The organism is Blautia sp. An81 (assembly GCF_002161285.1).
In the GTDB taxonomy this organism is placed as follows: Bacteria; Bacillota; Clostridia; order Lachnospirales; family Lachnospiraceae; genus Blautia; species Blautia ornithocaccae.
On the sequence record NZ_NFHH01000011.1, the window covers coordinates 57,672 to 115,342 of the forward strand.

51 protein-coding genes (2 of these 51 cut by a window edge) are annotated in these 57,671 nt (G+C 43.2%); 4 read left to right on the forward strand and 47 right to left on the reverse strand.

Annotated elements, in window-relative coordinates; translation table 11 throughout:
* From B5G33_RS11010 to gpr, 22 genes are all read right to left on the reverse strand, one after another.
* Positions 1–79: the 5' portion of an HPr family phosphocarrier protein gene (locus B5G33_RS11010; protein ID WP_087266695.1), read on the reverse strand. It extends 185 nt beyond the left edge of the window; only the first 79 of its 264 coding nucleotides appear in the window; the start codon lies at positions 77–79; its stop codon lies beyond the left edge, outside the window.
* A 21-nt stretch (positions 80–100) separates the two neighbouring features.
* The gene (locus B5G33_RS11015; protein WP_204247377.1) at positions 101–1,384 is read right to left on the reverse strand and encodes a CdaR family protein; all 1,284 of its coding nucleotides are present in this window, start codon (positions 1,382–1,384) and stop codon (positions 101–103) included.
* Positions 1,377–2,267 (reverse strand): diadenylate cyclase CdaA, encoded by an 891-nt coding sequence (gene cdaA, locus B5G33_RS11020; RefSeq protein WP_087266689.1) that lies wholly within the window; start codon positions 2,265–2,267, stop codon positions 1,377–1,379. Before cdaA ends, B5G33_RS11015 begins: the two co-directional genes overlap by 8 nt.
* 83 nt (positions 2,268–2,350) lie before the next feature.
* Positions 2,351–3,376 (reverse strand): hypothetical protein, encoded by a 1,026-nt coding sequence (locus B5G33_RS11025; protein ID WP_087266686.1) that lies wholly within the window; start codon positions 3,374–3,376, stop codon positions 2,351–2,353.
* A gap of 2 nt (positions 3,377–3,378) precedes the next feature.
* Complete coding sequence (locus B5G33_RS11030; protein ID WP_087417692.1) at positions 3,379–3,804, reverse strand: hypothetical protein; 426 nt, start codon at positions 3,802–3,804, stop codon at positions 3,379–3,381.
* 82 nt (positions 3,805–3,886) lie between these two features.
* Entirely contained in the window at positions 3,887–4,588 is a 702-nt protein-coding gene (locus B5G33_RS11035; RefSeq protein WP_087417728.1) for a ComF family protein, read from the reverse strand.
* Between the two features lie 17 nt (positions 4,589–4,605).
* A complete protein-coding gene (gene recD2, locus B5G33_RS11040) occupies positions 4,606–6,837 on the reverse strand; it encodes an SF1B family DNA helicase RecD2 (protein WP_087266682.1) in 2,232 nt (743 codons plus the stop codon).
* A 30-nt stretch (positions 6,838–6,867) separates the two neighbouring features.
* The gene (locus B5G33_RS11045; RefSeq protein ID WP_087417693.1) at positions 6,868–7,860 is read right to left on the reverse strand and encodes a rod shape-determining protein; all 993 of its coding nucleotides are present in this window, start codon (positions 7,858–7,860) and stop codon (positions 6,868–6,870) included.
* Between the two features lie 82 nt (positions 7,861–7,942).
* Positions 7,943–10,783 (reverse strand): excinuclease ABC subunit UvrA, encoded by a 2,841-nt coding sequence (uvrA, locus tag B5G33_RS11050; protein WP_087417694.1) that lies wholly within the window; start codon positions 10,781–10,783, stop codon positions 7,943–7,945.
* Positions 10,784–11,054: 271 nt separating this feature from the next.
* Positions 11,055–11,474 (reverse strand): CBS domain-containing protein, encoded by a 420-nt coding sequence (locus tag B5G33_RS11055; protein WP_087275064.1) that lies wholly within the window; start codon positions 11,472–11,474, stop codon positions 11,055–11,057.
* Between the two features lie 115 nt (positions 11,475–11,589).
* Positions 11,590–12,732: a radical SAM family heme chaperone HemW gene (gene hemW, locus B5G33_RS11060; RefSeq protein WP_087417695.1), complete on the reverse strand. Its 1,143-nt coding sequence runs from the start codon at positions 12,730–12,732 to the stop codon at positions 11,590–11,592.
* Positions 12,733–12,749: 17 nt separating this feature from the next.
* Complete coding sequence (gene lepA / locus B5G33_RS11065) at positions 12,750–14,564, reverse strand: translation elongation factor 4 (protein ID WP_087417696.1); 1,815 nt, start codon at positions 14,562–14,564, stop codon at positions 12,750–12,752.
* Between the two features lie 48 nt (positions 14,565–14,612).
* The gene (locus tag B5G33_RS11070) at positions 14,613–15,662 is read right to left on the reverse strand and encodes an NAD-dependent epimerase/dehydratase family protein (protein ID WP_087417697.1); all 1,050 of its coding nucleotides are present in this window, start codon (positions 15,660–15,662) and stop codon (positions 14,613–14,615) included.
* A 31-nt stretch (positions 15,663–15,693) separates the two neighbouring features.
* Positions 15,694–16,410, reverse strand: a complete 717-nt coding sequence (locus tag B5G33_RS11075; protein WP_087417698.1) for an IspD/TarI family cytidylyltransferase — start codon at positions 16,408–16,410, stop codon at positions 15,694–15,696.
* 39 nt (positions 16,411–16,449) lie between these two features.
* Positions 16,450–18,411, reverse strand: coding sequence for a DUF2142 domain-containing protein (locus B5G33_RS11080; protein ID WP_087417699.1), 1,962 nt, complete (start codon positions 18,409–18,411; stop codon positions 16,450–16,452).
* A 3-nt stretch (positions 18,412–18,414) separates the two neighbouring features.
* On the reverse strand, positions 18,415–18,771 hold the full coding sequence (locus tag B5G33_RS11085; protein ID WP_087417700.1) for a DUF2304 domain-containing protein: 357 nt from the start codon (positions 18,769–18,771) through the stop codon (positions 18,415–18,417).
* The gene (locus B5G33_RS11090; RefSeq protein WP_087274756.1) at positions 18,768–19,466 is read right to left on the reverse strand and encodes a glycosyltransferase family 2 protein; all 699 of its coding nucleotides are present in this window, start codon (positions 19,464–19,466) and stop codon (positions 18,768–18,770) included. The genes B5G33_RS11085 and B5G33_RS11090 overlap by 4 nt, the downstream gene beginning before the upstream one ends.
* A gap of 6 nt (positions 19,467–19,472) precedes the next feature.
* On the reverse strand, positions 19,473–20,618 hold the full coding sequence (locus B5G33_RS11095; protein ID WP_087417701.1) for a glycosyltransferase family 4 protein: 1,146 nt from the start codon (positions 20,616–20,618) through the stop codon (positions 19,473–19,475).
* Positions 20,611–21,843 (reverse strand): lipopolysaccharide biosynthesis protein, encoded by a 1,233-nt coding sequence (locus B5G33_RS11100; RefSeq protein WP_204247378.1) that lies wholly within the window; start codon positions 21,841–21,843, stop codon positions 20,611–20,613. The genes B5G33_RS11095 and B5G33_RS11100 overlap by 8 nt, the downstream gene beginning before the upstream one ends.
* Before the next feature lie 32 nt (positions 21,844–21,875).
* Complete coding sequence (locus tag B5G33_RS11105) at positions 21,876–22,742, reverse strand: LicD family protein (protein ID WP_087274750.1); 867 nt, start codon at positions 22,740–22,742, stop codon at positions 21,876–21,878.
* A gap of 94 nt (positions 22,743–22,836) precedes the next feature.
* A complete protein-coding gene (gene spoIIP, locus B5G33_RS11110; protein WP_087417703.1) occupies positions 22,837–24,081 on the reverse strand; it encodes a stage II sporulation protein P in 1,245 nt (414 codons plus the stop codon).
* 40 nt (positions 24,082–24,121) lie between these two features.
* The gene (gpr, locus tag B5G33_RS11115) at positions 24,122–25,033 is read right to left on the reverse strand and encodes a GPR endopeptidase (RefSeq protein ID WP_087274744.1); all 912 of its coding nucleotides are present in this window, start codon (positions 25,031–25,033) and stop codon (positions 24,122–24,124) included.
* A 189-nt stretch (positions 25,034–25,222) separates the two neighbouring features.
* Between gpr and rpsT the strand changes: the two genes are divergently transcribed.
* Positions 25,223–25,486, forward strand: a complete 264-nt coding sequence (gene rpsT, locus B5G33_RS11120; RefSeq protein WP_158229608.1) for a 30S ribosomal protein S20 — start codon at positions 25,223–25,225, stop codon at positions 25,484–25,486.
* Between the two features lie 72 nt (positions 25,487–25,558).
* Here the strand turns inward: rpsT and holA are convergent, their stop codons facing one another.
* From holA to argC, 11 genes are all read right to left on the reverse strand, one after another.
* Positions 25,559–26,536: a DNA polymerase III subunit delta gene (gene holA / locus B5G33_RS11125; RefSeq protein ID WP_087417729.1), complete on the reverse strand. Its 978-nt coding sequence runs from the start codon at positions 26,534–26,536 to the stop codon at positions 25,559–25,561.
* Between the two features lie 47 nt (positions 26,537–26,583).
* Complete coding sequence (locus tag B5G33_RS11130; RefSeq protein WP_087417704.1) at positions 26,584–28,833, reverse strand: DNA internalization-related competence protein ComEC/Rec2; 2,250 nt, start codon at positions 28,831–28,833, stop codon at positions 26,584–26,586.
* Positions 28,823–29,761, reverse strand: a complete 939-nt coding sequence (locus B5G33_RS11135) for a GerMN domain-containing protein (RefSeq protein WP_242974678.1) — start codon at positions 29,759–29,761, stop codon at positions 28,823–28,825. Before B5G33_RS11135 ends, B5G33_RS11130 begins: the two co-directional genes overlap by 11 nt.
* A gap of 11 nt (positions 29,762–29,772) precedes the next feature.
* Positions 29,773–31,197: a sensor histidine kinase gene (locus B5G33_RS11140; RefSeq protein ID WP_087274738.1), complete on the reverse strand. Its 1,425-nt coding sequence runs from the start codon at positions 31,195–31,197 to the stop codon at positions 29,773–29,775.
* A gap of 134 nt (positions 31,198–31,331) precedes the next feature.
* Positions 31,332–32,021 carry a response regulator transcription factor gene (locus B5G33_RS11145; protein ID WP_087274736.1) on the reverse strand — a complete coding sequence of 230 codons (690 nt, stop codon included), beginning with the start codon at positions 32,019–32,021 and terminating at the stop codon, positions 31,332–31,334.
* A 10-nt stretch (positions 32,022–32,031) separates the two neighbouring features.
* Positions 32,032–32,661 (reverse strand): helix-hairpin-helix domain-containing protein, encoded by a 630-nt coding sequence (locus B5G33_RS11150; RefSeq protein WP_087417705.1) that lies wholly within the window; start codon positions 32,659–32,661, stop codon positions 32,032–32,034.
* A gap of 284 nt (positions 32,662–32,945) precedes the next feature.
* Entirely contained in the window at positions 32,946–33,377 is a 432-nt protein-coding gene (locus B5G33_RS11155) for a DMT family transporter (RefSeq protein WP_087417706.1), read from the reverse strand.
* Between the two features lie 133 nt (positions 33,378–33,510).
* Complete coding sequence (locus tag B5G33_RS11160) at positions 33,511–34,680, reverse strand: aspartate aminotransferase family protein (RefSeq protein ID WP_242974679.1); 1,170 nt, start codon at positions 34,678–34,680, stop codon at positions 33,511–33,513.
* Positions 34,681–34,690: 10 nt separating this feature from the next.
* Entirely contained in the window at positions 34,691–35,581 is an 891-nt protein-coding gene (gene argB, locus B5G33_RS11165) for an acetylglutamate kinase (RefSeq protein ID WP_087274730.1), read from the reverse strand.
* A 13-nt stretch (positions 35,582–35,594) separates the two neighbouring features.
* A complete protein-coding gene (gene argJ, locus B5G33_RS11170) occupies positions 35,595–36,830 on the reverse strand; it encodes a bifunctional glutamate N-acetyltransferase/amino-acid acetyltransferase ArgJ (protein WP_330396686.1) in 1,236 nt (411 codons plus the stop codon).
* Positions 36,831–36,866: 36 nt separating this feature from the next.
* Positions 36,867–37,907, reverse strand: a complete 1,041-nt coding sequence (gene argC, locus B5G33_RS11175) for an N-acetyl-gamma-glutamyl-phosphate reductase (protein WP_087417708.1) — start codon at positions 37,905–37,907, stop codon at positions 36,867–36,869.
* Positions 37,908–38,246: 339 nt separating this feature from the next.
* Here argC and B5G33_RS11180 point away from each other — a divergent pair, with 339 nt between their 5' ends.
* A complete protein-coding gene (locus B5G33_RS11180; protein WP_087274725.1) occupies positions 38,247–39,473 on the forward strand; it encodes an argininosuccinate synthase in 1,227 nt (408 codons plus the stop codon).
* A gap of 65 nt (positions 39,474–39,538) precedes the next feature.
* Here B5G33_RS11180 and hflX read toward each other — a convergent pair whose 3' ends face one another.
* The 7 genes from hflX to B5G33_RS11215 form a co-directional block, all read right to left on the reverse strand.
* A complete protein-coding gene (hflX, locus tag B5G33_RS11185; protein WP_087417709.1) occupies positions 39,539–40,798 on the reverse strand; it encodes a GTPase HflX in 1,260 nt (419 codons plus the stop codon).
* Positions 40,799–40,877: 79 nt separating this feature from the next.
* Positions 40,878–41,909, reverse strand: coding sequence for a tetratricopeptide repeat protein (locus B5G33_RS11190; RefSeq protein ID WP_242974680.1), 1,032 nt, complete (start codon positions 41,907–41,909; stop codon positions 40,878–40,880).
* 41 nt (positions 41,910–41,950) lie between these two features.
* Positions 41,951–43,297 carry a phosphoglucosamine mutase gene (glmM, locus tag B5G33_RS11195; RefSeq protein ID WP_087274722.1) on the reverse strand — a complete coding sequence of 449 codons (1,347 nt, stop codon included), beginning with the start codon at positions 43,295–43,297 and terminating at the stop codon, positions 41,951–41,953.
* Positions 43,298–43,368: 71 nt separating this feature from the next.
* Positions 43,369–44,298 carry a nucleotidyltransferase family protein gene (locus B5G33_RS11200; protein ID WP_087417710.1) on the reverse strand — a complete coding sequence of 310 codons (930 nt, stop codon included), beginning with the start codon at positions 44,296–44,298 and terminating at the stop codon, positions 43,369–43,371.
* A gap of 63 nt (positions 44,299–44,361) precedes the next feature.
* Positions 44,362–45,336 (reverse strand): methyltransferase domain-containing protein, encoded by a 975-nt coding sequence (locus tag B5G33_RS22365; RefSeq protein ID WP_087417711.1) that lies wholly within the window; start codon positions 45,334–45,336, stop codon positions 44,362–44,364.
* A 503-nt stretch (positions 45,337–45,839) separates the two neighbouring features.
* Positions 45,840–46,850 (reverse strand): GGGtGRT protein, encoded by a 1,011-nt coding sequence (locus B5G33_RS11210; protein WP_087274717.1) that lies wholly within the window; start codon positions 46,848–46,850, stop codon positions 45,840–45,842.
* A 46-nt stretch (positions 46,851–46,896) separates the two neighbouring features.
* Complete coding sequence (locus tag B5G33_RS11215) at positions 46,897–47,589, reverse strand: iron-sulfur cluster assembly scaffold protein (protein WP_087274715.1); 693 nt, start codon at positions 47,587–47,589, stop codon at positions 46,897–46,899.
* Between the two features lie 280 nt (positions 47,590–47,869).
* Between B5G33_RS11215 and B5G33_RS11220 the strand changes: the two genes are divergently transcribed.
* Complete coding sequence (locus B5G33_RS11220; RefSeq protein WP_087274714.1) at positions 47,870–48,088, forward strand: acyl-ACP--UDP-N- acetylglucosamine O-acyltransferase; 219 nt, start codon at positions 47,870–47,872, stop codon at positions 48,086–48,088.
* Between the two features lie 89 nt (positions 48,089–48,177).
* On the opposite strand, the gene B5G33_RS11225 is transcribed toward B5G33_RS11220, so the two are convergent.
* From B5G33_RS11225 to B5G33_RS11240, 4 genes are all read right to left on the reverse strand, one after another.
* Complete coding sequence (locus B5G33_RS11225) at positions 48,178–48,771, reverse strand: TVP38/TMEM64 family protein (RefSeq protein ID WP_087417712.1); 594 nt, start codon at positions 48,769–48,771, stop codon at positions 48,178–48,180.
* Entirely contained in the window at positions 48,741–49,850 is a 1,110-nt protein-coding gene (locus B5G33_RS11230) for a glycosyltransferase family 4 protein (RefSeq protein ID WP_087417713.1), read from the reverse strand. Before B5G33_RS11230 ends, B5G33_RS11225 begins: the two co-directional genes overlap by 31 nt.
* A gap of 4 nt (positions 49,851–49,854) precedes the next feature.
* Complete coding sequence (locus B5G33_RS11235) at positions 49,855–51,147, reverse strand: glycosyltransferase family 4 protein (protein WP_087274708.1); 1,293 nt, start codon at positions 51,145–51,147, stop codon at positions 49,855–49,857.
* Between the two features lie 184 nt (positions 51,148–51,331).
* Entirely contained in the window at positions 51,332–52,837 is a 1,506-nt protein-coding gene (locus B5G33_RS11240) for a 4Fe-4S dicluster domain-containing protein (RefSeq protein WP_087274706.1), read from the reverse strand.
* A 181-nt stretch (positions 52,838–53,018) separates the two neighbouring features.
* Here B5G33_RS11240 and B5G33_RS11245 point away from each other — a divergent pair, with 181 nt between their 5' ends.
* Positions 53,019–53,777 (forward strand): TraX family protein, encoded by a 759-nt coding sequence (locus tag B5G33_RS11245; protein WP_087274704.1) that lies wholly within the window; start codon positions 53,019–53,021, stop codon positions 53,775–53,777.
* 9 nt (positions 53,778–53,786) lie between these two features.
* Here B5G33_RS11245 and B5G33_RS11250 read toward each other — a convergent pair whose 3' ends face one another.
* The 3 genes from B5G33_RS11250 to prfA all read right to left on the reverse strand — a co-directional run.
* Positions 53,787–54,461, reverse strand: coding sequence for an acyltransferase (locus B5G33_RS11250; protein WP_087274701.1), 675 nt, complete (start codon positions 54,459–54,461; stop codon positions 53,787–53,789).
* A gap of 91 nt (positions 54,462–54,552) precedes the next feature.
* The gene (locus B5G33_RS11255; protein ID WP_087417714.1) at positions 54,553–56,607 is read right to left on the reverse strand and encodes a DNA topoisomerase; all 2,055 of its coding nucleotides are present in this window, start codon (positions 56,605–56,607) and stop codon (positions 54,553–54,555) included.
* An 18-nt stretch (positions 56,608–56,625) separates the two neighbouring features.
* Positions 56,626–57,671, reverse strand: partial view of a peptide chain release factor 1 gene (prfA, locus tag B5G33_RS11260; protein ID WP_087417715.1) — the 3' portion only. It continues 25 nt past the right edge of the window; the window shows 1,046 of its 1,071 coding nt (coding positions 26–1,071); its start codon lies beyond the right edge, outside the window; its stop codon occupies positions 56,626–56,628.

The following is a 57,671-nucleotide window of genomic DNA, read 5'->3' on the forward strand; positions in this document are numbered from 1 at the left end:
TAGCTTCTTTGCAGAGTATTCCTGCCGGACGCAGATGCAGCCCGGTAGGGTTCTTTATCGTTACCTTCTGACTGACCATTGTCTCACTTCCTATCTTCTCTTATTCTTCTGACTGTCTCTCAGCAGATGGAGTCAGGTTGACTCTTACTGTGACCTCATCTACCAATTCATAGCCCTCAGGAAGTGTTACATTTACAGGAACCTCCTGCTCTCCCTCTTTGGTATACTTTGAGGTGTCTATGGACAGCTTTATATCATCTTCCTTTAGATTTTCCAAGTCTTCATCAGAACCTCTTACACGGACAGTCACGCTGTCATCCATGATAACTGCTGTCATATTTTCTGGCTGTTTGCTTCTATCAATTTTAGTAGATGGTATCACATATTCCTTACTGTCATAAGGCAGAATCGTCACTGAAACGATTACGGAACTGCTGATATCTCTGGCAAGCATAATGTCATTTGGAAGCAGATCCTCAATATCCACAGTCTGCTCAAAATCCGCATTTTTACCAGAAACATCTACCTCAGAGGCAGGAATGGTTATTGTGTTACCGTTATCCTCCAGCTCTTTCAAAGCCTCCTCTGTCCCTGCCACACTCAGCGTATTTGGGACTGTAGTAATATCAGATACCTGATATCCATCTTCCGGAGTTCCTGATGATTCTACCTGAATGTTAATATCTGTCTTCACTCTCCACAGATCTACATCCACACTTACCGTATTATTTTCAGCTCCCTGGAGATTCAGATAAGACATCTGAGTATCTGTCAGTTCGTCACCGTTTTTGTCATATATATGCAGAGGAGCAGAAATACTGCCGCTTTGGTTCATACTCGAAACATCTACATCAGCTACCACCCGGTCCAGCTTGCTGATCAAATCTTCCGGTCCTGAAATTGTCACTTTTTCCGGATTTACTGTAAGCTTTCCAACTTCATATCCTGATTCAGGCCTGGTGTTTCCTACGGAAGCAGATATGGTCATAGCCTGGGTTGTAAGATCATCGGTTTCTATAGGAATATTTGCCGGCGTAACAGTAATATTTTCATCAGAGACTCCTGGACAGATTACCCGCACAGGTACCATATAAGGAGTTGTATCCATTGATATGATCTGGGTCATGTCTGCTTCTGCAGTAATACTGTCTCTGTCAATTTCTCTGAGCACAGAGCTTTCGGCCTGAATCCTGACCGTTACTGTATCACTGCCTTCTACCAGAAGAGGTATCCGCAGGTCACTGGTAAGATAGGATTCATTCACTATTGTAACCGGCACCTCCCAGTAAGTTTCTGACCTTACAGGATCTTCGATGTTTACTACCAAAAGCCACAACAGAATAGCAACTGCCAGAGAAAGGATTTTCAGAGTAAATTTATTCATCAGATTTCTTTTCATTTTTCACCAAACCCTTCCACAGTCTGCGCTTTACTTTTTCCTGCTTTGTCTTATTCTGTTCTTCTTCCAGAATCTGTCTCAGCTCCTCCTTATTCAGTCCCACATGGATTTCTCCGTTTTTAGTTACAGAGACTCTTCCTGTTTCCTCGGAAACAATGATTGTCAGAGCATCGCTGACCTCACTGATACCCACACCTGCACGGTGTCTGGTTCCCAAATTTTTGTTCAGCTCCAGATTATCCGACAAAGGGAGATAACAGGTGGCCGATACGATCCTGTCTCCCCGTATGATCACTGCTCCATCATGGAGAGGGGTATTATGTTCAAAAATATTGATCAGCAACTGACTGCTCACAAGAGAGTCCAGTGCAATTCCTGTTCGAATATACTCATTGAGCACTGTTTCTTCTTCAATAACGATCAGCGCCCCTGTCTTTACAGCTCCCATTTCAAAGCTTGCTCTTACAATCTCGTTAGCTGTTCTGTCACTGAATCGTCCTTCTGTCTCTTTTTTGCTGGTATCAAAGGGGATAAGATTGCTGACAATTTTCTTATGTCCTAATTCTTCCAGGGCTTTACGCAGTTCTGGCTGAAAAATAACAAGAATCGCTGTAATTGCATAACCGCCGGCATTGTAAACCAACCATAAAATCGTATTCATTTCCAGCAGAGATGCTATCAATATGAATACTAACACAGTTAAAATACCCTTCAGCAGCGAATATGCCCTGGTATTTCGAATCCACAGCATAAACTGATAGACAAAAAAGGCAATCAGCAGGATTTCCACAATATCATTCCATTGTATATTGTTCGGCAACGTCCACTGCCCTAAATAGTCATGGATAGACTTTAAAAAGCCACTCACATCACTTCTCCCCCTTTCCTGCCGGAGTTCTCAGAACTACAAGGCCAAAAACATCCAGCATTCTCAATCTCAGAATCTATACTCTATAAGTCTTTTAATGACTCCTCCAACTGTTTTTCGAAGTCAAAAGACTCTCCCTCAACTCTCTCCACAGGAGCGGTTTCCTCATCGTCACTCTTTTCTCCAGGCTCTGAAGAAATATTTTTAATACTCTTTTCTGCTCTGGTTATAAAGGACTTGGGAACAGCTTTTACATAATATACATATTCATCATCTTCAAACTGTGTAATCTCGCTTCTGGAATAATCCACACCCAGAGCTGCAAACTCAATAATGAGTCCCACTACTGCTGCCAAAACTCCTGACAGGATCACACCGCCTATATTAATATTGACATTTAAAAACATTCCGCCCAGAATCATGATCAAAATATATACCACTGCGCCTGCGGCAACACCTATCCTCCAGGAATAATCTGCTGACGTTCTGGAAATCAGGTATACCACCATCAGCACCACAACAAAGGCCAGAATATTCAGCCACATCTCCTGGTTGTTAATAAGGGCATCCAGAAGGATCTGAAATTTCTGGACGGATTCCGTTTCTTTGCCCTGAAGAACTGTACTTCTGTCACTGACTGTTTCCATAAAGTAGTATAAAATCACACCACAACAGGCAGGAACCGCACAGGAAGGGCCTCTCAACAGACCGCTTCCTACTGGAACTGCTGCCGGCATATGGAGTGTAAATGCCGCCGGTGTTAAGATCAGCGCTACATTGTCCTTAGATGTGAATCTTAGGAACAGGATCATAAGGAGCAGAAGGAGCAAAGCTGAAAAAGCCGCTACTTCAACACCTATACCATAACAGTGAGCAATTATCATAATGCACCCCAGAATAGTCATTCCGTTCAAAGGCAGCACAGCACATATCAGTGATAAAATCAAAGTTATAAAAATATTATCTAGAGCCTCTAAAAACCCAAGCGTGGAGTTTATACCCTGAAATACAACAAAAGCAAGAAGGAACTTCAGAAGAGGAAGAATCCAGGTTTCATGCTCCCCGTAAAAATTTTTTATTTTTTGTTTAGTCTCCAATAATGTTGTCACGGTCACCTTCTCCTTCCTGTAATCCTATCATTTCTTTTCTCTTCTCTGTCATATATCTTTTTTATCTGTCCCAGTCCTTTATAATATTCCTGTATTCCTTTCTGAGCTTTTGCATATTTTACTGTACAATAAATATACGTAAGCACACTGTAAACCACCAGCAGGATAATATACCCGCCCAGTGCACCCACTACCAGAAGCGTAAGGTTCATCCGATGTATATTGTTCATCAGATATTCACTTTTATATCCGGCCCATCCTAACAGGAGCAGTCCATAGGCCATGGTGGTAAGAAAAAAATTCTTGATCAAAGCCAAGCCTATGTAATCGCTTCTATAATAATTGCTGATAGCCAGATGCTGCTTTCCCTCACCTGATTCATATGCAGCCAGTTTATGCATTTTCTTTATTTTCTGGACGTCAAGCATAAAATTTCCTCTTTCCTTATATTCTGATACATACTCATACTTACTGCATTATAACATACCCCTGGGAAGTGAATCAAGAGTTTTAGGCCCCAGAGCCGATAGCAATTACCAGAAAATAGACTCTGTCCGCCCCTGCCTTTTTCAGTATTCTTGCAGCCTCGTCCACAGTGGCTCCAGTAGTATAAATATCGTCTACAAGCAATACATTCCCACCCTCCAGTCTGCCTTTGGAAATAAAGGCATTATTCAGATTCGCCTTCCGTTCTGCCGGTCCCAGATCCTTTTGAGGACGGGTATTTACTTTTCGTTTTAATAATTTTTTATCCACAGGCAGAGCCAGTCTTTTTCCCAAAGCTTCTGCTATGAGTTCTGCCTGGTTATACCCTCTCTTTTCCAAGCGTTTTCTGTGAAGGGGTACAGGTACTATAATATCTATTTTCCAACGGCTTATCTGCTCTTTTGCCCAAAGAGCTCCCAGCTCTCCGTAAAATGTTCCATATTCCTGTCGTTTTTCATATTTTAATTTGTATAGGGATTCCTGAAGAAGTGTACTATAGGGAAAAATTCCTATTCCCTGTTCAAAGAAATGTCTTCGGCTGCTACAGTCCCTGCAGTATTCCTGTCCGGGATCACTCAGTGGTCTGGAACACTTATAGCACCTTGGTCCTGTTACAGGTTGCAATTTTTCCCTGCAGCTGTCACAGATTTTCTGTCCCCGGAAGCCGATTATGTTATGACACACTGGGCAGTGCCGGGGATACAGAATATCCAGAAATGTATTCATTATTATTTTTTTATTTTTCACTGAATCTCCCTGATTCTTACGTCCAAAGCTGTATATCGATTTTGTTCCATCTGATTGCTTTCCATATCAAAAAAGGTTCTTTCATCTCCCACAAGAGTCACGCATTTTCTGGCTCTCGTAACAGCGGTGTAAAGGAGATTTCGGTTCATCAGCATCTTAGGACCCTGAAGAAGGGGAATCACTACTGCAGGATACTCACTTCCCTGGGCTTTATGTATGGTAATGGCATAGGCCAGCTCCAGTTCTTCCAGCTGCTTAAAAGAGTATTCCACGAATCTTTTCTCTTCAAATTCAACGGTTACTGTTTCTGCAAACAGGTTAATCTCCCGGATGATTCCAGTATCTCCGTTAAAAACTCCTACTCCCTTTTCAACAGGTATACCGTAATTTCCCCTGATTTCCCACTCCAGCTGATAATTATTCTTTATCTGCATTACCTTATCACCTTCCCGAAAGAGCCCCTGTCCATGCTCTTTTTCCTTTTTCTCCGCCTCCGGAGGGTTCAAATACTGCTGCAGTATCACATTTAAGCGCTCCACTCCCAGCAGACCCTTTTTCATAGGGGTAAGGACCTGAATCTCATATGGAGAGGCTTCTACATACTTAGGAAGTTTCTTCTGGATCAGAGTTATGACAATACTGATGATCACATTTGCATCATAGCGTTTCAGAAAGAAAAAATCCCTGCTCTTATTGTCAAGTATCACCGGTATTCCCTGGTTGATCTTATGAGCGTTCACCACAATATCGCTCTGGGATGCCTGCCGGAAGATTTTCACCAGTTCTACCACTGGAAACTGCCCTGAAGAGATAATATCTTTCAGTACGCTTCCTGGTCCTACACTTGGGAGCTGGTTTACGTCTCCCACCAGGATCAGGCGGGTTCCGGAAACAATTGCAGAAAGAAGGGCATGCATCAGAAATATATCTACCATAGACATTTCATCAATGATGATCACATCTGCCTCCAGAGGATTCTGGGCATTTCTCTCAAATCGGATGCTCTCCTGAGCCTGTTCAGGACCGCCGCTCAGTTCAAGAAGCCGATGTATGGTCTTTGCCTCATACCCGGTGGCCTCCGTCATCCTCTTAGCGGCCCTGCCTGTAGGCGCCGCCAGACATATATCCAGTTCTTCCATTTCAAAGTATCGGATAATGGCATTGATCGTAGTAGTCTTACCAGTCCCCGGACCTCCTGTGACAACCAAAAGTCCATTTTTCACTGCTTCCCGTACTGCCTCCTGCTGTTTTTCATCCAGCTCTATTCTGGCAGCTCTCTGTATCCTCTGAATCTTTTCATCCAGGATGTCCTCCTGCACAGTATCCTGAAGGTTTAATGTATGGAGCATCTGGGCTACATGAAGCTCTATCTGATAATAGGAAGAAGCATACACTGCCAGTTCTGCCGGCTTTCCTTCTCTGCATATCTCCCGGATCACTATCTTTCTGTCAATGGAAAGATCCGTCAGATGTTTCTCCATATATTCTTGTTCTACTCCCAGCAGCTCTTTGGCCCGGCCAAGCAGTACTTCTTTTGGCAGATAAACATGGCCTTCTCCTGATGCCTGAAGTAATATGTATAGAATACCGCTTCTGATGCGGTAATCTGAATCTGTATGGATTCCAATCCTGGCGGCAATCTCATCTGCGATCTTAAAACCTACCCCGGGAATGTCCTCTGCCATTTTATAGGGATTCTCTTTCAGTATTCCGTACATCTCCTGCCCATACTGCCGGTATATTTTCATTCCCAGGTTCTGAGTAATCCCATATTGCTGAAGGAACATCATGGCCCTTCTCAGATCCGCTTTTTCTTCCACCTGTTCTGCAATCTCTCTTGCCTTTCTTTCACTGATCCCTTTCACTTCCGCCAGTCTTTCCGGTTCTTCCTCAATGATCCGCAGCGTATCATCTCCAAACTTTCTTACGATTCTGGCTGCAAGGGCCGCTCCTATCCCCTTAATAGCGCCTGATCCCAGATAGCGTTCCATTGCCAGAGAATCCTGTGGTATCACAGACTCATAGGAGCTTACAGAAAACTGCTTTCCGTAGGAAGGATGTCTTGTATAAACGCCTTTTGCCCGTATGGTCTCACCTTCATTAAGAAAGCGGAAAGTTCCCACACAGGTTATTTCCTCTCCCTCTGAAACCAGACAGGCCACTGTATATCCATTATCCCGATTCTGAAATATGATATGGTCTACATATCCTTCTATTGTTTCTTCCACACTTCTTCCCTTCCATACCGTGTTTTAAGATTATTTTCCTCCCAGCTTACTCATAAGCTCCATATACTGGCCAGTACCGATAGCCACTGCAAGGGCCGGCTCCTCTGCGACTACAGTATTAATCCCTGTCTCTTCCTCGATCAGCTGTTCCAGTCCTCCCAGAAGGGCCCCGCCGCCGGTAAGGACAATTCCTCTCTCCGCCACATCAGCAGCAAGTTCCGGCGGAGTTTTTTCAAGAATACTGTGTATAGTCTCCATAATCTGAGTTGCAGCGTCTTTTAAAGCCTCTCTGATTTCTTCGGAAGTTATCGTAATACTTTTGGGAAGGCCGGTAATGGTGTCTCTTCCCTTTACCTCCATGGTCTTTGGCTCTGGCTGGGAATATACAGTACCAATCTGGATTTTAATATCCTCTGCAGTACGTTCACCGATCATCAGATTATGTTTCTTTCTCACATAGCGCATAATGGCCTCGTCAAAGTTATCCCCTGCCACCTTGATAGAAGTGGAAACTACAGTTCCTCCAAGGGAGATAACTGCCACATCTGTAGTTCCTCCTCCGATGTCTACAATCATATTCCCAAAAGGCTTGGTGATGTCAATGCCAGCGCCTATGGCTGCTGCAATAGGCTCTTCAATAATAGATACTTCTCTGGCACCTGCCTGATAAGTGGCTTCTTCCACCGCCTTTTTTTCTACCTCTGTAATTCCGCTGGGGGCGCAGATGCTGATCCGGGGCTTCCGAAATGCCCTTTTTCCTATGGCTTTGGATATGAAATACTTCAGCATCTTTTCCGTAACCTCATAGTCAGAGATCACTCCCTGGCGCAGCGGACGCACTGCCACAATATTTCCCGGCGTCCTGCCTATCATCTGACGTGCCTCTTCCCCTACAGCTCTGATCTTATTGCTGTCTTTATCATATGCAACAACGGAAGGCTCTTTCAGCACAATCCCCTTTCCTTTGGCGTATACCAGGATACTGGCTGTGCCTAAATCGATTCCAATATCTGAAGCTGCCATTTACACTGCCCCTTTCTGATTTTCTGTTATTCAACATTCAACATTTATTATATCCAACTTGTCCCTCGTTGAAAAGGGCCAATCATCTCAAATATTTTGACACATAACGACCCGTATAGGAAAGAGGATTTTTCGCAATCTCCTCAGGAGTTCCGCTGGCAATAACTGTGCCTCCCTGATCTCCCCCCTCCGGGCCTATATCAATAATATAATCCGCTGTCTTGATCACATCCAGATTGTGTTCAATTACCACTACTGTATTTCCTCCCTCTGACAGTCTTCGGAGGATTTCTATAAGCTTGTGCACATCTGCAAAGTGCAGACCTGTAGTAGGCTCGTCCAGAATATAAATTGTCTTGCCCGTTCCTCTTTTACTCAGTTCTGTAGCCAGTTTGATACGCTGAGCCTCGCCGCCTGAAAGCTCTGTAGAAGGCTGTCCCAGTCTGATGTAAGAAAGGCCCACATCATACAAAGTCTGGATCTTCCTCTTAATAGAAGGGATATGGTCAAAGAATTCCAGAGCCTCTTCTACTGTCATATTCAGAACATCATAGATACTTTTCCCTTTGTATTTTACCTCAAGGGTTTCCCTGCTATACCTTTTTCCATGGCACACCTCACAGGGGACATATACATCAGGAAGGAAATGCATCTCAATTTTCAGGATTCCGTCACCGCTGCAGGCCTCGCACCTGCCGCCCTTTACATTAAAGCTGAATCTGCCCTTTTTATAGCCTCTGGCTTTTGCATCAGAAGTAGCGGCAAACAAGTCCCTGATCTGGTCAAAAACTCCTGTATAAGTTGCCGGATTAGAACGAGGGGTACGCCCGATAGGGGACTGGTCAATATTGATCACCTTGTCAAGCTGCTCTACGCCTTCAATACATTTATGTTTGCCGGGAATGGTCCTGGCATGGTTCAGCTTTCTAGCAAGGCTTTTATATAATACCTCATTGACCAGAGAACTTTTCCCAGAACCGGATACGCCGGTGACACAGGTCATCACTCCCAAAGGAATCTTTACATCTATATTTTTCAGATTGTTTTCCGCCGCTTTTCTTATGGTCAGATATCCTGTTGGCTTTCTCCGTTCCTTTGGAACGGGAATCTTCTTCTTGCCGCTCAGATACTGGCCGGTGATGGAGTTAGGATTTTCCATGATCTCTTCTGCCGTACCGATAGCCACCAGTTCCCCTCCATGTTCTCCCGCACCGGGCCCGATATCTACGATACAATCTGCCTCTCTCATGGTATCCTCATCATGTTCCACCACAATCAGAGAATTGCCCAGATCCCGCAAATGCTTTAAGGTCGCCAGAAGCTTGTCATTATCCCTCTGGTGGAGGCCAATACTGGGCTCATCCAGAATATAAGCTACCCCTACCAGCCCGGATCCAATCTGGGTGGCCAGGCGGATTCTCTGTGCTTCTCCTCCTGACAAAGTACCTGTGGCTCTGGACAAAGTCAGATATTCCAGCCCTACATTGACCAGAAATCCTACTCGGGCCCGAATTTCCTTCAGCACCTGCTCTCCGATCATTTCCTGGGTAGGCGTCAGTTTCAGCTCATCCATGAATCTCTGGAGACTGCTGATAGAAAGAGAAGTTACCTCATGGATATTTTTATCTCCCACAGTTACCGCCAAGGCCTCAGGCTTCAAACGTTGTCCCTTGCAGGAAGGACAGGGTGTAATCCTCATAAAAGTTTCATACTCCTGTTTTATAGAATCTGACCCTGTTTCCTTATAGCGTCTTTCGACATTTTTAATAAGGCCTTCAAAAGCCACGTCATAAACCCCTTCTCCACGCTGGCCTTTGTAATGTACCTTTACTTTTTTCCCATCAGTTCCATGTATAAGAATATCCTGGACTTTCTGGGGATATTGTTCAAAGGGAGTGTTCAGGTCAAATCCGTATTCTTCTGCTAAAGCATCCAGGATTGCTCTGCTAAAACTCCCTTTATCTGTACAGGACTGCCAACCCAGGACTGTAATTGCTCCTTCCTGTATACTTAGAGTTTTATCTGGTATCATCAGATCTACATCAAATTCCATCTTATATCCCAGGCCATAGCAGGAAGGGCAGGCCCCGAAAGGATTGTTAAAGGAAAAGCTCCGAGGCTCGATTTCATCAATACTGATTCCACAATCCGGGCAGGCAAAGCTCTGGCTGAAATTCAGGATATTCCCATCCATAGTATCCACCATCAGACGGCCCTCTGCCAGATTCAGCACCGTTTCAATAGAATCTGTGAGACGTTTCTCTATTCCTTCTTTTACAATAAGGCGGTCCACCACGATCTCGATGTTATGTTTTTTGTTCTTATCCAGCTGGATCTCTTCGCTGAGCTCATAGAGGTTTCCGTCAATCTGAACCCTCACATATCCGCTTTTTCTGGCCTGTTCCAGGAGTTTGGCATGAGTTCCTTTCCTTCCTCTTACCACAGGAGCCAGAAGCTGGAGTCTGGTCCTCTCAGGAAGCTTCATAAGCTGGTCCACCATCTGATCCACTGTCTGTTTTTTTATCTCACGTCCGCATTTCGGACAGTGGGGAATACCGATCCTGGCATAAAGGAGACGGAAATAATCATAGATTTCCGTCACTGTCCCTACTGTAGAACGGGGATTTCGATTCGTTGATTTCTGGTCAATCGATATTGCCGGAGAAAGTCCCTCGATACTTTCCACATCCGGTTTTTCCATCTGCCCTAAAAACTGCCGGGCATAGGAAGAAAGAGATTCCATATATCTTCTCTGTCCTTCTGCATAGATCGTGTCAAAAGCCAGTGAACTTTTTCCTGAACCGCTGAGCCCCGTCAGTACCACCAGCTCATTTCTGGGAATATCCACATCCAGATTTTTTAAATTATTTTCATTAGCACCTCTAATTTTTATAAACTGTCTGGGCTGCATTTTCACTGCCATATTCATTCCTCACTATCTTTTCTATATTATCTTCTTTTCCCGCCCCATTACACTGTAAAGCAGGGAGCCAGACGAATATTCCTGTTCTTTTACATAAGTGCAATTAGCAAGTCCGTATTTTGGTTATTTATTGTTTGCTGTACCAGTATATCATATACGTCTGGTTAATTCAAACATTTGTTCTGTTATCTGTTTAAAAAGTAAATATTCAGCCATATGTCTTAGAAATGCTGCAAAAAATGGAGCTGCCCTAGAGCAGCTCCAAAAACCCCTACCTTTCCTTTGGTTCCTTACCACAGGATGAACATATATACTGCATGATATCTCTTCTCGTCACAATACCAATAAAATTCTTCTGGTCATCTACAACGGGAACAAAATTCTGCCGCATGGCTTTTTCCATCAGATCCTCCATATCAGAGTCCACTCTTACAGGAGCGTAATCCATACGCCTTTTAAAGGAAGTAATGGGAACATCCTCAGCGGCTTTCATATTCAGCGAACTGCGGTTTCTAAGTCCCCACAATATATCTCCTTCTGTAAGCGTCCCTACATATTTGCCCCTATCATTGATAATGGGGATACAGGAATATCTGTGGGCTTCCATTTTCTCCAGCGTCTGACCCAGTGTATAAGAATCATGTATATATGTAACGTCTTCCTTGGGGGTAAGAAAAAATAGTATGTTCATAATACCCTCCACATAATTTACTCTTTATCTATTCTGACACATTCGGAGGAAGAAATCCAGTGAAAAGCTATAAACATTTATAAAAAATCTATTAATAACTTTCAGGTCAGTTTTGTCAGTCAAAAATAAAGTCTGAGAGCACCTGATTGCTTACCAGGATTCCTGCCTGGGAAAGCCGTATTCTGTCCTTGGATGCCTCCAGCATCCCGTTTTCCAGATGTTTCTGCAGGGCTTTTTCATAGACCATGTCCAGATCTCTCCCGAAGATCCTGCGGAATTCTTTTCTGGATACTCCTTCTGTTTTTCTCAGGCCCAGAAACATAAATTCTTCCATCTGGCGAGGTTCTTCCAGAAATTCCACCTCTTCCCGAAGTCTTTTGGGATTCTGGCTGCCCTCTATATATTTTTCCCAGTCTCTGGTATTAGACATCCGGATATTATGGACCATAGAAGCAGCTCCCAGCCCCAGCCCCAAATAATCTTTCCTCTCCCAGTAACGCAGATTATGCCGGGACTTCCTGGATGGTCTGGCGTAATTAGATATTTCATACTGCTCAAAGCCATGTTCTTTTAAATACTTCCCTGTCCACAGATAAATTTCTCTGGAGGTCTCTTCATCCGGCAGAAGCTCCTCATGCTCTCCATATTTCTCATAAAATTCTGTTCCCTTTTCAATGATCAGCTGATATACGGAAATATGTTCCAGAGGCGTTTCCTGAAGGATTTCCAGTTCTTCTTTCCATTCTTCCAGCGTCTGTCCGGGAAGAGAGGAAATCAAGTCTGCACTGATATTATCAAAGCCAGCCTCTCTGGCCATTCTGTAGCTGTCCAGAAAGTCTCCATAGGTATGGATTCTCCCCAAAAGCTTCAGGTTCTCATTTTTCACAGACTGGAGTCCAATGCTCAGACGGTTGATCCCCAGCTCTCTATACAACAGCAGCTTTTCTTTCTGGGCGGTTCCCGGATTCATCTCCAGGGTAATTTCCGCATCTTTTTCTACCCGGAAGGTATCCCGGATTTTCTTCAGTATCCTTTCTGTCTGTTCTCCTTCAAGAACAGAAGGTGTCCCTCCGCCAAAAAACACCGTAGAAACCCGGTAGTCTTTGGCAAATTCACTGTAACTGCTGATTTCTTTTTCCAGGGCCTGGACATAAGCCTCTCTCTCTTCACCGCTGCCTTTCCAGGAGAGGAAATCGCAGTATGCGCATTTCTTTACGCAGAATGGGATATGAATATATAGTCCTAAATCTTTTTTCATGATAATTCTCCCAGAGCTTATTTATCGTCCAGTTTCAGCACGCTCATAAAGGCCTTCTGAGGAATCTCCACATTACCGATCTGGCGCATCCTCTTCTTTCCTTCCTTCTGTTTTTCCAGCAGCTTTCTCTTACGGGAAATATCACCGCCGTAACACTTGGCAAGTACATCTTTCCTCAGCGCCTTTACTGTCTCTCTGGCAATGATCTTGCTTCCGATTGCCGCCTGAATAGGAATCTCAAAAAGCTGTCTTGGGATTTCTTCTTTCAGCTTTTCGCACATCTTTCTGCCTCTGTCATAGGCAGAACCGGAGAACACAATAAAGGACAATGCGTCTACTTCTTCTTTATTCACCAGAATGTCCAGCTTCACCAGGTCGCTCTGCTCATATCCAAGCATCTCATAGTCAAAGGACGCATAGCCTCTGGAACGGGATTTCAGAGCGTCAAAAAAGTCGTAGATGATTTCATTAAGAGGCAGGTGGTAATGGAGGAGGGCTCTGGTGGTCTCCATATATTCCATTCCCTGGTACTGTCCTCTTCTCTCCTGGCAAAGCTCCATAATGGGACCGATAAACTCTGTGGTCACCATAATCTCCGCTTTTACCATAGGCTCTTCCATATATTCAATCTCTGAAGGATCTGGAAGATTGGATGGATTTGTCAGTTCTATTACTTCTCCGTTGGTCTTGTGAACCTTGTAGACAACCCCTGGAGCTGTCGTTACCAGGTCCAGGTTATATTCCCTTTCCAGTCTTTCCTGGATGATCTCCAGATGAAGGAGTCCCAGAAAACCGCAGCGGAAGCCAAAGCCCAGAGCTATAGAGGTCTCTGGTTCAAAAAACAGTGAAGCGTCGTTAAGCTGCAGTTTTTCCAATGCATCTCTCAGATCTTCATACTTGGCCCCGTCTGCCGGATATACACCGCAGAATACCATGGGATTTACTTTCTTATAGCCGGGAAGAGGTTCCCCACAGGGATTTTCATCATCTGTGATAGTATCTCCCACCCGGGTATCCTTCACATTTTTAATACTGGCAGTAATATATCCTACCATTCCTGCAGAGAGCTCCTCACAGGAAATCAACTGTCCGGCGCCAAAATAACCTACTTCCACTACTTCTTCCACTGCTCCTGTAGCCATCATACGGATCTTGGTGCCTTTTTTCACTGTTCCTTCCATAATCCTGCAGAATACGATAACGCCTCTGTAGGAATCATAGATAGAATCAAAGATCAGCGCCTGAAGGGGATTATCCGGACTCCCTTTCGGTGCCGGCACTTTCTTTACAATCTGCTCTAATACTTCATCGATATTCAGTCCTGTTTTAGCTGAAATCTGAGGAGCATCCTGAGCTTCAATTCCGATCACATCCTCGATTTCATTGATCACCCTTTCCGGTTCTGCACTTGGCAGATCGATCTTATTGATTACCGGAAACACATCCAGGTCATGGTCCAGGGCAAGATACACATTTGCTAAAGTCTGGGCTTCAATCCCCTGGGCAGCATCCACTACAAGAATCGCTCCGTCACAGGCTGCCAGACTTCTGGACACCTCATAGTTGAAGTCCACGTGTCCCGGCGTATCGATAAGATTAAAAATATATTCCTCACCGTCTTTTGCCTTATAAACCGTACGGACAGCCTGGGATTTGATAGTAATTCCTCTTTCCCGTTCCAGATCCATATTATCCAGAACCTGTGACTGCATCTCCCGTTCTGTAAGCAGACCGGTCCTTTCAATAATACGGTCCGCCAGGGTGGATTTCCCATGGTCTATATGTGCAATAATACAAAAATTACGGATTTTGCTCTGGTCTATTGCAGGCATAAATGTTCCTCCTGTAAGTATATATGTTCTCTCATTATAATCTAAAATCTATACATTTAATATTTTTAACGTATGCTCTATTCCCTTTTCTGCCGGATAATTTCCTACCCATCCTAATGACTCTATTTTTCTGCTGTCTAAAACCTGTCGTTCTATAGGAGAGCGTTCCTGAAGCGCTGTCAGGTCAGGGTTCTCAAAAACCACCTTTCGTCCTGAAAACTCAGCAACCAGTCTGGCAAACTCAGCAATTGTTAATCTTGAATCTTTATTTGCTATATTATAGGCTTCTCTTGGAGCCCCATTCAGCAAAATCGTCAGAAGCGCTGAAACACAGTCTGCCACATAGCAGTATGACCGCATCTGGTTTCCAGCACTTTTTAAAATAATATCTTCCCCTTTCAGGGCATTTCTTATAAACTGTGCTGTCGCCCTATTATCTCTGTCTGACATGTTAGGGCCATAGGTGTGACAGGGTCGGGCAATCACCACATCCAGACCATACTGCTGACTATAAGAACAGCATAGGGTTTCCGCTGCCCTTTTTCCCGACGGATAACAAGAGCGAGGCTCTAAAATATTTATATATCCGCTGTAATCCTCGGAAAATTCTTTTTCCAAAGAATTTCCCTGTCCATATATTTCTCCTGAAGATACATATAGAAATCTTTTTGCTCTATGCTCTCTTCCATACTCCAGCAGCCGATAAGTTCCCAGCACATTGCTCATTAAAGTTTCTACCGGTTTCTCCCGGAAGGCGGCGGGATGCGCATTACTTGCTCCGTGTACTACATAATCTACATCAGCATTAAGTTTTAATGATTCATTGATATCTCCCTCAATAAAAATTAAATTTTCTGTTTTTACTCCACAGAAACGTTCCTGGAGCCGCTCCCTATCCCTTCCCAGTGCATAAACTGTAATATTGGTATCTGAAATTTTGTTGGCAGCAAGGAACAGATCCACCATATAGGAACCAATCAGCCCGGTAGCCCCGGCAATCAGTACAGAAGAACCATTTAACTTATTCCAGTCCTTAACCTGCTTCATTGCCTGTTCTAAATCCTCTTTATATACTTGACTGTCATATAAAAAATGCATTATCCTTACTCTCCGTTACAATTATGGTTTGTCAGTCTTTCAGCCAGTCTGCCCTTTTTGCCAGCAAAAGGGCCTTAAATATATCAATGTCATCCACTGTAGTCAGTTTAATATTTTTTTCTGATCCCATAGAAAAATGAACCTGTTCTCCCATTTCAATCATCAAAGTACAGGACGCAACGGAATTTGTTATTCCCTTTTCAAGTGCTCTCCTGTGCAGATCGCAGATTTTTCCCAAGGGAAAGCCCTGGGGTGTCTGGGTTCTTTTTAAATGATCTCTTGGATAACTTCCCGTAGAAGATAAGCCATCTTCTGTTTGAAGCATTGCCTCAGCACAGGGAATAGTCGCTATAGCACAGCCGAATTTTTTTGTCTTCACTATACAGTCTGAAATGATATCCGCTGAAACCATAGGACGTATGGAATCATGAATCAGCACAATATCTTCAGGTCCATAGTGTTTTTCTAATTCAAACACGCCATTTCTAATAGAATCCTGGCCATTTTTTCCTCCTGGGACTACATATTTCAGTTTTTCAATATTAAACTGTTTTGCATAGGCCCACAGGACCTGTTCCCAGCCTTCAATACATACTACTGCAATCGCGTCAATGTCTGCATGTCTCTGAAAAGCCTCCAATGTGTAAATAATAACTGGTCTTTCATTAACTGACAGAAATTGTTTTGGAATACTCTGATGCATCCTTGCTCCAGATCCCCCCGCTATGATAAGCGCTATATTTGCCATAATCCTTCTCCTTTATAGTAAAAGCTGAATCCTCTATTATCACTGACAAAATGTTAAAAAGAACTGGTTATACATAGTTCCATGTGCAAGCCACAAAATAATCAGAAACATAACTGTATTATACGTGGTTTCCTTATATGCTGCCTGAACTTTATTTGTATAAAATAACATAAAAGTCGGAACTACCAGCGGAATGTAGTATCTGGCCTGAACACCTGCGATACTTGTACTTCCAACCGGTGTAAACGCAATATAAAGAGCCGACCAGATAAGCCCTAATGTTCCTAAAAGAATAACTGCAAGCCATACTTTCATAGAAAAAATGCTCTTTTTGGGTAAAGGCAGTGCTGGCTTTTTCTCCGTCAATGCAACTCCCAGGCACAATAGACTGACTGCTCCTGCAAAAGGATGAGATCCGGCATAAGCTAAAGATGTTAAACCAAAGGCATTAAAAACATATTCGTTTAAAGTATTCACTACATCAGCAAAGAAAATGCGTACATAAGCGATTGGGTGCCCAAATACCATATTCAACTGCTCTGTCACATCTGTATCTCCGCCTCTTGCATCACCTTCAACACTTCCGCTGGCTGCAGGAAGCAGGATTGTCATGAGCACAATGATACAAACCAGTATCAGGATTCCTTTGCATATCAGCATGATCCTCCTGTTTTTAAACTTCTTCTCAGGAAGCGCAAGCAATGATGCCAGAAGTGGGATATAGACCTGTTTCGGACAGCTGCCTATCACAAATACAGCTGATATAGCCAACATTCTTAACCACGAAAACTTTCTTTCCGTGTAAAAATATTCCGCAACAATCATTGCCATTCCCAAAGTAAGAAAACCTATTGTAACAATATCATAAGTATAGCTGGCAGACTGCAACATAAGTGTGGGCATCAAGGCCACAGTAGTTAAAAATTTCTTTCCTGCAGGAATTATTTTAATTGCCCAGTACATTAAAAGTGTATACAACAACAGATTTGCCATTTTGCCAAGGATAAATTGTGTGTAAAAAGTAAGACCTAAAAATTGAGCAACTTTAACTACAATAGCCATATGGATTTCTCCAATTGCATTTAAAGTATATGCATCTCTTTCATACACTTCTGCTACGCCGTTATTGTGAGCATTTAAATATTGAATCTGCAAAGCCTTTTCTTCCTTTGACAGAAAGGGAGCCCCCTCTAACTGCTCTGGATGATAATAAAGATATGCTTCCGATTCTGTTCTGTCCGCCGTGCCATTTTCAAACCAGTCAAACACTTTTGCAAAATGAATATGTTCATCCCAGGTTATACACTCCGGAGGCTGAACCGAAATAAGGAGCAGACCGCATCCTAATGAAATTATTAAAAATCCTCTCTCTATCTTTTTAGATATTATACTTCTGAAACATATAATAAAAAATATCAAAAATACAAATATGCCTATATAAGCCACACGGTACCAATTCCAGTCCCAGCTATTGTCTACTGTAATATGACTGATTTCTACATCTACAGGTAACTCTATAATGATTTCCGTTACATAGTCTTTTATATTTATTATTGTTTCATTTAAATTGGCTCTGCTTATATCCTGAATTTCTCTAATCTCAGGTTCCTTATATATATTTTTTGTATGAATAGCGGTATATGCAATGAAGTCGTCCTCTGTTTCATAGTAATAGCGAAGTTTATTGATATAACGCTCATCAATTTTAATATGAACGCGTTTTAATACAGGATTTCCCTGGAGAGATTCACTTTCTGTTTGCACTTCATCATCTGTTTTCTCTTCCATGAGTACTGTATCTGAAATTTGAATATAACTGCTCTCTATCTCCTCTGCGCCAATAGTGTTTCCACCTTTAAGAGATCTTCTGGAAACATTTAGTTCATATAATCCTTCTCCCGCAATTCCTGTCAATAATCCAGCCAAAATTAAAATCATCAAAAGCAGTAGCACATTAATATGCTTTTTTTCTTTTTTTGTCGGGTCAGCTTTTAATTTCATTGCCTATTCCTTCCCCTTTTCTTGGCGTTCCAGTATTTCGTTCATCAGAGCTATTTCCTGAGTCAATTTTTTTATTTTGTTTGACATTTTCGAAACTGTGGCCGATAACGAAAAAATAATGGGCAGTGTAAAACAAAATCCGGCAAAAAACAGCATATTAACAGGCTGGCTTATCCCCAGAAAGTGCGCCAGCCATTGGCTGACCTGAGGAAAACCGGCAAAAATAATAATCCCCAATCCTAAGAGCAGCCACAAAAGGCTGTATTTAAGCTCTATTCCTTTTGTCCTGATTTTATTAACTATATAGACTATTGCAATAAGCGTCGCAAGAATTATTAGAATCTGAATTTTTATATTCATTTTTTTCCTCCCCTGATCTTTTCAAACAAAATAGCAAGGGTTACTTTAATCATATAATATACTGATTTCTTCATGGAAATGGAAGAAACTCCACCTAACCTTTTTCTCATAATTACAGGAATTTCTTTTACCTTGCAGCCCTGACATAATATTGTAACTACACTTTCCGGTTCAGGATAGTCCTTGGGATAATTATAGGCAAATTCTTTCATAACCTTTCTATTCACCATTCGGAGACCAGACGTAGGGTCTGTAATTCTAGTGCCTGTGAGCAGCTTTATGAGCCCACTGAAATATCGTATTCCCACTCTGCGCATCCCCGATGATTGGAATCCTCTTTTTTCAATAAATCTTGAACCGATAACCATGTCCAACTTTTCTCTTTCCATGCATTCCGCCATACTATTCAAAAAAGCTGGATCATGCTGGCCATCACCGTCTACCTGGACAGCCAGATCATAGCCGTTTCTCCATCCATATAAATACCCTGTCTGAACAGCTCCGCCGATTCCAAGGTTTACTGTTAAGTGTACTGTATTAAAATGATTTTTTCTGCATATTTCTCCCGTGTTATCGGTTGAACAGTCATTAATAATGATATAATCAAAATCCGGTGCATACTTTTCTATTTCACGAACTGTATATTCAATACAGGCGCTCTCATTGTATGCAGGAATGATAATCAGTTTTTTCATTCTTTTCTACCTTTCTCTGGCAAGTCCATGTACTTTTTGAGCTGTCTTATCCCATGTAAACATAATATTTACCCTTTTTTTCGCCTTCTCTGCAGCCTGTATTCTTTTATCAGGATATTGCAAAGAAGCATCTATGGCTTCCTGGATACTTTGGACCTCTGTATTTTTCAAAATAGTCCCATAAGATTCATCCTGGATCAGCTCCCGGGAACCACCCCTGTCAGTAGTGATCACATAACAGCCCGCCGCTGCCGCCTCCAAAACAGCGGTAGGAAATCCTTCCGGATAGTCAGTAGGAAGACAATATACATCTGCCTGCCCCAGAAGTGAAGCAATCTCTTCAAAATCCAGCCTGCCAAGAGGTATGATAACATCATCTGCAGCTGTCTGAACTTTTTCCATTTCTTCACCATCACCAGCAATAAACAGACATATTTTCCATTTTTTACGCAGTTCCTGCACAGCCTCAATTAATTTAAAAATACCTTTTTCTTTAATCAGGCGCCCAGTATATACAATTACTGCAGTATCCTGAGAAACATCAAATTCTTTTCTAAAATTTCTTTTAGGCTCCTCAGCAATATTTTGGATGCTAACCGCATCTACCGCATTATATAAAACCCCTTTCGCTTTTATATGGAAATGTCCCAGCCATTTGCAGCATGCCCTGGACACACCATAGTAGTCCTTACACAAAAGCTTGTCTCCAGTGGTAATAACATGCTCTACAAAAGCAAATAGCGTATCAGGCATCTTTTTCCCTATAGTCATATGACTGGTTCCATGATCAAGAATTATGCCTTTTATGTTATTCCTTTTGGCAAACCATCCACCAAGCAACGTATGAGGATAAAACCTGGCATTGATCAAAACCAGATCAAAATCTCTGTCAGATAACTTTTTATAAAGTGCAAAAAATTCCCTGCTAAACTTTGTCACAGGGTACCGGCCATCCATCAGATTATAGCACGGCAGCCGCAGAACCTCTATCCCATCCATGATCTCATAATTTTTTTCTTTTACATCATTGCAGGTAACAATCATTACCTCATCTCCCAGCCTGATCAAAGCTTTGGATAAATTATATGTGTATCTTTCTATTCCTCCAAGATACGGAAAATAATGGGAAGCAAATATACATATTTTACTCATATTTTTCCTCACGTTTTTTTCTGTCCTTTACCAGATAAAACACAAAAAAGAGAATAAACATTAGCGACATAAATCCTATAGATACTGTATAGCTGACCGTAGCTCCCATAATTTCATATTTTCTGGTGAGATAGGGCGTAATAATATAAGTAAGTACAACTGTAAGTCCACAACAGATAAATGTGCTGTATTGATGGCGCATAATGATAATTCCATACTGATAAAGCTGATACATTGCAGTAAATCCTCCGCTGACTAAAATCAGGCACAATGCCCCCTTATACTCAGCAAGATCCACTCCAAATAAAAAGCTTAAGACAGGTACCCCAACAAGATAAGCGCCTATAATACATATTGTGGTGGCAGCTGCGATAACCAGCATCTGCCGAAGAATCAGCTTTAAAAATCCAGAAATGTCCTGTTTGACATATTTCTCTGCCAGAACGGAAATGATGGGTTTTAACACGAAAGAAGCGAACATATTAACCACAAATGCCATCATATATAGTACTGTAAAAATACCAAGGACCTCGGAACTATAATACTTTTCCAACGCGTATTTTGGTGCATTTATGATATATGCATTTAAAAATGCATTCACAAACAGCGGAAATCCTTCTATCAAAAGGGCCCCCTGGGTTTTCCAGGAAGTTTTGAAAGATATTCCGCCAAATTCTCCTATGATCTGACTGTCTAAAAAAAGAATCATAACGAGATATACAGTTGCAAGGGCAGTCAGTCCCCAGAACACACTTCCCGTGATAAATAAGGTCACTAAAAATACGCCCAAATACGTCAGTGTCTTTATAACGACTCCTTTACAGGAAATATCATAGCGTCCTTTTTGCTGATACCGGCCTTCCAGTACATCTGATATGGCTTCTACTGCTCTAAATATAACAGCTGCCATAATAGCCGCCATCTTTACCACATTGTAGTTTCCCAAAGTTATCCAGAAAACACCTGCTATCAACATGGCAGACACTGTAATTACCCTAAGCATGCAGTAGTCACTGAATTTATATTTTTCCGTAACATCTGAGACCTGAAAGGTTCTGATATTATAAAATCCAATGGTTACAAGCTGATTTCCCACAGCCAATGCCAAAGATAAAATCCCAGCCTGTCCTACTCCTATATATTTCGATGTTGTCATCTGCATGATAAACGAACTTCCAGCATATATTATTCCAGCTAAAACCGTCCAGATATAAGTCTGCTTCATACTGTACTCAGATGACATAAAGAATTTTTTTATCATAAATCAGCAAATACCTCTCCAAAATCCAGCTCTTCCGGCGCATGATTATGTCTCTGATCCTCCGGAGGCAGTTCCATATAATCTTTCCCATATCTTCTTTCCAGGTATTTCTCTACATGACATGGAAATCTCAACTGAATATCTTCAAATTTTCTTTTAACTGTAGGGAAAATATCCTCTTTATTGATCACACTGGTATATGGCGTAGGATCAAAAAGATAAGCCACCCTTTTAGTATGTACTTTTCTGTACCGCATTGCGGCTTTTAACGCTCTTTTATAAAAAAGCCCCGTAGGGATATGCAGAGTTTTCAATACCCCATGTGCCAGTCCAGAGACCAGCAACGTAAGTTTCGCCTTCCATCCGGCTACATATATAGTAGGTGCCCCTACCTGCCGCAGCACCATAAGTTTTCCCCATGTCCAGGCGCTTATGGCTTGTTTTCTCAGAGCCTTTGTATCATCAGCTACATTATCAAAGCAAAATACATCTATAGCAATCCCTATATCCAGCCCTAATTTCTGCATCTCTTCATTTTTAAACACTGTTCCCGTGCGATACCATTTTGTAAGAATAACAGGGAAGTCCGAATTCGTATCAGCATTGACTATTCCATATCGATTTCCATATTCTGTCTCCGCGACTTCCAAAAAGCGCTCATAATCATCTCTTGTCATTCCTATATCGATATCATCATCCCAAGGTATAAATCCTTCATGTCTCACACCGCCAAGTGCAGTGCCGCCACATACAAAATAGTCAATAGAATATTTGTCACATAATGCATCAAAATCTTTTAATATTTCTATTTCTGCTTTCTGCAATTTCTTTAGTACATCAGGATCATATTCTCTATATAACATCTTTAACCCTCTTTTGGTCCCTTTCACATTTCTTTATAATGCTCATACTGTTCAGAATACCATATTTTTTCTTGTTTTTCCAGCCCTTTTCAACTCACGTCCCCGTCAAGACTTTATTCAGCACATCCGCCAGCGGCTCCATGGCATTCATCTCTTCCTCCACTGTATTTGTCTGAGCGCCGCATTCTACCAGCAGGGTCTTAGGCCGCAGATGGAGATTGTACCGATATCCTCTAAGATAAATGGTCCGGGCAAAATCCGGGTAATACTTTTCGCAGGCCAGCATCATCTGAAGAGAAAAAGCCAGATTATCCTGGATATAAGGGTTCGGAAGATAAGTAATCTCTCCATTTTGCTTTGTTCTGCTCAGACCGTTAAAGAACATGACCTTTGCAGTCTGCTTTCCATCTACCTCTGTTACCAGCCTCTGATTGTCTGCCACTCCGTCCCGGTGAAGGTCAATGACCACTTCTATGCTGGGATTTTCCTCCAGGACCTGGCTTATCCGCTCCTGGGCATAATTATAGGCCTGGTTTCTGTCCAGCTTTCCATCTACAATATCAAAAGTATCTGTCACATGTATCACGTTATATCCATAAGTTTCTTTCAGGATTTTGGTAAGATAGGCTCCCACCCCTACAATGGTAGTATTAGTATCCCCTGGTACAGAATCAATAAACTCTTCCTGAGAATGGGTATGATAGATCAGGATCTGAGGCTGGTCATTGCCTGTCTTCATCCGCAGGTCCATCTGTACCAGCTCCGGCGCATTCAGCTGTTCAGCCGTAATGCTTGTAGTGCTGTCCACTGTATAAAAATTGCTGAGTACGAAATTAAAATCCTGAAACTGTTCCAGGGAAATATCTGTTACAGGGGCTCTTTCCTGAGAAGCCGCCGTGCTCCTGGCCTCTTCTTCCACCGGTTCTTCCTGGGTGCTGTCCTCCCCTCCGGTAATTTCCAATCCAGAAGAATCCGGTCCTGCCTCCTGATTTTCTTCTGTAAGCCTGGCCTCCAGAAATTCCTGATTTTCTTCCATGATCCTGGCGCTGGTGGTTACATCCTCCCTGGAAATCTCCTTACTGTCGTAAGAACTGTTCAGCACCGGAATCTGCTCCTTTGCTTTTTCCATGGCCCAGGATATCAGATTATCACCCTCCCTGTTCTCGCCGGTCACACCAGGCAAATAGGTCTCAACTGCCTGCTGCTGTACATTCAGCATGATTTTTTCTACAGTTCCCTTATCCAGAGAAAGTCCTTTTATTACAATGTATACGGCCAAAGCCAGCATTCCTATCCACATCACCGCTGAAACGGTTTTTCCGGCTTCTTTTCTTTTCACCCAATCACCTCATATCTATATATGAGACAATCCTTTTCAATTATGCCTTTTCCGCGGTAAAGGTCATATTCAATCCTTCTGAAATTGTATATGCCAGACGTTTGATCGTATCATCCACATCCTTAGGTGTCACAAACATACTGTGAAGAGAAGGTGCGATCATTTCCTCCAGAAATTCTTTTTTCTCAGCCTCTTCCAGAGCATCCAAAAGATGGGACATGGCGTCGTGGACAATGGTAGCTCCATCTACCACTGTAGGCACGCCGATACCGATCACTCTGACTCCCAGTGTTTCCCTATTCAGCCCGGTTCTGTGATTTCCCACACCGGAACCTGGATTAATGCCGGTATCTGTAATCTGTATAGTCCTGTTCAGTCTTCGAAGACTTCTGGCTGCCAGGGCATCAATGGCGACGATAATATCCGGTCTGGTCTCCTCGATCACACCTCTGATAATTTCCATGGTCTCCATTCCGGTCTGGGCCATAACTCCTGGAGCCAGGCCGCTTACGCTGTGGACATGTTCCTCTCCCATACCCTGAGCTCCATACTCGTTAATAATATGCCTTGTAATACGGAGGTTTGCCACTACATCCGGCCCCAGAGCATCCGGCGTGATATCCCGGTTTCCCAGGCCTACCACCAGCACTTTCATATCTTCCTTCTTGGGAAGCAATGCCTTTAGATGCCTGGAAAGTTCCCGGGAAATCTCCCTGTGATAATCTTCGTCAGGCACAGACATATTAGGAGCCTCCAAAGTAATATAAACTCCCTGGGGACGTCCCATAGATTTGGCTCCGTTTTCTGTTTTAATCTTTACGACAGTTGTCCGAATGTCTTTTTCCTCATCATAATCTTCCTGGATTTCCACTCCTCTGATTTCTACATTGTCCTCTTCAAATTTCTCCTTTGTTTCCAGTGCCAGGTCTGTATGAATTCTTCCCATTGCCATGCTCAGTACCCTTTCTATACCTGTTTTTTCATATTTTTTGCATTTTGAAAGATTTTATGTATTGACAATTCTCCCTGAATACACTAGAATAAAAAAGCATGTGATATCGGAGTGTTCCGTGTCTTCTCCGATATGAAATAGAGAAATAGTAAATAATAATTTGAATGATCACATTTGGAGGTGTACACTTTGGCTAACATTAAATCTGCAAAGAAAAGAATCTTAGTAAACAGAACAAAGGCTGAGAGAAATAAATCCATCAGATCAGCAGTAAAAACTTCTATCAAAAAAGTAGAGGCTGCTGTTGCTGCAAAGGATAAGGAAGCTGCTGCTGCTGCATTAAAAGTTGCAATTTCTACAATTGATAAAGCAGCTACAAAAGGCGTTTATCACAAAAACAATGCCGCAAGAAAAGTTTCCCGCTTAGCAAAAGCTGTAAACACACTTGCATAATTTATAGACATATAATGAATACAAAGCCTTCTGGCTGCCCGTCATCGGCCAGAAGGCTTTTTTCGTTCTTTTTTAACTGCTGAATTTTATCAGGAGCAGCTCCACACTGAGGATGTCTGTAATCCGCCCGGTCTTCACCTTTTCTTCTGTATCCACACATTCCTGTACAATAGCTTCCAGCTCTTCTGCTCTGTATTTTCTTCCATAAGCGCTATAATTCCGTACCACAAAAGGCTGAAGCCCTGTCCTCTTGGCGATTCTGGCCTGATCATATCCTTCCTTTTCCAGTTCTTTTACCTGCCATATCATGTTAAACTGTCTGGCCAGAAGAAAAAGAATACGCATAGGCGGCTCTTTCAGTGCCAGAAGATCGTAGTAAAGATCCAAAGCACTTTTCTGGCGTTTCTCTGTAACAGCCCGGAGCATATCGAAGATATGATTGGAAATCTGACTGCTGCACACAGCCAGGATATCTTCCCTGGAAATAACTTCTTTCCCCATAGTATAGCTTAAAAGCTTCTCCAGTTCATTTTCAATATTTCCCATATCTGTTCCTGTCATCTGCAGAAAAAGTTCCATGTCTCTCTGAGTAATCTTTTTTCCTTCCCTTTTCAAAATTCCCAGTATCCATTTTATAAGAGTCCCTGAGTCCTGCTGCCCAAATTCCACAATTCTTCCATATTTTTTGACAGCTTTATACATACGGCTCCGCTTATCCACCTGATCTTCTACGAAAACCATACATAGGTATTCCGGCAGTTGAGCAAGATATTCGGGCAGTTCCTGGCACTGGTTCTTAAAAAAACCTGTATCCTCCAGGAAAATCACTCTTCGGTCAGCAAAAAAAGGCATGGTCTCCGCCAGATCTATGACTTCTCTGGGTTCCGTCTTTTTCCCCTGGAAGGCAGAAAAGTTCATCGTATCTCCCTCTGGTACCAGAGCCTTCTCCAGCCTGCTCTTATATTGCTGTAAAAGATACTTTTCCTCTCCGTAAAGGAGATATACCTTTTTAAAATCCTGATTCTGAATATCTTCCTGTAAATTTTTCATTCTTCTCTCCCTTTCAGGTTTTTCCTGTCCTATTCTAACACGGATTCCTAATACTGAAAAGACACCTGTATTTTTTCTTTCTTCCATACTGCAGATATGGCGCCCCTGTTTTTCGTCTCAAAAACAAAAATACCTTTCTTTTTCAGCCGCTCCATCAGCTCCTGATGGGGATGACCATAAAGATTATTCCTGCCGCAGGAAATCACAGCCGCCTGAGGGGAAACTATGTCCAAAAACTCTTCAGAAGTAGAGTTTTTGGAGCCGTGGTGGGCTACTTTTAGAATATCGCACTGAATGTTAGTTTCCCTGCACAGGGCCAGTAATTCTTCTTCCCCTCTGCCTTCCACATCTCCTGTAAACAACATGGAAAACTCTTCCATCTCTGCCCAAATCACCTGTGACCCTTCATTACTCTCCATATTCTCATTCTTCGGTGACAGACAGGTCATCTCCAGCTTTCCGTCTCTTATCCTGTCTCCCCTTCCAATATATAGGACCTCACAGCCGGCTTTTTCTCCTGCTTCTTTTATTCTCTGCTGCGTTTCCTCTGTTTCCCTGGATCTTGACAGAAAAATCCTCTGGATTTTTAATCCTGTCTCTCTTTTGGCCGTCATCTCCAGCAGCTCCAGAATTCCGTTAATATGATCTTCATCCATATGGGAGAGAAAAATCCCGTCTACCTTTCGAATTCCCTGTTCTTTCAGAAAAGGCAGGATTCTGTACTGCCCTGCTTTTGAAACCGAGCTGCTCCCTCCGTCAATCAGATAACAACTTTCTCTTCCTTTTTGTATACAGGCGCAGTCTCCCTGTCCCACATCCAGGAAAGTAACTTTCAGTTCTCCCTCTGGAAACCTGATAAACAGAAGCACAATTCCCACTCCCAAAACTATAACCTGGACCATCTGAGTCCATTTCCCAGAAACCTTTCTATCAGTTCTTATTTTCTTTATCCACAAAGTCCCTGCCAGCATCCCATAATAGACTGCACACTGCCACAGTTCTGGTCTCCCGGTTATCCACAGAGAAGCCGGCAGCTCCTGTATGATTTCCCCGCCTCTCAGATACAGTTCCAGAAGGATGATTCCCGGCAGCGCGCCTGCCTTTCCCGGAAGAACTACCGGAAGCAGTCCCAGAATACCGCCTGCCAGGCCGGAAACCAGAAGGATGCCTGTCGTAGGCAGTATCAGAAGGTTTACCAGAAATCCCCAGGTAGAAATCTCGTAGAAAAAATACATGGTAACAGGAAGAAGGATACTCCACACAGAAAGGCTGGAAAAAATCCCATTCTTCAATTCTCTCTGGATTTTCCCCCGGAGATTTTTTCTGTATTTTTTTCTCTCTGGAGGAAAAAGAACAGGATAGACCGCTGCCAGGCCGAAAACTGCCCCGAAAGACAGAAGGAAACTGCTGTCATACAGATAGAGCGGAGATTCTGCCAGGAGAAAGACAGCCGCCAGAGAAAGAGCAGAAAGAAAATCATATGTCCTTTTTAAAAGCATAGCTCCCACAGATACGCCAAACATCAAAACCGCCCGGACTGCAGCAGCCTGACTGCCTGTAAGTTCTCCGTAAAAAATCATCACTGCTGCTGAGATCAGACAAGAGGCTTTTATTGGCAATTGGCATTTAAGCAGTATTTTATAAAATCCCCATCCAAGAACAGAAAGATGGGTTCCAGAAATAGCCAGTATATGAGAAATTCCCATAATCTGAAACAACAGCTTATTCTCCTGTCCCAGATTTTCCTTTTCTCCCAGTATCATGGCTTCCATAATTCCTCCCTTTTCCTCCCCGAAAGCTTTCTGTATTCCTCCTCTCATTTTTTCCTTTACCCTTCCCTGAAAAGACAGCATCTGATTCTTGCCCCTTTGAAGGAGCTGCATCTCTTCTCCTTCCATATACCACTTTATATTCCTGGCATAGTAATAGGCACGTTCATTAAACTGCCCCGGATTTGCCCCTTCCGGAATTTCTTCCAGCTTTCCGTAAACAGCGATAAAATCCCCCTGTTCCGTCAGTCCAGAAAGCGCTTTGTTATCCATAGTTAATTTTATTCGTTCTGTGGGATGTTGTTCTTCTTGAATAATAAGATTTGCTTTTTTTAGATATAGATTTGTAATGGTGTCATAGACATCTTTTTGATAAACAATACCTGTAGCAAGAATGTTTTCACCTTTTACCTGCCCTGCCAGCTTTGGCGGAGAGCAGGTAAAAAAGGGGATTCCTGCTCTCCCCAGAAGCCAGATCACTGCCGCCCAGATGAAAAGGGCAGTGCACAGAGGCCTTTTAACTCTCATCTTCTGACTCCAGATAACTATAGTCCGCCTGATAGATCTGGTCCAGTTTCATGCTCTCTCTGAAGGTTACCTTGGTATCCCCTTCTACAGAAATCTGTACTCCATGGATATTGCAGGCATCTGTAAGGGAATTGACGATTGAGTAAATCGGCAGTTCCTGTTGCACACTCATAGTTTCTGTGAGAAAACTCTTATCCAGGTTTACGTAGCAGATACCCTCTACAATAGAGACTCCCAGAATCTTTGTATTAGAAGAAAGAGTTGGCAGCATGTCGTCTGACTTTGGCCCTTCCAATAGTCTTTCTACAATCACCCTCTCCAGAGGTACATTACTGCTGTAATGGATTCTTCTGTTCTCCCTTACCAGACGATCTCCATTTTCGTTGGCAAAATACAGGTTCAAATCTGCAAAAACATAAGAATTGATATTTTTTCCTTCATTTTCTACAAAATCACCTCTCTCCATGAGGCCGATTTCATTGCCGTCTGAGTCTGTCATAGGACTTCCATTCTCCAGAAATTCCACATATGTGACTCCGGGAATCTGAGTAAATGCCAGGACCATTCCTGTCCTCACCAGGATTTCCCTGGCATTATTCATTTTTTTATACTCTTCATCAAAGTTCAGTGTCACTGTCTGCCCCTCAAAAGTATAATTTTTCATCAGCACATCCTCTGGGAGCAGTTTGAGATATTCTTCCGAATCAGAAGGCTGTGAAAACATCTGATAAATTTCATCTATCATAGTCTCTGCATTCTCTTCAGAAGGTTCATAGGGCACTGTCTCCAGCTTTGTCTCTGACAAAGCCAGGTAATACATGGAATATTCTGTGGTTTCTTCTTCTTCTGCTGCACTTTCTCTGCACCCTCCTGCCGCCAAAAGACAGATCGCCAGAAAAACTGCCAGTATTCTTTTGATTTTTTTCAACCCAATACCCCCTATGCAATGTAGTTCAAAGGGATTCTTACGGAAAATGTAGTTCCCTGATGTTCCTCACTCTTCACCTTTATGGCGCCTCTATGCATTACAATAGCATTTCTGGTAATCGCCAGACCCAGACCGGTTCCGCCAATCTCTCTGGAGTGGGATTTGTCAACTCGATAGAATCTCTCGAATATTTTATCAATGGATTCCTCCGGAATCCCAATTCCTGAATCTGCTACTGTCACATAAAAATATTTATGATCCGCATTCAAAGTAACATGTACCCAGCCGTCTTCCACATTATATTTGATTCCATTTTCCACCAGGTTGGAAAATGCAAGGCTCAATTTCACTTCATCAATCTCTGCCACTACCGGGCGATAACTTTCCAGTACTAATTCCACCTTTTTTTTATCTGCAATAGGCTTCAGCCTTTTCAGGATATTCTCCAGCAATTCATTAATGCTTACCTTCTGGATATTCAGGTCTGCAGCCTTTTTATCCATCTTTACCAAAGCCAGAAGGTCTGTAATGATCTTATTTTCCCGATCAATCTCTACAGTAATATCCTGCATAAATTCTTTATAAAGCTCTACCGGCACATCTTCCTGGACAGCCAGGGAGTCCGCCAGAACCTTAATGGAAGTCATTGGTGTTTTCAGCTCATGGGACACATTAGCCACAAATTCCTGTCTGGAATCATCCAGAATTTTCATCCTCTTAAGGAGCTTATTAAACACATTTGTGATCATCTCCGTTTCTGTATAGTCCGTAACAGAAATTTCTTCATCCAGATAACCATCTGTCAGTTCTTCGATAGCTTTACTTACTCTTGAAAATGGCTTCACCAGAATCTTGGAAACCACAAAGCTCAAAAAAATAACAAGCATGCTAATGATCAACATCAGAAGATTTCCTCTGTGGGCCAGGATTTCAATCGTGTCCTGAATCTCCGCAGTAGAAGCGCTGATCAGCATTACGCCGTCTATCTGACCGGATTCTTCATTTGTCAATGGAATGGTCTGCTCTATATAGATATTCTCTCTGTCGTAATAGCTGGTATTCACTCCCTCGAAGCACTGGATCACTTCCTCCGAAAAAGTATACTTTCCTTCATCAATATCATAAGTATCCTCTACGATCCTGCCGTTTCTGTTTATGATCAGAACTCTTGCACTGAAAACAGAAGAAAGCATAGATAGCTCACTGTCTATCACTGTTGACTTCTGCTGCAGGTATCCCTCCCGCATCAGCTGATTTCCCAGGATATCGCACTGATTCCTTACTGTAATCTGCCTCAGTTCTACTGCTCGGTCCTCGTAAGAGCCAATAATCATTCCTTCTACTATAAAACCGGGAATAATCCCTATAAGGATAATGATAATCATAATCCGGAATCTGAGGCTTTTAAAAAATGACAGCTTAGGTTTTATACGCATCTGCACAGTCCTCTTTTCTTTTTCATTCACGACTCGCTGGTTCCAGTTCCTTCCCTGGAAGCCAAAAGAAAATTGGAGCCCCACAGCAAATCTGCATCAGCAGTTTCCCATGGCAGCTCCCGGCTTCTATATCTCTAGCCCTGAAAATAATATCCGATTCCCCATTTTGTGTGAACATATTTGGGATCACTGGGCACAGTCTCAATCTTTTCTCTCAGGCGCCGAATATGTACATCCACTGTACGTACATCTCCCGGATACTCATATCCCCACACCAGATTCAGCAGATTTTCTCTGCTGTATACTTTATTGGGATTCTTTGCCAAAAGCTCCAGAAGATCGAACTCCTTAGCCGTCAGATTGATTTCCTTATCAGCTATAAATACTCTTCTCCCCTCCAAATCCAGCTTCAACTCTCCGCTGACCAGTACCTTCTCTGTATTCTCTTTCTTATCTTCCTTGCTTGCCCTGCGCATGATCGCCTTTATCCTTGCCTTTACTTCCAGAATATTGAAGGGTTTGGTAATATAGTCATCTGCGCCATATTCCAGTCCCAGAATCTTATCCATGTCTTCTCCCTTGGCAGTGAGCATGATAATCGGAACACTGGAAAATTCTCTGATCTGCTGACACACTTCCAGACCCGTCATCTTTGGCAGCATAATATCCAGAAGGATCATATCATATTCCTTTGTTCTGGCTTTTTCCAAAGCTTCCTCTCCGTCATAGGCGCAGTCTACCTCCATGTCATCTTGTTCCAAGCTAAAACGGATTCCTTTTACAATTAATTTTTCATCATCAACAACCAACACTCTTCTGCTCATCTGCTATCTCCTATTCCACTGTTATATAAGGTTCTATTTTTTCAAAGGTTTTTCCTTTTATTCCTGAGACCTGCTGAATATCCTCAATGCTTCCAAAGCCTCCAGTCTCCTCTCTGTAAGCAATAATCGCCTGAGCCCGGGCTTCTCCTATACCCGGTATCTCCTGGAGCTCCTCTAAAGAGGCCTGATTAATGTTAATCCTTGCCTCCTCTGCTTTCTCAGCATTTTCTTTTTCCTGTTCCGATGAAATCCCTTGTTCCTTTAATGTCTGGGTTTCCTCCTTCGTGTAAACAAAAATTTTCTCTCCGTCAGATATTTCAGCTGCCTGATTCAGCCACTGAGGATCTGCATCCTCTGAGAATCCTCCTGCTGCCTCTATGGCCTGAAAAATCCTGGCGCCGTTTTCCAGCTTGTAGACTCCCGGATTTTTTACAGCTCCGCTGACATCTACCCAGATAGCAGAAGTTTCCTCCTGGATATCTTCTGCTTCCTGAGATTCTCCGCTGTTTTTTTCTTCTTTCAGAGTTGTTTCTTCCTGCTGCCCAATGAGGATTTCCTCCTCTTTGTTATCGCAGGATCCAAAAATAACTGCTATCCAGAAAATAGTCAGCAGCAACATACTTTTCTTTCTGTTCATCATACACACCTCCCTGTTCCAGTCAGACAGAAACAGTCCAGTATGTACAACTGTATTTATTGTAACGAATTTATAGACTCTTTACAATATCTATTTTCCAAGTTCTTTTAAAATCCCTTACAATTTTAGACATAATCCTCTATGTATTCGGCCTGCTGAAATTTCATTTTGGAAATAAATGGCTGAAACGCCTGAAAATATAATCTGAAATGTAAGTTTAGTATAGCATTCCCTCTGAAAAATCGCAATACAAAAAACAGCCCTCTGCGAGAGCTGCTTTTTGTACACTATTCCCATTTAAAGATTACAATTCCCACAATGGCCACAGCCATTCCCAGAACCTTTCTCCATTCAAAAGCCCCTTTCTCCACGCCGAACAGTCCCAGGAGCTCAATAATATAAGCCACCGCCAGCTGTGCCACTACGATGAGCATAGCTGATCTGGCCGGTCCAAGAGCGGACATGCTCTGGATTACAGTCACAGTGATAAAGGCGCCTATTACGCCTCCCAAAAGCAGGTATTTAGGATTTACTGAAGCCAGTTCTCCAATTCTTTCTCTGCCTGTAAAAACCCATGCGCCGATACAGACCAGGAGTGCAGAAAACTGTACCCACCCTGTAGACACCCACAGACTGGTCTGCTTGGTCACTGCCGTATTAAACACTCCCTGTATACTCATCAAAGCCCCGGATACAACAGCGATTAAAATTCCCCACATATATTATTCCTCCTTATGTTCAAAATACCGCCGGGAGTTATCTCCCATCTGCTATATTTTTCCCATAAGTCCGGTTTTCATTCCAGTTCAGATTCAGACAAACTGCTATATGAAAGAGAAGCGGGGTACTACACTAAAAAGAACGTTCCAGCTTTTCCGCCATTTCGTCTATGTCTGCCTCTGTAATAATCAGAGGTGGAACAAAGCGCAGCACATCAGTGCCAGCAGAAAGAACAAAAAGCCCATTTTCTATAGCCTTATTGATAATCTCTCCCACAGGTCTTCCAGATACTACAACGCCCTGCATCAGGCCTTTTCCTCTCCGCTCAGTAAGAAAATCATATTTTTCCACCAGTTCATCCAGTTTCTTTTCCAGATAAGGAGCTATTTTTTGTACATGCTCCAGGATTTTTTCCTCTTCAAAAAGGTCGAAAACTTTGCTAACTGCCCTGCAGGCAAGAGGATTTCCGCCGTAAGTAGTGCCATGGTCTCCCGGTACCAGAGAATTCTGGGCAGTTTTTTCATTCAGCACAAAAGCCCCTACCGGCACACCGCAGCCCAAAGCTTTTGCTGTAGTCATAATATCCGGCTCCACCTCATAATCCTGATAAGCAAACATACTGCCTGTCCTGCCCATTCCACACTGAATTTCATCCAGGATCAGCAGAATGTCCTTTTCGTCACAGAGACTGCGAAGACCCTGAAGGAACTCCCGGCTGGCAGGATAGATTCCTCCTTCTCCCTGTACAGGCTCCAGGATAATAGCGCAGGTTTTTTCTGTAATCTGTTCCTTCACGCTGTCCAAATCATTAAAATCAGCAAAACGGATCCCGCCGATCAGAGGTTTAAAGGGTTCCTGATAATGGGCATTTCCCGTAACAGACAGTGCACCCAGGCTTCTGCCATGAAAGGAGTGTTTCATAGCTATGATCTCATGATCTGTACTTCCATCCCTCAGCCAGGCATATTTTCTGGCAGCCTTGATAGCCCCTTCAATAGCTTCTGTACCACTGTTGGTAAAGAAAACTTTACTCAGTCCCGATGCCTTTAATAGCTTTTCGGCAGCCTCTGTCATAGGCATATTATAAAAAAGATTCGAGGTATGTATCAGTTTGTCAACCTGGTCCTTTAAAGCCTGATTATATGCTTTATTTCCATACCCCAGAGCAAAGACTGCAATTCCTGCTCCAAAATCCAGGTATTCTTTTCCATCCAGGTCATACAGTCTGACACCTTCTCCCCTCTCCAGAACCACAGGAAAACGATTATAAGTGTGAAGCACTGCATTTTCTGCTCTATCCATATATTCCTTACTACACGTCATAATATTGTATTCCATCCTTTCTCAAAATCGCAGTTCCAATACCTTTATCTGTAAAGATTTCCAGAAGAAGGCAGTGCTTAATTCTTCCATCCAGGATATGGACTCTGGATACGCCTCCTTCAATGGCATCCACACAGTTCTGCAGCTTGGGAATCATGCCTCCCCCTACATTCCCGCTGTTGATCAGCTCTCTTGCTTCTTTTACAAAAAGCTTGGAAATCAAAGTAGAAGGATCTTCCGGGTCTCTGTATACACCTTCAATATCTGTAAGGAAAGCCAGTTTTTCTGCATGCATCTGCTTTGCGATAGCGCAGGCTGCGTCATCTGCGTTAATATTATAGGTCTGGAAATTCTCGTCCAATCCCACTGGACATACAATAGGCAGGAAATCTTTTTCCAGAAGATCTGAAAGAATTTTAGGATTTACTTCTGTAATATTTCCCACAAATCCTATGTCCTGTCCATTAGAGAATTTTTTCTCTACCTTAAGGAGATTTCCATCTTTACCGCTGACTCCCACAGCCTTTACTCCCAGAGACTCTACCAGGGCTACCAGTTCTTTATTTACCTTGTTCAGAACCATCTCTGCCAGCTCCATTGTCTCACCATCTGTTACTCTCAGTCCATTGATAAACTGTGGCTCTTTGCCCACCTTGCTGACCCAGCGGCTGATTTCTTTTCCTCCTCCATGGACAATAATGGGCTTAAATCCTACCAGCTTTAAAAGTACCACGTCCTGGATAACTGTTTTTTTCAGCTGTTCATCTACCATAGCGCTTCCGCCATATTTTACTACAATAATTTTTCTGTTAAATCTCTGAATATAGGGAAGGGCCTCGATCAACACTTCCGCCTTGTCCAGATATTTCTGCTTTACCATTCCACTTTCCCCCTTATGAGCGGTAATCCGCGTTTATTTTCACATAATCATAGGTAAGATCACAACCCCAGGCCGTGGCTGTCTCTTCTCCCATTTTTATGTCAGCGATAACGGTCACTTTATCTTCTGAAAGGATTTTCGTTGCTTCTTCTTCGCTGTAATCCGTTCCGATGCCGTTCTTCATAATCTGTATTCTTCCTGCCTTGCTCTCAAATACCAGGTCCACTTTTTCCGGGTCAAACTGCGCCCCTGAATATCCCATGGCACACAAGATTCTTCCCCAGTTAGCATCATGACCAAAAATGGCGGCCTTCGTCAAATTGGAAGTGATCACAGATTTGCTGAGGGTCACTGCCTGTTCCTTTGTCTGAGCTCCTGTAATCTTGACTTCAAACAAAGCAGTGGCTCCCTCTCCATCTCCTGCGATCTTCTGAGCCAGCGTCTTATTTACATAGTCCAGTCCCTTCTTAAAAATCTCATAATCCTGATTTTTTTCTGTGATCTTAGGATTTCCTGCCATTGCATTTGCCAGGACTAATACCGTATCATTTGTAGATGTGTCTCCATCCACAGAAATCATATTATAAGAATCCTGTACGCTTTCTCTTAAAGCCTCTTTTAAAAGATTTTTATCGATATCCACATCTGTGGTCACAAAAGACAGCATGGTGCACATATTGGGATGGATCATTCCAGAGCCTTTACACATACCTCCGATAGTCACTTTTTTCCCGGAAAGCTCCATCTCTACAGCCACTTCCTTTTTCACTGTATCTGTGGTCATGATCGCTTCTGCCGCCAAAGTTCCTGCCTCTTTTGTTCCCAGAAGCATAGGGGCCAGCTTCTTTACTCCTTCTTTCAAAACTGCCATGGGAAGCTGCTGCCCGATCACTCCTGTAGAGGCTACCAGCACCTCTTCTGCAGAAATACCCAGCGCTTCTCCCGCAGCCTTGGCTGTCTCCTGGCAGTAGCTGTATCCCTCCTGCCCCGTACAGGCATTAGCAATTCCGCTGTTGCATACCACAGCCTGAACATAATCTGATTCCTCTACTATTTTCTGGTCCCACTTTACCGGAGCTGCCTTTACCACGTTTGTAGTAAAAGTGCCTGCACATACACAGGGCTTTTCACTGTAAACCATGGCCATGTCTTTTGTACCGCCTTTTTTTATTCCTGCGGCAATTCCTGCAGCCTGAAATCCCTGAGCCGCCGTTACGCCTCCCTCTGTTACATTTATCTTATCTTCCATTTTCTTCAAATTCTCCTTTCCTCAAAAACCGGCTTTTTATGGGAACATAGGCACCAGCTGAAGTCCCTGGGCCTCTTCCAGGCCAAACATAAGGTTCATATTCTGCACCGCCTGACCTGCAGCTCCTTTTACCAGATTGTCAATGGCTCCCATCATAATGATCCGGTTAGTCCTGGGATCGATCTTAAAATTAATATCCACATAATTGCTTCCCTCTACCCATTTTGTCTGAGGATACATATCCTTGTCCAGGACACGGATAAATTTTTCTTTCTTGTAATATTTGTGGTAGATTTCTTTAACCTCTTCATAAGAAACCTGCTTTGTGAGAGAAGCATAAGCGGTAGCCAGGATTCCTCTGTTCATAGGAACCAGATGAGGTGTAAAACTTAAAGTGATCTTTTTTCCTGCGGCGTATCCCAGCTGCTCTTCGATTTCCGGTGTATGCCGGTGATTTCCTACACTGTATGCTTTCATATTTTCATTTACTTCGCAGAAAAGATTATCCACCTTTGCTCCACGTCCCGCTCCTGAGGTACCGGATTTTGCATCAATGATCAGAGTATCCGGATCAATCAGTCCTTCTTTCACCAGAGGATAGCAGGTAAGTATGCTGCAGGTTGTATAGCATCCCGGATTGGCCACCAGCCTGGCTTTTTTTATGTCTTCCCGATTGATCTCACAAAGGCCATATACTGCTTCATGTATAAACTCCGGCGCTTTATGGGAAATTTTATACCACTCTTCATAGATCTTCACATCTTTAATCCGGAAGTCTGCACTCAGATCAATAATCTTTACTTTTGATAGAATCTCTACATTCACCATGGAAGCGCACAATCCCTGGGGCGTAGCAGTAAAGATTACATCCACCTGGTCCGCCAGCTCTGCCATATTATCATCCAGACAGGTATCTTCCACAAGCTCAAACATATTCTGGTAAACTTCATAATATTTTTTATCAATATAGCTTCTGGAGCCATACCACTTAATCTCTGCATTTTTATGTCCCAGCAGAAGACGCACCAGCTCTCCTCCAGCATATCCGGTAGCTCCGATAATTCCCACTTTAATCATATTCCCATCCTCGTTTTCTTTTTTTCTGTGTTCATCATACTCCTGTTCTTTCGCTCATGCAAGCAGAAGTTATGCATATTTTCTCTGAAATATTGAATAATTATACATCTCTCTTCATATATATGCAAGATATATTTTTTATTTTTCTATAGTTTACCCATTAAAAAACCCCGCTGTTTCGTGGTCATAATAATAGGTAATCTTTTATATAACTCTCTGTCATAAAGAAAAGCCTGGATTTTTTACAATTTGCTATTGCATAATTATAATAATTGTTGTATAGTACCAATAGCAACGAAATCAATAACGTACTTTATATATTTTCAGGAGGATGATCTTATGAAAGAAAAAGTTGTTTTAGCATATTCCGGCGGTCTGGATACCACCGCCTTGATTCCCTGGTTAAAGGAGAATTTTGATTATGAAGTTATCTGCTGCTGTGTCAACTGTGGACAAGGGGCAGAGCTGGATGGACTGGATGAAAGAGCAAAACTGTCCGGAGCATCTAAATTATATATTGAGGATATTGTAGATGAATTCTGCGAAGATTATATCATGCCCTGTGTTCAGGCAGGAGCTGTGTATGAGCATAAATATCTTCTGGGTACATCTATGGCCCGTCCTGGAATCGCAAAGAAACTGGTGGAGATTGCCAGAAAAGAAGGTGCTGTTGCCATCTGCCACGGCGCCACAGGAAAGGGAAATGACCAGATCCGTTTTGAGCTGAGCATCAAGGCCCTGGCTCCCGACATCAAGATCATCGCTCCCTGGCGTATGACCGATGTATGGACAATGCAGTCCCGTGAAGACGAAATTGCTTTCTGCAAAGCCCACGGCATTGATCTTCCTTTCGATGTCAGCCACAGCTACAGCCGTGACCGGAACTTATGGCATATCAGCCATGAAGGCCTGGAGCTGGAAGACCCTTCCCAGGAGCCAAACTATGACAACCTCCTGGTTCTCAGCGTAACACCTGAAAAAGCCCCTGACAAAGAAACTGAAATCACCATGACTTTTGAAGCCGGAGTTCCAAAAACATTAAACGGAAAAGCTATGAAAGTATCCGAGATTATCACTGAGCTGAATAGACTGGGCGGTGAAAATGGTATCGGTATTATTGATATTGTAGAAAATCGTGTAGTAGGAATGAAATCCAGAGGTGTCTATGAGACTCCTGGGGGAACAATCCTCATGGAAGCTCATGATCAGCTGGAAGAACTGATTTTAGACAGAGATACTATGGAAACCAAGAAAAAACTGGGCAGCCAGCTTGCTCAGGTAGTATATGAAGGAAAATGGTTCACTCCTTTAAGAGAGGCCATCCAGGCTTTCGTAGAATCTACCCAGAAATATGTGACTGGTGAAGTAAAATTAAAACTGTATAAAGGCAATATCATCAAGGCAGGCACTACTTCTCCATACAGCCTGTACAATGAATCTCTTGCCTCCTTCACCACTGGCGATATGTATGATCATCATGACGCTGACGGTTTCATTACTTTGTTCGGACTGCCTCTGAAGGTCCGCGCAATGAAGCTGATGGAAGCAAAGAACAACAATAAATAAGCCATACCCTAAGTTTTGATAGAGAAAAAACCGATGAGATTCGCACCCCTCATCGGTTTTTTCTATTAGTTTTTTCTGTCTTCTTCTATTTTTCCATAAATACTGGCAGGGACTCTGGCCTTTACATGTATGCCCTCAGAAGTATATTCTTCCACAAGGAGCTGTCCATATTTTCTGATCAGCTGAATCTTCCCTGCTTCCTGGTATCCATAGTTTCTTTCCAGATAAATCTGATTCTCAGTAAGGATTTTTTCCATAACTTCTTTAAACTCTGTCAGTCCCTGCCCTGTCCTGGCAGAAATCTTCAGCACATAGTCTGCCTGAAAGTCCCTGAAAATCTTTTCTTCTTCCACCTTATCCTGTTTGTTGAAAAGAGTCACTACTTTCTTGTTCTCTACTCCAAGTTCTTTCAGAGTCTGATACACCACAAACATCTGCTCATCCATCTGAGGATTAGAAGCATCCACTACATGAATGATCACATCTGCATATTTTGCCTCTTCCAAAGTACTCTTAAAGGCCTCAATAAGATGATGGGGCAGTTTCCGGATAAATCCAACTGTATCTGTCAAATACATTTTCTGTTTTCGGGGAAGTTCCAGAACTCTGGTCGTAGGGTCCAGAGTGGCAAACAGTTTATCTTCTTCCAGCACTGCTGCATGGGTAAGGGTATTCAAAAGAGTGGATTTACCTGCATTGGTATATCCTACAATGGCTCCAGTGAGCAGGTTGTCCTTCTTCCTGCCTTCCCTGAGGAGTTCTCTGTGGCGCTTCACCTGTTCCAGTTCCCGCTTTAACTGAGAGATCCTGGTTTTGATCAGCCTTCGGTCTACCTCCAGCTTTTTCTCACCGGGACCCCTTGTCCCGATTCCGCCTCCCAATCGGGAAAGGGATGTGCCAAGGCCTGTCAGCCGGGCAGCCCGGTATCTGAGCTGGGCCAGCTCCACCTGAATTTTGCCCTCGCTGGTTTTTGCCCTGGAAGCAAAGATATCCAGGATTACAACGGTTCTGTCCATGACTTTACATTCCAGTTCCCGCTCCAGATTATTCATCTGAGACGGTGACAGTTCATCGTCACAGACAATCCCCGTAGCATCCAGAGCCCGCACCGCCATCTGGATTTCCTCCAGTTTTCCGGTTCCTACATAATAGCCTGGATGTATCCCCTCACGGCTCTGAACTACTCTTCCTACAGTCTGGGCTCCTGCTGTCTCTACCAGTTCTTCCAGCTCATCCAGAGAATCCTGAACATCTTCATTCTCCCTGGTAGCCACTCCCACCAGGATTACTCTTTCTTTTTCTTCTTTTAACTCAAATAAATCCATATACTCTCCTATTCAAGTATTCAAGACTCCTTCGCAAGTCCTTAGCGGGATTCGGTCTTCTCCGGCAGACAGCTCAGCCCTATCTTGTTTCCAGAAAATAATTTTCTCTTATGGCGTCTTCGTCTGCAGGATACTGTTCCAGATACTGGCTGATTTTCTCCTTGGCAGTGTCATAATCCGCCATCCTCTCATATACGACAATCTGACTAAAAAGCAGTGCCTGATTTTCATCCTGATCGTCCTGTTCAAGCCCTTTCTGGATATAAGACAGTGCCGAGTCATAGTCTTCTTCGAGAACGGAACAGTATGCCAGTCCGCCGTAAGCTCCTGCCGTCAGTTCCTGTACATCCAGACACTGTTCATAATTTTCCTTAGCCTTCTGGGTATCTCCGGCTGCCAGGTACACCCGTCCCAGGTAGAGCTGCGCCGTGGAATATCCTTTGTCAGCAGAAGTCTTCAGTGCCTCTTCCGCATTTTTATAATCTTCCAGATAATAGTATATCCTTCCCCTGTGATAATAATCCTCTCCGTTTCCAGGATCGATATCCAGAGCCTCTTCCAGATATTCACTTCCATCTGCATTCAGCCCGCAGTCTCTGTACACCATATAAACATCCAGATAATCCTCATAATCCTTCGAACCTGATACTACTCTGGCAAAGTTAGTATCTGCCTGGCTGTAATCATCTAAGTGGAGATATGCGCTTCCTCTCAGAAAATAGGCATCTTTCTCCCTGCTGCTTTCTAAAAGAGTATCACAGGTATCCACACATCCCTGATAATCTCCCTGATGATACTGGGCGTCTGCAAGATATAAATTCAAATCTTTCCGCATAGCTCTGTCTGACCTTCCGGTCAGTCCCAGGGCTGTCTCAAATGCCTCCTGAGCCTTATCATAAACACCCTGTTCCGTCCAGGCAATGCCGATTCCTCTCCAGGATTCCACAGCATGATCGCCTTCCTCCACAGCATCCTGGAAGTCTTCTATAGCCTGGGTATAATTCTGCTCCTCCAGATTTGTTTTTCCTGTTTCATAAGATGTAGGAGCGCTGCTGCAGCCTCCCAGCAGGCACAGCCCAAAGCCTGCCGCTACAAGGATTTTTTTCTTCACCTGTACATCTCCGTTTCTCCAGTGTGCTGGCATATTCACTCTCAGTTAAGGACCAGATTCTCAGCCTCCATAACATCCACGATCTGCTGAACATGCTCTTCGCAAATCTGGTCTGTCGGAGCCTCTACCATAACCCTGATAAGAGGTTCTGTTCCGCTCTCGCGAACCAGAATCCTGCCGTCGCTTCCAAGAGCTTCTTCTGCCTTCTGTATAGCTTCTATAACCTTCTGATTTTCCCTGGCCTGTTTCTTATCGTGGACTTTCACGTTTTTCAGCACCTGGGGATAAATTTTTACTTCTCTCGTAAGGGTGCTGAGGGAAACTTTCTTTTCAATGATCACTTCCATTAATTTCAGTGAAGTGAGAATACCGTCTCCGGTAGTCGCATGTTTAGAAAAGATGATATGTCCGGACTGCTCTCCGCCAATGGAGTGGCCATTTGTCATCATATTTTCGCAGACATATTTATCTCCGACAGCTGTCTGTTCATAGAGAATTCCCTCTCTGTCCAGAGCTTTATAAAGCCCCAGATTAGACATTACTGTGGTAACAATAGTATTATTGTTCAGCTGTCCCTGCTCTTTCATATATTTGCCGCATACATACAGGATCAGGTCACCATTTACTTCATTTCCCTGATCATCTACGGCAATGCATCTGTCCGCGTCTCCGTCATAGGCAAATCCTACATCCAGCTGATTTTCTTTCACGAAATTTTTAAGCTCCTCAATATGGGTAGAGCCGCAGTTTGTATTGATATTGGTTCCATCTGGCTCATTGTGGATCACATAGGTCTTGGCTCCCAGGGCATCAAAAACACTTTTTGCAATGGCAGATGCACTTCCGTTTGCACAGTCCAGTCCTACCCGAACATTTTTGAATGCTCTGGTTGGAATAGAAATCAAATAGCCGATATAACGGTTTCTTCCTGCTGAGAAGTCCACAGTACGGCCTATATTCTCCCTTTTTGCCAGAGGCAGTTCAGGAATTTCTCCGTCAATATAAGCCTCAATCTGAGCTTCTACTGCCCCGTCCATTTTCTGACCATTTCCGTTGATAATCTTAATTCCATTGTCATAGAAAGGATTATGGCTGGCAGAGATCATAATTCCACAGTCAAAATTTTCTGTTCTTACTACATAAGAAACACTTGGCGTAGTCGTTACATGGAGAAGAAAAACATCTGCTCCAGAAGCTGTCAAACCTGCTACTAAAGAGTATTCAAACATGTAGCTGCTTCTTCTGGTGTCCTTTCCGATAACAATCTGAGCCTTATGTTCTTTTCCGAAATACCATCCCAGAAAACGGCCTACTTTAAAAGCATGCTCTACAGTTAAATTTACATTTGCTTCTCCTCGGAAGCCGTCTGTTCCAAAATATTTACCCATAACTGACTCCTTTACATCAAAATTCAGGGGTCAAAATACCTTTGACCCCATAACGTCACGGATTCTGCTCTTTATGCCTGAGGAAAAAGGGGATTCGTATATACGCCCTTTTCTTCCAGCTCTTTAAAGGATTTCATTACGATTTCCTTATCTTCCTGATAAGTTACACCGAACCAGGTGTCATGTGTTTTCAGGACAGAGACTTCTGCCTTTCCTTCTTTGATCATCTGGTCCACAACTCCCGGAAGAAGGTATTCTTTCTTGATATCTCCAGGCTGCACTCCAGCTAAAAATTCAGAGAAGCATTTTTCCAGCACTTCCATGAATTCTGGCTGGAATCCCCACATATTCATGGAAACCAGTGTCTGAGCATCCAGATACGTCTTTTCTCCTGTCTCCTCATCTACTGCTGCCGGACCTTCTTCAGTCTTCTGAATATTATAGGTCTCTGTAATACCTACCAGCTTTCTGTCAGGATTTAAGGCACATACCCCTCTGGTTACCCCGCCATTGTCGCTTAAAGTATTCTCCAGGATAAATCCTGCCATACAGATATCCATTTTCTCGCCGGTTTCCTTTTCTTCTACCAGATAGTCATGGATTTTCCCAAAAGCTTCCTTTCCATAATAATCATCAGCATTAATTACCAGGAAGGGCTCCTGGATTGCTTTCTTGGCCGCCAGTACTGCCTGGCCGGTTCCCCAGGGTTTTGTCCTGTCTTCCGGACAGGTAAAGCCTTCTGGAAGGTCTTTCAGATCCTGATATACATAAGCTACTTCTGCAACTTTCTCTATCTTGTCTCCGATGATCTCTTTAAATTCTTTTTCAATATCTTTGCGGATAATGAAAACTACTTTATTAAATCCCGCCTCTAATGCATCGTGAATGGAATACTCCATAATGATCTCACCGCTGGGTCCTACTTTTGCCAGCTGTTTGATCCCTTTGCCAAAGCGGCTGCCAAGTCCGGCTGCCATAATGACTAATGCTGTTTTTTTCATTTTTCCTTTTCTCCTATTGTATTTTTCTCGGTGCTACTAATATACTATAAAAAGCAGGAAATTTCAACCGGTCTTCCTTCCAGTCACGCAGATCATCTGGTCCTGTCCCCGATATATTTCTATCTCCTCAAATCCTGCTTTCTTCATCAGAGTCTCCAGTTCTTCCGGACGATAGATCCGCAGAAAGCCATCTATTTCAGGCCAATCACACTGGTCCGGATCACTGCCTTCATTGAGCACCGCAAACATTCCCTGGGGCTTCAGGACCCGCAGGATTTCTCTGAAAGCTTTTTCTACCTCCGGCCAAAAATACACGGTTTCTACCCCAGTTACCAGATCATAGGTGTTTTTCTCAAATGGCAACTTGGTCACGTCCCCCCGGCTTATATGGCATCTGCTTCCCAGATATTCCTGATTCAGCTCTTTGGACTGGGCAACGCTGACTTCAGAATAGTCCACGCCGTCGATAACGCTTCCAGCAGACAATTTCAGCATATCCTGGATTGTTGCTCCGCCGCCGCAGCCCACATCCAAAACCCGCATATCCGGACGCCATGGAAGCTTTGAAAGGCCAAAATCTCTCAGCGGCCCATGGCTCCTGTTCATCCTTTTCAGCATCTTCTCCCCGCTCTTTCCTTCCGGGCGGGCCGGATTTTCTCTTGTTTCTGTCATACTCAATTCCTGCCTTTCTTCTTCCCATATGACAATCTCTGAGTGAAAATACTGCCCCTGAAAATATATCTGTTCCTGTATCTGTTCTCTGGTAAAGGACAGTTTTTCTGGAGCCACCACCCATTTCTCTTCTATATCGTCCAGCCGGTGCACAATACCGATAATCCTTCCCGTAAATTCTTTCACAGGCTGGTCCACTCCCAGAATATATGCATCCTGTTCTTCGCCATCAGGGGCCAGGATTCCTTCTATATATCCATAATTCACAGGATAATACAGATTCTGATGTTTCGGATGAAAGCTTCCCATTGGACGGTCAACGGTAACCTTTACAAGTTTCCCTAACATGGCTGTTCCATCAATCATGAATTTCTCCTTTTTGTGTTTTAACGACTCTTGAATCTTGTTACCTGATATGATATATTATAGACAGAAAAAGGAGCAACCGCCCACAAGGGGTTGACCTCGTAATAAGGAAGAACATAGAATTACCACCTCATTACTCTGCCAAAGTTCCGGGGTGGTTTTTCTATGCTTTAAAACATTATCGACAGAACGTAAATACGAATGTCAGCAATGCTAAAATGAACGTTCCAAAAGCTATCCCAGCCACCCTGTAACACGATTACTCCGTAGACAGAGTATAACACACTCCATATGACAAGACAATCAACTTTTTGTTCTAAATGGAATTTTAGAATAAGGCTTTTTCAATTTGTAAACACTTCTGAACGTTAAAATGCTGTCAGTGTACAAGGAGCTGAAATATAGCTCCTTCTTTCATACGAAAATTTGTGTATTACACGGCAAAATTTAGGGCTTCCGTCGACTTTTCATATCAACGGAAGCCCTTATTTTTTTAATATTTCTTAGAATTTTCCAGCCTTAGCAGCTTCCTCAATAGCAACTGCAACAGCTACTGTCATACCAACCATTGGGTTGTTTCCTGCGCCGATGAGACCCATCATCTCAACGTGTGCAGGTACAGAAGAAGAACCTGCAAACTGAGCGTCAGAATGCATACGTCCTAATGTATCTGTCATACCATAGGAAGCAGGACCTGCTGCCATATTGTCTGGATGCAGTGTACGTCCTGTACCGCCGCCAGAAGCAACGGAGAAGTATTTCTTTCCAGCCTCTACGCACTCTTTCTTGTAAGTACCTGCAACTGGATGCTGGAAACGTGTTGGGTTTGTGGAGTTACCTGTAATGGAAACGTCAACGCCTTCCTTCCACATGATAGCAACACCTTCACGAACGTCGTTTGCTCCGTAGCAGTTTACTTTTGCACGAGGTCCGTCAGAGTATGCCTTACGGAATACTTCTTTCAGCTCTCCTGTGTAGTAATCGTAATCTGTCTCAACATATGTAAATCCGTTGATACGCGCGATGATCTGTGCAGCGTCTTTTCCAAGACCGTTTAAGATAACACGCAGTGGTTTCTGACGAACTTTGTTTGCTTTCTCAGCAATACCGATAGCGCCTTCTGCTGCTGCGAAAGATTCATGTCCTGCCAGGAAACAGAAGCAGTCTGTGTCTTCTTCCAGAAGCATTTTTCCTAAGTTACCATGTCCCAGACCTACTTTACGCTGATCTGCTACAGAACCTGGAATACAGAAAGCCTGAAGACCTTCGCCGATAGCTGCTGCTGCATCTGCCGCTCTCTTGCAGTCTTTCTTGATAGCGATAGCAGCGCCTACGATGTAAGCCCAGCATGCGTTTTCAAAGCAGATTGGCTGAATGCCTTTTACCATATCGTATACGTTTAACCCGGCGTCTTTTGTAATTTTTTCAGCTTCTTCGATGGAAGCAATACCATAGCTATTTAAAACCTGATTGATCTTGTCAATTCTTCTTTCATATGATTCAAATAAAGCCATTATGAAATCCTCCTATAATCATTACCTTTTGCTGCGTTTCGTCTCATTACTCTTCTCTTGGGTCAATGATCTTAACAGCGTCAGCAACACGTCCGTACTGTCCCTGTGCTTTTTCCCAAGCTACGTTTGGCTCGTCACCTTTCTTGATGAAATCTGTGAGTTTGCCAAGGTTTACGAATTTATAACCGATGATCTGGTCATCTTCGTCTAATGCGATTCCTGTAACGTAGCCTTCAGCCATTTCCAGATAACGAGGACCTTTCTTTAATGTTCCGTACATAGTACCAACCTGGGATCTCAGACCTTTTCCTAAGTCTTCCAGACCTGCTCCGATTGGAAGTCCGTCTTCAGAGAATGCGCTCTGTGTACGTCCGTAAACGATCTGCAGGAATAATTCTCTCATAGCTGTATTGATTGCGTCACAAACAAGGTCTGTATTTAACGCTTCCAGAATAGTTCTTCCTGGTAAAATCTCAGAAGCCATGGCTGCTGAATGAGTCATACCTGAGCATCCCAGTGTCTCAACTAAGGCTTCCTGAATGATTCCGTCCTTAACATTCAGAGTCAGCTTACATGCACCCTGCTGAGGAGCACACCAGCCAACGCCATGTGTTAAACCTGAAATGTCTTTGATTTCTTTTGCTTTTACCCATTTTGCTTCTTCTGGGATTGGAGCTGCTCCGTGGTTCACACCCTGAGCTACTGGACACATTTTTTCTACTTCATGTGAATAAATCATTTTAAAACTCCTTTCAAGTATAAATTACTTAAAGTGCGCCGTATACGACACCTTATTCACAAACATTTTCTCACAAAGTGACAAAAAAATCCAGACCTATTTTTTTCGATTTCCATAGTTTTTGCAACTGTTCTATGATATATAGCTGAATACTTCTAGTCTGGGGTTCATGATTTTTTGAATCCCCCTGGCAAATCCCATAAAATAATGCTAAAATAAGTAAAACAACATCTTTATTATATTATTTTTTAGTTTTTCTCAAGAAAAGGAGGTATTTTGTATGAAAACTTATGAAATGATTCATGAAATCAGCGACATGTGCCGAGGCAAAATGGATTCTGATATTTCAGAAATTGAGACAGACAACCTGGATGAATACATGAGAACCCATATCAGCAAAGCGGCCACCTGTGAAAAAACCGAGCTGGAAAGCGGCGCTATTGTTTATGATGTGGTAACCAACGGGCTGAAAGAAAGATTCTCTTTCACAGAAATCTAAACTTACTTGTTTTATCATAAACTTATAAAGGGAGCGCAGTGTTTAGCGTACATGAAAAGGTATCCGTTAAACACTGCACTCCCTTTTATCTAGAGAAAATGCTGTATAAGCTGGGTAATGCTGGTAAGTCCCAGACTATACAAAAATATGGAACCTGGCTTTCCCAGAATAATGATAAGAGTAAATTTTCTCAGAGTCATTTTCGTCAGACCTGCAATATAGCACAAAAGATCATCAGGAGCCACCGGGAAGAAAATAGCGGCGGCAAAAGCCTTGTCAAAGGCTGTTCCCTTATCCAGCCAGCCAATATATTTCTTGTAGTTTTTCTCTCCGATCATATGCTGAACAAAGGATTTTCCATATCTTTTAGAGAGTACAAAGGCCAGTATGGAGCCCATGGAAATTCCCACATAATTATATACAAATCCCCATACCGGACCGAAGATCAAAACGCCGCCCAGACAGCCGATAGCTCCCGGAAGTATCGGTATCACCACCTGGACGCACTGAATAAGCACAAAGCACACCGGCGCCCACAGTCCGAACTTTCCCAGAAAAGCCTCCAGAGACTCTGCTGAGACAAAGATTCCTGTGCGGATACCATACCAGATAAACAGAGCCATAGCCGCCAGTCCTAAAAGGGTACATATATTTAAATATACTGCTGTTTTTTGTTTTCCCATAAAACTACTCTCCTGTTTGGGGCATCCCCTCTGTTTTTTTCTCTCTTCCTTGCCTGTTCTTCCTGAAAAATTTTCTCATAGAAACTCTCCCACATATTTCCCACATGTTCCCGGCTGTAAAATTTGTGTCCGGTAAAAGCAAGTTCTGCATTTTTCTCATAGAATTGCCGATTCTCTTTCAGTTTTTCCAAAGTCCTGATAAACATTTCCTGGTCCTGTCCCCGGAGGACATAATCAAACAATATGGGCTGATAGATATCCAGATCCCTGACCAGGATAGGGATACCGCAATTCATAGCTTCCAGGATTGTCATAGGAAACAGTTCTTCATAAGAGGGAAGGAACATCACATCTGCCATATTATAAATCTGGTTCATTTCTTCCCTGTCTACCAGTCCCAGAAATTTTACGTTTTCCGGAAGGTTTTCCATTCTGGCTTTAATTTCCTCGTACCCCTCAGAAATCTTTCCGAAAGAAAAGCCTCCTGCCCACACAAACTGACACTCCGGCATTTTTTCTGCCACATCCAGGAAATCAAAGACTCCTTTTCTTCTCTGCAGCTGTCCTGCACACAATATTGTAAAGGCCTCTGGGCGGATTCCGTATTTTTCTCTGGCCTTCCTCTTTTCTTCCTTTCCAAGAGGATAAAAATTCTTTTCTGACACTACATTGGGAATATAAGTAACTTTTTCACTGGGAATTCCATAATCTGCCAGCTTGTCAATAAATACTGGATTTACTGTCACCAGATAATCCATTCTCTTATAAAAAGAAATCATATATTTATAAAAAATATTCTTGGCAAACCTGGGAAGGGAAATGCTGTTTTCCACAGTTTCCGGAAGGAAATGTACATACCCCACCAGGGCTCCCTGTCTCCTTCTCCAGAAAGCAGACAGATAGAATTCCGGATTTATGGAATGGTAATGGGTAATCTCACTGGCTTCCCTGGAGTTTTCCCTAATCAGAGCTCTGTCTTTCATCACTTCTCTGGCCAGCTCTACCTGTTCATCATGGGCGGAAAGAACGCCCTGCCCCTTGACCATATCTGCTTTTGACAACATATTAATCCGTTTCATTCAATCAGGCTCCTCTCTTCATAATGCCTCTTGTCCAGACTTCGGAAAGGGATTTCCATCTGCCTCTGAATCCTGGCGTTCTTTCTTCTGATAAAAGTTCCTGGTGTCTGTCTTTTTCCTGTTCTTCTATGACTCTTCTGTAGATCCCTTCTGCAGCTGTACAGAAATTCCATGTAGAATATAGGCTGGAAATTTCCTGTCCTCTCCGTCCCATTTCCAGACGCCGTTCTTCCTGTTCCAGAATATAGTTCAAATGCATTTTAAAATACTCATAGCCTTCATACTGAAAACCGTTATATCCGTCTGTGATCACCTGGCTGAGACATTCATCTTTTCTGCAAAGTGCAGGAAGGCCGCAGGCCAGAGCCTCTATGTAAGTAATACCCTGGGTTTCGCTGCTGGAGGCGCATACGAAAACATCTCCCAGCTTATAATATCTGGCAACCTCATCTGGGGCAATCATTCCGGTAAATACGACCTGGTCTGTAATCTGAAGGTCCTTTGCTCTCTCTTCCAGATTTTCTCTGTCCGGCCCATCCCCTGCAATAAGAAATGTAAGATTTTTCCCTGCTCCTTCTCTAATGAGTCTGGAGAAGTATTCCAGCAGCTCTTCCAGATTTTTTTCTTTTGCCAGTCGTCCTACGCTGACCAGAACTTTATTCTCCAGAGGTATTCCCAGTTTTTTCTTCATGGCATTTTTCTCTTCTTCAGAAACCGGCTCTTTGAACCTGCCAAGGTCAATTCCTGTAGGCATTACGGCAACAGGTTCTTCCACGCCGTATTTTTTCAGGATATTCTCTACCTTACTGGTTGGAACAATGACCTGGCTGGTCTTGCCCAATACCATTTTCGAAAAGCATGCCACTGCTTTTTTCTCTATTTTCGCTCCGGTTTTATACTGAGATAATCCTCCTGGAAGATAGTGGATATAGTCCTCATAAACTGTGTGATAAGTATGTACCAGAGGACACTGGCATTTTCTGCTGATTTTTGCAGCATAGGAAAAGGTCATAAATTCGCACTGAGAATGAACAATATCTGGCCTCCACCAGATCAGCTCCTGAATTAAAGGCTCTGTATGAGGAAGGACTGCTCTGGCATTTGGGTATATTTTTTCCAGGTTTAAAGATTTAATATAGTAAACGCCTTCCTCCACGTAAGATTTATAATTTCTGGATAAGGTAAGAACCCTTACCTCATGTCCTCGGTTTTCCAATTCTTTTTTCAAATTTATTACGGAAGTCACAACACCATTTACCACAGGCTTGTACCAATCTGTTGTTAATAATATCTTCATAAAGGTTCCCCCTTTTCTTTTTCTTAATCTATGTATTATGGTAATGCATAGACTTAAAGAAAAGAGGTGACCAAACTTAAAGATTTTCTAAAGATTTTAAAAGAAAGAGCCTCGGTCTTGTAAGAAATCTGTTAAGAATTCCTACATTTCCAAGGCTCTTTCTTAATTTTTCTTTGAGATTTTATCAGTCCAGTTCAATTTCTGCCAGTTCTGCTGGTGGAAGCTGTCTGGAAGAATTGGCTTTATATTTCTTCAGCTCTGCAGAGGCTTTGTTCAAAGGCGCTATAGTTCCTGCTCCTGCCATACAGCCCCCGGGGCAGCCCATGCCTTCGATCATGCAGCCTTTAATTTTTCCTGCTTTTGCCTGCATAAGAATCTTTTTACACTCGTCCAGGCCTTCTGCATGTTCAATGTGTACTTCTACTTCCGGATAGTACTCACGGAGACAGGCCTCAATAGCGCTGGACACACCTCCTGCCACAGCATAACCTCGTCCTGCTGCTGTAGCATTATGGAAGGAAGAATCTCCTTCACATTTAGCAGGGTCAATTCCCTTTGCTTCAAACATACCAGCCAGCTCTTCAAAAGTAATTACAAAATCCACATCGCTCCGTACGTCAGTCCTGGAAGCCTCCAGCTTTTTAGAAGCACAGGGGCCGATAAAGACCACCTTAGCATCCGGGTACTGCTTTTTAATGGTTCTGGCAGTAGCCACCATAGGCGTCAGCTCCTGAGAAATATTTCCCGTCATATCCGGGAAGAAATGCTTGGCCATCATGATCCAGGACGGACAGCAGGAAGTCAGGAGGAAAGGCAGTTCTCCGGTACTTACCTTTTCCGCATAGTGATGAGCTTCTGAGGCAGCGCCAATATCCGCTCCCAGCGCCACTTCATAGGCTTCTGCAAAGCCCATTTCCAAAAGAGCCGCTTTCAGCTTTCTGGGCGTTACCTCTGCTCCAAACTGGCCTACAAAAGCCGGTGCCACTTCTGCAATAATCTGTTTTCCCTCTTTCAGGGCGTGAGCCAGCTGAAAGATCTGAGATTTATCAGAAATTGCTCCAAAAGGACAGTTCACCATACACATACCGCAGGAAACACATTTTTCATTATTGATCTTTGCTCTTCCCAGCTCGTCGCTTTCAATAGCATTGACACCGCAGGCCCTGGCACAGGGCCTTTCTTTCTTTGCGATGGCGTCATAAGGGCAAACAGATTTACATTTCCCGCACTTAATACATTTTTCCTGATCAATGATAGATTTTCCTTTAACGATGCTGATGGCTCCCTTAGGACAAACCTCCTTACAGGGATGGGCCACACAGCCCCGGCACATATTGGACACCTCATACATTTTCGGCTCGCAGGCGTCACAGGCGGAGGGAATCACCTGCATGAGAGGCGGCTCATAATACTTTTCGTCAATATTGCTGGCTTCCAGCCCTGCTGTAATATGTACTGCCGTATTCTCTGGTCTCAGGGACATGCCCATTGCCAGACGCACACGTTCGCTGGCTACTGCCCTCTCACGATAGATACTTTCTCTGTAAGTAGCTCTCTCCTGGACGATATGATAAGGAATCGCCTCAATATCTGCTACCAGTGTTTCCGGCTCAGACTCAAATCCCACCCTGGCAATCTCTTTGAACACCTTGCGGCGGATTCTTTTCACATTTGTATCTAATCCTCTCATCTGTCATTACCCTTCCTTTCTTTTTATCACTCAATATGATACCCAGAATTTTTCCAGTTTGCAAGAAATTGCAGGTATTTTATTTCATACAAAAGCTCTATGTGTTATAATTTTTCTTAATTATACAAAAATATTACAGGACCTTCCAAAAATTTTACGGGATGTTCCGGAAAGGAATTCTATGTTTGCTTATAAATCTGTTTTTCAGGGCAAAAGCCTGCTTCCCCCAGTCTTTACCGGAAGCACATTAAAATTATTTGCTCTTATTTTCATGCTCATCGACCATATAGGCGCAGTAATCCTGGAGCACGGAGTAATCTATTCCTATAATAATCAGCTGCCTACAGCCCTCTCCTATTCTGCCAGTCTTTTCTGCTCTCAGATTGACCAGGTGCTGAGAGGCATTGGACGACTGGCTTTCCCGATTTTCTGTTTTCTGCTGGTAGAAGGATTTTTTCACACCTCCAACAGAAAAAAATATGCCTTCCGGCTTTTCCTCTTTGCTCTGTTCTCAGAAATTCCCTTTGACCTGGCCTTTAACAGCAGTATTCTGGAGTTTTCCTACCAGAATGTAATGTTTACTTTGCTTTTGGGTCTTTTGACGATATGGGGCATGGAAAAAGCCCGTTTTATCCATCCTCTCCTGCCCATTCTTCCTGCAGCTGCAGGGATTTTCGCAGGCTGGATTTTTCAGGCAGACTATGACTGGAGAGGCATTGTGCTGATTATCGTCCTCTATGTCTTCTATCAGTATCCTCTGGAAAAGACCGTTGCAGGATGTCTCTGTCTTCTCTGGGAGCCTCTGGCCTGCCTGGCTTTCATTCCTCTGAATATGTACAATCACAAAAAAGGACAGGGGATGAAATATCTTTTCTATCTCTTTTACCCTGTCCATCTGCTGATACTATTTTGTATCCGATATGCGATTTTTCAAATCTGAAACTTTGATTTAATCGTTGATTTTTTCTACCACTTCATTCTGATTTTTGTAAATACTGTGGGAGGGGACTACTCCTCTCACAGAAGAAAGAGGATAGATATTCGTATGGCTGCCTACTACAGTCCCTGGATTCAGTACAGAACCGCAGCCCACCTCTACTTCGTCACCCAGCATGGCGCCGAATTTCTTCAGTCCAGTCTCCATACGGACTTCTTTTCCTTTTACAACCACCAGCTTTTTATCAGATTTCACATTGGAAGTAATAGAGCCTGCTCCCATATGGGATTTATAGCCTAAGATAGAGTCTCCCACATAATTGTAATGGGGCACCTGAACCTTATCAAAAAGAATCACATTTTTCAGCTCTGTAGAATTTCCTACAACAGCCCCTTCTCCCACCAGAGCATTTCCCCGGATAAAAGCACAGTGACGTACTTCTGCATCTTTTCCGATGATAGCCGGTCCGTTAATGTAAGCTGTAGGAGCTACTTTTGCAGATTTTGCAATCCACACATTCTCCCCTTTTTTCTCATACTCTTCTTCACTTAAAGTATTCCCCAGTTTTACAATAAATTCGCTGATACAAGGCAGCACTTCCCAGGGATAGGTTTTTCCCTCTAAAAGTTCTTTTGCCAGAGTTTTACTTAAATCGCTGTAAAGCTCACTGATTTTTAACTGTTCCATTTTTCAACCTGCTTTCTTTTTGGACTTTTCTCTACTATTTTACTATGCCGGCAGGATTTTTCCAACTAAAATATATATCTTTTCTCTAAGCTTATTTTTTCCCTTCGGTTTTCGTCTTTTTGCTTCCTGACCCTGCTGCTGTTTTTTTATAGAAGCCTGCCGCTTTGTCAAAATACTGCCGCAGGGCAAGCTGGTTCCGAAGGTCCATAACTCCCTGGGTCCGCTTTCTGATAAAATCTTCCAGCTTCACCATATACTCTTCTGAGGTAATGCTTCCCTCTGCCACATAAGTCAGTCCCTTCTCCCAGCTGGCCGTAAGCTCTGGGTTCAAAAGAGAACGAATGGAAGCATTTACCACATCAAAAATCATTTCTCCGAGTAAGGTAGGAGTGATCACCTGGGTCTTCTTATTCAGGGCCAGATATTTAATGGTGATAAGCTTTTTTAAAATCTCTGCTCTGGTAGCACTGGTGCCAATGCCGCTGCCCTTAATCTGAGCTCTCAGCTCCTCGTCTTCAATAAGCTGTCCTGCATTTTCCATAGCCAGGATCATAGAACCGGAAGTGTATCTTTTGGGAGGCGAGGTCTCTCCCTCCTTTATGTAAAATTCCTTTATCGGAAGAGTGCTTCCCTTTTTCACTCCCTTAAGCAGTTCCAGAAAGGCAGTATCTTCTGTCTGCTCTTCCTCCTGGACTTTCTGTCCTGTCTCTTCTTTCTTATTCTTTCCAAAAGAATATCCGGTAACCTTCAGATATCCCTCGGAAACCAGCACCTTAAAAGAAGAATACAACCGCTCCTTTTCAATCACAGATATAAGGCTGATCTTCTGATAAACCGCAGGGGGATAAAAAATACTCAGGAATCTCCTTACGATTACTTCATAGACTCTGGCTCCCTGAGGAGCCAGACTTTTCAGAGCTCCCAACCCCTGGCCTGTAGGGATAATAGCATAATGGTCTGTAATCTGCTTATCATTTACATACCTGGTTTTTGCTATATTCTTATAGCTGCCCTGTTCCAAAATCTCTCCTGCAAATTCCCTTGCATGTTCATAGTTCAGAAGTCCTCTGATATTTTTGGATATCTCCTTTGCCACTGCCGTTGACAGCACTCTGGCATCAGTTCTGGGATAAGTCACCATCTTTTTCTCGTACAGCTCCTGAACGATCCTCAGCGTCTCGTCTGGGCTCAGCTTAAACAGACGGGAGCACTCATTCTGAAGCTCTGCCAGGTTAAACAGAAGGGGAGGATTTTTATTCTCCTTTTTCTTCTCAATCTTCTCTGCCACTGCTGTAAGAGGAGAATTTGCCGACAAAATCTCCAAAAGACTCCGGGCGTCTTTTTCCTCTTTAAACCCATTTTCCTTATAAAGCAATGGGGACTGAAAATACCGGCTTCCTTCCACAGCCCTCCATTCCCCCTCAAAGGTATGGCCTCCCAGGTCAAATTTTCCCAATACCCGGTAGAAAGGCGTTTTCACAAATTCCCGGATTTCCCGCTCTCTGCGGACTACCATTCCAAGGACACAGGTCATAACCCTTCCCACAGAAATCGCCTGGTATTTGGTCCCCAGATAAGAGGACACTGCATTTCCATATTTCAGGGAAAGAAGTCTGGAAAAATTAATTCCCATAAGGTAGTCTTCCTTTGCCCTCAGATAGGCAGAAGCAGAAAGGTTGTCATACTCATGGATATCCTTTGCCTCCCGGATGCCCCGGAGGATTTCCTCTTCTGTCTGGGAATCAATCCACACTCTTTTCTGGTCTTTATCCTTTACATGGGCCATCATGGCTACCAGACGGTAGATATACTCTCCCTCCCGCCCGGAGTCTGTGCAGATATAGATAGTCTCCACATCCTTCCGGTTGAGAAGGCCGCTGACAATATCAAACTGTTTCTTTACTGCCGGTATGACTTCATATTTAAATTCCTTTGGCAAAAAAGGCAGAGTCTCCAGGCTCCACCTTTTCAGCTTCTCATCATATTTTTCCGGGTAACTCATTGTGACCAGATGACCCACACACCAGGTAATCACTGTATTTTCTGATTCCAGATAACCGTCATATCTCTGGGTACGCACCTTTAGGGCCTTGGCGAATTCCTGGGCCACACTGGGTTTCTCTGCTATAAATAATGATTTGCCCATAAAAGCTCCTCTTTTTGACTATTCGTTCATGTTGGCAAGTTTTGCCGTTTGGTCCGCGGCAATAAGATGATCTATAATTTCCTGAAGATCACCGCCAAGGACAGAATCCAGTTTATGCAAAGTAAGTTTAATCCTGTGATCTGTCACGCGGCCCTGAGGGAAATTATAAGTCCGGATTTTCTCAGATCGGTCTCCCGTTCCCACCTGACTCCTTCTGGCCTCTGCCTCCTCGTCATGGCGTTTCTGCAGCTCCATGTCATAGAGACGGGAGCGAAGGATCTTCAGGGCCTTATCCTTATTTTTAAGCTGAGACTTCTCATCCTGGCAGGAAATAACGATTCCTGTAGGAATATGGGTAAGACGTACCGCAGAGTCTGTGGTATTTACGCACTGTCCTCCATTTCCGGAAGCACGGAAAACATCAAACTTACAGTCATTCAAATCCAGCTGGAAATCAATTTCCTCTGCTTCAGGCATAATAGCCACCGTAATGGTAGATGTATGGATACGTCCGCCGCTTTCAGTCTCAGGCACACGCTGTACCCGGTGAACGCCGCTTTCATATTTCAGCTTTGAATATGCTCCCTGTCCATAGATCATAAAGGTTACTTCCTTAAAACCGCCGATGCCGTTTTCATTCAAAGTAAGCATCTCGGTTCTCCACCTCTGGGACTCAGCGTATTTCACATACATCCTGTAAATCTCCGCTGCAAAAAGGGCAGCCTCGTCTCCTCCTGCTCCTGCACGGATTTCCACGATAACGTTTTTCTCATCATTAGGGTCTTTGGGAAGGAGAAGGATCTTCAACTCATGCTCCAGCTCCTCAATCCGCTTCTTAGCCTCAGACAGCTCTTCTTTCAGCATTTCCCGCATCTCTTCATCAGACTCCTCTTCCAGCATGGAAAGGCTGTCCTCTACGGTCTGCTTACAGTCCCTGTATTCTTTATATGCAGCCGCAATAGGCTGAAGCTCACTCTGTTCCTTCATCAGTTTCTGAAACCTTGCTGTGTCATTGGCCACAGTAGGCTCATTCAGTTCATTTAATATTTCTTCAAGGCGTACTA

What these genes read in the sequence shown, in the direction of transcription:
- B5G33_RS11015 (WP_204247377.1), bottom strand. Translation starts at nt 1,384, where the DNA reads ATGAATAAATTTACTCTGAAAATCCTTTCTCTGGCAGTTGCTATTCTG.
- B5G33_RS11030 (WP_087417692.1), bottom strand. Translation starts at nt 3,804, where the DNA reads ATGCTTGACGTCCAGAAAATAAAGAAAATGCATAAACTGGCTGCATAT.
- B5G33_RS11035 (WP_087417728.1), bottom strand. Translation starts at nt 4,588, where the DNA reads ATGAATACATTTCTGGATATTCTGTATCCCCGGCACTGCCCAGTGTGT.
- B5G33_RS11045 (WP_087417693.1), bottom strand. Translation starts at nt 7,860, where the DNA reads ATGGCAGCTTCAGATATTGGAATCGATTTAGGCACAGCCAGTATCCTG.
- uvrA (WP_087417694.1), bottom strand. Translation starts at nt 10,783, where the DNA reads ATGGCAGTGAAAATGCAGCCCAGACAGTTTATAAAAATTAGAGGTGCT.
- B5G33_RS11055 (WP_087275064.1), bottom strand. Translation starts at nt 11,474, where the DNA reads ATGAACATACTATTTTTTCTTACCCCCAAGGAAGACGTTACATATATA.
- hemW (WP_087417695.1), bottom strand. Translation starts at nt 12,732, where the DNA reads ATGAAAAAAGATTTAGGACTATATATTCATATCCCATTCTGCGTAAAG.
- lepA (WP_087417696.1), bottom strand. Translation starts at nt 14,564, where the DNA reads ATGCCTGCAATAGACCAGAGCAAAATCCGTAATTTTTGTATTATTGCA.
- B5G33_RS11070 (WP_087417697.1), bottom strand. Translation starts at nt 15,662, where the DNA reads ATGCATTTTTTATATGACAGTCAAGTATATAAAGAGGATTTAGAACAG.
- B5G33_RS11075 (WP_087417698.1), bottom strand. Translation starts at nt 16,410, where the DNA reads ATGGCAAATATAGCGCTTATCATAGCGGGGGGATCTGGAGCAAGGATG.
- B5G33_RS11080 (WP_087417699.1), bottom strand. Translation starts at nt 18,411, where the DNA reads ATGAAATTAAAAGCTGACCCGACAAAAAAAGAAAAAAAGCATATTAAT.
- B5G33_RS11085 (WP_087417700.1), bottom strand. Translation starts at nt 18,771, where the DNA reads ATGAATATAAAAATTCAGATTCTAATAATTCTTGCGACGCTTATTGCA.
- B5G33_RS11090 (WP_087274756.1), bottom strand. Translation starts at nt 19,466, where the DNA reads ATGAAAAAACTGATTATCATTCCTGCATACAATGAGAGCGCCTGTATT.
- B5G33_RS11095 (WP_087417701.1), bottom strand. Translation starts at nt 20,618, where the DNA reads ATGAGTAAAATATGTATATTTGCTTCCCATTATTTTCCGTATCTTGGA.
- B5G33_RS11100 (WP_204247378.1), bottom strand. Translation starts at nt 21,843, where the DNA reads ATGAAGCAGACTTATATCTGGACGGTTTTAGCTGGAATAATATATGCT.
- B5G33_RS11105 (WP_087274750.1), bottom strand. Translation starts at nt 22,742, where the DNA reads ATGTTATATAGAGAATATGATCCTGATGTACTAAAGAAATTGCAGAAA.
- gpr (WP_087274744.1), bottom strand. Translation starts at nt 25,033, where the DNA reads ATGGCAATGGGAAGAATTCATACAGACCTGGCACTGGAAACAAAGGAG.
- holA (WP_087417729.1), bottom strand. Translation starts at nt 26,536, where the DNA reads ATGAAAAATTTACAGGAAGATATTCAGAATCAGGATTTTAAAAAGGTA.
- B5G33_RS11130 (WP_087417704.1), bottom strand. Translation starts at nt 28,833, where the DNA reads ATGAGAGTTAAAAGGCCTCTGTGCACTGCCCTTTTCATCTGGGCGGCA.
- B5G33_RS11140 (WP_087274738.1), bottom strand. Translation starts at nt 31,197, where the DNA reads ATGCGTATAAAACCTAAGCTGTCATTTTTTAAAAGCCTCAGATTCCGG.
- B5G33_RS11145 (WP_087274736.1), bottom strand. Translation starts at nt 32,021, where the DNA reads ATGAGCAGAAGAGTGTTGGTTGTTGATGATGAAAAATTAATTGTAAAA.
- B5G33_RS11150 (WP_087417705.1), bottom strand. Translation starts at nt 32,661, where the DNA reads ATGATGAACAGAAAGAAAAGTATGTTGCTGCTGACTATTTTCTGGATA.
- B5G33_RS11155 (WP_087417706.1), bottom strand. Translation starts at nt 33,377, where the DNA reads ATGTGGGGAATTTTAATCGCTGTTGTATCCGGGGCTTTGATGAGTATA.
- B5G33_RS11160 (WP_242974679.1), bottom strand. Translation starts at nt 34,680, where the DNA reads ATGGATAGAGCAGAAAATGCAGTGCTTCACACTTATAATCGTTTTCCT.
- argB (WP_087274730.1), bottom strand. Translation starts at nt 35,581, where the DNA reads ATGGTAAAGCAGAAATATCTGGACAAGGCGGAAGTGTTGATCGAGGCC.
- argJ (WP_330396686.1), bottom strand. Translation starts at nt 36,830, where the DNA reads ATGGAAGATAAGATAAATGTAACAGAGGGAGGCGTAACGGCGGCTCAG.
- argC (WP_087417708.1), bottom strand. Translation starts at nt 37,907, where the DNA reads ATGATTAAAGTGGGAATTATCGGAGCTACCGGATATGCTGGAGGAGAG.
- B5G33_RS11180 (WP_087274725.1), top strand. Translation starts at nt 38,247, where the DNA reads ATGAAAGAAAAAGTTGTTTTAGCATATTCCGGCGGTCTGGATACCACC.
- hflX (WP_087417709.1), bottom strand. Translation starts at nt 40,798, where the DNA reads ATGGATTTATTTGAGTTAAAAGAAGAAAAAGAAAGAGTAATCCTGGTG.
- glmM (WP_087274722.1), bottom strand. Translation starts at nt 43,297, where the DNA reads ATGGGTAAATATTTTGGAACAGACGGCTTCCGAGGAGAAGCAAATGTA.
- B5G33_RS11200 (WP_087417710.1), bottom strand. Translation starts at nt 44,298, where the DNA reads ATGAAAAAAACAGCATTAGTCATTATGGCAGCCGGACTTGGCAGCCGC.
- B5G33_RS22365 (WP_087417711.1), bottom strand. Translation starts at nt 45,336, where the DNA reads ATGATTGATGGAACAGCCATGTTAGGGAAACTTGTAAAGGTTACCGTT.
- B5G33_RS11210 (WP_087274717.1), bottom strand. Translation starts at nt 46,850, where the DNA reads ATGGCTTTATTTGAATCATATGAAAGAAGAATTGACAAGATCAATCAG.
- B5G33_RS11215 (WP_087274715.1), bottom strand. Translation starts at nt 47,589, where the DNA reads ATGATTTATTCACATGAAGTAGAAAAAATGTGTCCAGTAGCTCAGGGT.
- B5G33_RS11220 (WP_087274714.1), top strand. Translation starts at nt 47,870, where the DNA reads ATGAAAACTTATGAAATGATTCATGAAATCAGCGACATGTGCCGAGGC.
- B5G33_RS11225 (WP_087417712.1), bottom strand. Translation starts at nt 48,771, where the DNA reads ATGGGAAAACAAAAAACAGCAGTATATTTAAATATATGTACCCTTTTA.
- B5G33_RS11230 (WP_087417713.1), bottom strand. Translation starts at nt 49,850, where the DNA reads ATGAAACGGATTAATATGTTGTCAAAAGCAGATATGGTCAAGGGGCAG.
- B5G33_RS11235 (WP_087274708.1), bottom strand. Translation starts at nt 51,147, where the DNA reads ATGAAGATATTATTAACAACAGATTGGTACAAGCCTGTGGTAAATGGT.
- B5G33_RS11240 (WP_087274706.1), bottom strand. Translation starts at nt 52,837, where the DNA reads ATGAGAGGATTAGATACAAATGTGAAAAGAATCCGCCGCAAGGTGTTC.
- B5G33_RS11245 (WP_087274704.1), top strand. Translation starts at nt 53,019, where the DNA reads ATGTTTGCTTATAAATCTGTTTTTCAGGGCAAAAGCCTGCTTCCCCCA.
- B5G33_RS11250 (WP_087274701.1), bottom strand. Translation starts at nt 54,461, where the DNA reads ATGGAACAGTTAAAAATCAGTGAGCTTTACAGCGATTTAAGTAAAACT.
- B5G33_RS11255 (WP_087417714.1), bottom strand. Translation starts at nt 56,607, where the DNA reads ATGGGCAAATCATTATTTATAGCAGAGAAACCCAGTGTGGCCCAGGAA.